The following is a 40,930-nucleotide window of genomic DNA, read 5'->3' on the forward strand; positions in this document are numbered from 1 at the left end:
CTTTCTAAGCTGCCTGGGCGGCAGTGAACTTAAGCAGCGGTTAAATGGCGTGGCATTTGGTTTTCTAAGCTGCCTGGGCGGCAGTGAACAACGGGACGCTTTAGAGCTTTGCGCTGACGAATTTCTAAGCTGCCTGGGCGGCAGTGAACCGCTGAGAACTGTCCGCGTCAAACATTCGTCATTTCTAAGCTGCCTGGGCGGCAGTGAACATGCTTTCAACGCCTAGTTGTTCATCAATAACGTTTCTAAGCTGCCTGGGCGGCAGTGAACGGGACAGGATCAAAGAGCTGATGCTATCAAATTTTCTAAGCTGCCTGGGCGGCAGTGAACCTTTTTGTCAATAAAGGCCTCGGGAATATATTTTTCTAAGCTGCCTGGGCGGCAGTGAACTTGATAGTTAATTCTGATGCTCCCTGGCAACATTTCTAAGCTGCCTGGGCGGCAGTGAACGTCAAAGACCAGACCGAAGCCATTTGCATCGATTTCTAAGCTGCCTGGGCGGCAGTGAACCAAAGAACTATAGACTCAAGCTCTCCGGTCCTTTTCTAAGCTGCCTGGGCGGCAGTGAACATCACTATGAATAAGCTCTTATGAGGAACATTTTTCTAAGCTGCCTGGGCGGCAGTGAACAGAGATTTCCATCTCCATCATCGACAATGATATTTCTAAGCTGCCTGGGCGGCAGTGAACAGCAAGTAAAATATTGGGCGCTCTCTGATAGCTTTCTAAGCTGCCTGGGCGGCAGTGAACTGAATGTTTGCTACTGCTGATTCGATTGCTTTTTTCTAAGCTGCCTGGGCGGCAGTGAACGAGGCGTGGGGGATGGTTTGTCTTTAACTTTTTTTCTAAGCTGCCTGGGCGGCAGTGAACTGTTTAGTGATTGTTGTACTGAGATCGTGAATTTTCTAAGCTGCCTGGGCGGCAGTGAACATCAAAGCGTTTCCTTGTCGATACGCTGAAAATTTCTAAGCTGCCTGGGCGGCAGTGAACAGACTCAAGGAACTTATCCAGCTGATTGAGCTTTTCTAAGCTGCCTGGGCGGCAGTGAACTTTGGCATCGTCGCGACCCTTCTCGTGCATCATTTCTAAGCTGCCTGGGCGGCAGTGAACTAGCAAACCTATTTTCTTTTGCAAGTACTTTTTTTCTAAGCTGCCTGGGCGGCAGTGAACAAGTTAACGGAAAAGGAGGAAGGTTTCGCCAATTTCTAAGCTGCCTGGGCGGCAGTGAACAACACGCTTTATCGGTCTCGGCGCGATTGATATTTCTAAGCTGCCTGGGCGGCAGTGAACGACTTAAGACTCTTAATAGATTCATTTATATTTTTCTAAGCTGCCTGGGCGGCAGTGAACGACCGTTGACGTTGGCCAGTCGTTTGCAGCAATTTCTAAGCTGCCTGGGCGGCAGTGAACCCAAATGCAAGCGGATTTGAGATGTACACCAATTTCTAAGCTGCCTGGGCGGCAGTGAACTAGCTCTGATTCTTGGATTGGCTTCTTTTCTATTTCTAAGCTGCCTGGGCGGCAGTGAACAATTGTGCCTATAGGTGTTTCCTTAACATAAGTTTCTAAGCTGCCTGGGCGGCAGTGAACGTCAAAGACCAGACCGAAGCCATCTGCATCGATTTCTAAGCTGCCTGGGCGGCAGTGAACTAGAACATTTTGATATCAATAAGGCTTTACCAGTTTCTAAGCTGCCTGGGCGGCAGTGAACGTTCGCTGGATTTCGGACTGCCGTGCTGCTCTTTTCTAAGCTGCCTGGGCGGCAGTGAACCGAACTGCTGAAACTGCTCGAGTGTTTCAATATTTCTAAGCTGCCTGGGCGGCAGTGAACCAAGAGCAAGGCGATTCTCCACATGGTTGAGATTTCTAAGCTGCCTGGGCGGCAGTGAACAAAACTGCTCACTTTTAACGATACGCCCACAATTTCTAAGCTGCCTGGGCGGCAGTGAACGGATGATTTATCGCATGAACAAGACGATGAAATTTCTAAGCTGCCTGGGCGGCAGTGAACTGAGCCGAGCAGAGGGGGGAATTCGGGAATGCTTTCTAAGCTGCCTGGGCGGCAGTGAACAATAGAATAAAGCAATAAAAGAAAGTCACAACAGGTGGTTAGGATAAAAAAGCTATTTTTACCCTGTTGAATACCACCTGTTGTAACTGATTGTATATAAAGCTTATTTTTAAAGAGCAAAAATAAAGGGTAAAACTCCCCCTTTGATGCTTAAAAGTGCGGTACTGTTCCAAGCGATGCAATACCATTAACTTTACGACTCAGCCCGTAGCAATCGAACGGCCCATCCACAGGTGTACTTTGCGGATATCTTTCGATAAACAGCGGGAACTTGCTGTTTTTGTCCGGCGAACGTTGTTTCGTTTGCTGGCTGTGCAAGAAGATAAATGGCAAATCACACTGCCCAGTCGGTTTGCTTTTTTCAAGATCGGTTAAGCACTCGGCCAGCGGCTTGCCCGACTTTGCCGCCCATAATGCCGCCTTTTGCTGCATAGCCCGCTCAATCCGCTCAGGCGATTTCACCTGTTTGCGTACAAAGCTCACGTAGGAAACATCACTCGGTACGGGTTTGATCCCTTTAATATGCGCATAGTCTTCGAACCGATTCAGCCATTGGTGAATGGCTAGCTTTTCCAATGACGCTTGTTCTTTGGCAAAGAGGCGCAATTTACCGCCCAGGGGAAACTTAGCCCGGAGATAATCAGGAAAGCCAACCGCAACACTAGACTGATTTGCATCCACTTTGTGTTCAACAAGTGCAATATGCACTTGTTGAAATACATTTTGCCAGAGGAAACCAAGCGAGATATCGACATCCGGTAGTAAGGTAATTTCTTGGTAGTAGTTCATTACCGCCACCTATTTATCACTTTCGCCGAATACCCCACCGCGCACCAACACGGCCACCACATAATGTTCATCTTCTTCACGCGGTAGTGGTTCTCCACGAGCCCACTTGTCAAAGAAGCTGTAAAAATCCTGCTTATCTTTCGGAGTGCGGAATGCTTTACCCAAATTGGTCACTGCGCCATAAGGTTCTATGGCAATCGCCCCTGCACTTTGTTCTGCCAAAGCATATTCTGGATACCAAGTATCAATAGAACGCAATGCATTACCTATTTTTTGTGAGTGCATCGCTGCATGTTCATTAACGGCATAAAGAATTTTACTTTTCTTGGTTTTGCTATTGCCTTTATCCAACACTAGCTCTTCACTTGGATAAACTTCTTGCGCTTTACCCACTTTTGCGTAGCAGTCAATTTGCAGCATCAGGTGTTCGGACTCACTGGCCAAGGCCTTGGCAATGCGTTCAGCCAAACTACTCACTTGTTCGTCGTTATGATCGAAATGGCGGGTGCTGAACTTTTTGGCGTCAAACGTCCAAGTTTGCTCCGCCCCTTTATTAAGCGCCTTAACTTGCACTTCAATTTCTTCAGCACCCACTCGGTTACGCCATAAGAAACGCGCGTTTGCCAGGTTAGTGGCGTAGCGTTTTGCCAATTCAAAACAACCATGCTTGGCAATGTACTGCTCAACTGCGGCACTATAGCTCTGTTTGAATTGCGCATTATTACAAGCCGAAGGTTGAGCTAAACCACCCAACACTTTTAGGGTGAAATGGAGTTTAAGAGTGTCTTGATCTTGCCCCAGAGCACAGGCATCGACACGTTGTAAGTTTGCTTTCTCCACTTCGGCATTTAACTTAAGCGGATCATTTTTTACTGCCGCTTTTAAACGGTTAGAAATGGTTCCACGTACCGATTTTTCTTGTAACGATAAAGGAGTGGCCTGTTCTTTAGCGTCCCAGCTAGTGCCAAAGAGATAGCCATCTGATGGGACTAGTTTTTTTTCAAATGCCAATACTGACGCGGTGTCGTTATTTTTAGCCATGAGATTGTTCCTTATTGATGTTCGTTGATAGCGTTAACTGGCTGACAAAGGTAAAGATCGTTTTCTAAATCGGAGTGGTATTGCCAAAGGGCGTCATCGAGGTTTTTAATTTTGTGCGCCATAACAAACTCACCCAGTGTGACCACACTTTCAGCAAAGCGGTGCGGCACTGATGGATCGCGCTGATTTTTTGCCTCACCTAATGGTGAAATGCCCTGAAACCCAGTGGCAATCGGCACAATCCAGCCACTCGTCTTGCGTTGGCTATGCCAAACAACACTGCCATCTTCAAGCTGTTCACAATTGTGGTTAACACTGAGGTAGCCAAGCAGTGCATCTAATGCATCATTGCCTTGCTGCATGGCCTCTATCATTAGATCGCGCCGTTCTAGCAGCACATAGCCCGGCATTAATTGGCGTAGGACTTGGGCTGTATCCTGTTCCGCAATCACAGATTTGACTGAGGGCAACCCAACGGAAAGAACGTCGCCTCCTGCGACTTTCATCGTTGCTAACACTGCTTGCAACTGCTGGGTAAAGTCTGGCTGCTGAACTTGCTCCTCATTGCCACTCCACTCAATCACTAAAGAGACGTCTAAATGACAGCGTGCTTCTTCTATAAATGCCGAACGCGAACCGTCCTTATCGAGTGGGTTACCTGTACCAATGATTGAATGGACAAAATCGCCCTCACCTTTGTGAGTTTGTACATCACAGCAATGACTGACAACGGCGACACTGTGCAGCATTAACTCAGACAGACCGGCTTGGTTCAGTTTACGCTCTAAGGCATGCACAAAGCCTAACCATGCTGTCATGGCCGGAAAACCGATGGTAAAAGGGCTTGAGAGTGCATTGGCGTTGTGAATTTTAATATGGGGCAAAATCAGCACTCTCATCGAAAGTTCTCCCTATTGCTGGCAACCACGGTCTCAATGGCCAAGAGTTCTTGATCGGCCAGTAATAAGGGGTTGCTGATGACTTTGCTGCGGCTGTAGTGGTTGATTAAGCCACGGGCAATATGGCGAGTGATTTTATCGAGCCACTCATTTTCTTGTTCTCGCTGCGACTCAAATTCAGGGTACAACCAAACTTTTTGCTCCAATGGCAATTCGCTTGGCAGAACGCCTTGATGGTCAGTGAGAAACAGGCGCACTTGCCACATTTTTTCAATAACCAAATCAACGTATTGCTGAATGCGGTAATCGCGTCCACTACGGATATTGATGTTGTTATAGTCGGCTTTAAACAGTCGATGCAACGCTTCCAACACCTCCTTGGCTTGCCAAGCGGTAAAACACTCTTTGAAAAAGTCCGTCTTAGGCAAGCGGATTTCTCTGGGTGTTAAGTTAGGCGGAATGGATGGAAGAAGATGGGCTTTTCCCGCATTTTGGTTATTGAGCACACTGATGTTTTGAGGTTTTGTACCGCCAAAGCCAATGGTCGTTAGACCAAATATTTCTTGATAGCCCTCTGGGTGAAATCGATTGGCTTTTTTGCACTCTCTTACCTCTTTAACAAGCTCCCCAAATCGCATTGCATCAAGTCGTTTGCGTAATTCAAAAAGATGGCCTGAATGGGTCAATAGCGACAATAAATGATATTCACCTTCGGCTACCGGGAAATAGACCTGCTTAATCTTCGAGCTGGATACCGAAGCTTGATCGCTATCGATCATTTTTAAAAAACCGTCTCGTAGCGTCTGATAATCACAGGTTGGCACCTCTAGCAACTGGCGAGCCAACTCACTTTCTTGTTCAATATGCACGAGCAGAGAGCGTTGATCGCTCATCGGCAAGCTCAGGAACTTATACACGTCCAATGCCGCTGCATTGCCGAGTGCATCTGGCTCTACCGCCACATTGCCTGATCGCAGAAAGCCATCGGCACTCGGTTTATTCTTGGCAATTATCGATGAGACATAGCCATTTTTGTTCTTTCGCGCACTCGGATGACTAAAGGTGCAGGGATGTGAGGCTATTGAGATTTGCCCAGCCCTTTTAGCAGCATCGGGTAACCAATTTGCCAACAGAAAGTTTTGCTCACACTCCCGCTGTTTTTCCAATACTTCTGATTCTTGCATCGAGGTACTGACATTTTTCTTAAGCCAGGCTTCTTTGCGCTCGGCAAAGAAGGTGACTATTGCTGGATCTAGCACGGTAAATCCCTCCACTATTTAACCTTAACCAAGCCTAATTGGTCGTTATAACTGTATTGCTGACTTCCTTCCCGGTAGATAAAACTGATTTCTCCGTATCGCACTGATGTAGCAAACTCCTGCTCAGCACTTGTGCTGTATTGATTAACTAACTCGCCGTAATCACGTAGCAGCCAAAGTTTCTGCTGTTGTTCTGGCGCAAGCGGTTGATGCTCAATATTCAAGGTGCGCTCAATCGGGTATAAACCGCCTTGCCCTTCACGCAGGCAAAACTCTATGCAGCGCGCTTTTTTAACTAAGTAGATTTGCACTGAGGGTTCACTTTTACGAAAGCGTTTGAAGTATTGCGGCAATGCCGTAAGCCACCAGTAGCCATGAATATGACCGTGTAAATGCTCACACCAACAAGATTGAGGTCGGCTTTCGCGACGGTTGCGGCTGAATCTATCCCGGCGGTTAACTTCGCTTACTTCTGACTTGCCGATTTGATCCGTGCCGCATGTTTTGGCGGTGGCAAAGTGCTCTAAATCTGCCAAGTTTTTTTGTGGCTCCAACGTCGCTCGCTTCTGAATTCGAGCAACCGCATTAAGCGATTGCAGCAATGGCTTTTCGTCCACCAACTGGGTTAAATCATGAGTGACGAGCTGAGTAGTTCGGTCGGTTTCATAGCCAGGACGGTTAAATACTCGCTCTTCTCCCCCCTTGAACCCTTTGAGGTTGTACTGCAACAAGCCAATATTGGGCACAGGAATTTCTCCATCACGGTGCCTGCGTACACGGCCTGCCATTTGAATAATCGAACGAAAAGAAGAGGGCTCTATCACCGCCCAATCAAAGTCATGGTCGCGCCCCACTTCTTCCACAGGCGTCGTCACCAAAATAAAGATCATATTTTTTGCAGAACAGGCATCCAAATGACCGCGAATTATGGGATGGGTAAAGGCAACCGGTAATTCGTTCGCTGCTTCTTTACGCTTAAGCACCTCATCTAGATGCTTTTCTTGCTCGTGGCGCAGCAACAGCACTTGCTGACTGTGGTAAGCCATGCAACGTACTTCGGTATCTGCTGGCCAATCACAACTGAGTAAGTACTTGGTTAGCTCGACACAGGGTTGAATATTGGCAAGGCGCACCACACCAAAGGAAACTTGAATTTGGCTTTGGGGCTCTAAGGTAGAGTGGTGCCGGTGTTTGGCCAGAACCGCTTGCTTTACTGTTGCAAAATACTGAGTATCAAGCGGTAAATCTGGTTGTTTGAGGCAGGGGATAATTTCGGCTTTACGTTTGGCGGTTTGCTGTTTGAGCTTCTCGACCCGTTTATTGATAAAGCCTTGTTGCAAGGCCTGGTAAGCCTCCAAGTCATAATCATTGCTCCCCACCAACTGAGTATGTGCCATAAATTCATCAATATAAATACAATTAATGCTGGCGTTTCGGTCACGACTGGCGGCAAATACTGCCCACCCCTGGCGATAGGCATTGTACAAACCGAGCGCTAAATCCGGCGGTATAGTGGCAGAGGAAATCATGACTTTGCGCCCCAACATACCGGCCAAGTGAACGAGTCTGCCAATCGCAATCAGATCGTCGCCAGTAAAATCATCGATTTCATCTATCACCAAGTCGGATGACATTAACCGTAAGCAAGGCAATATATAACGCCCACCCCGTTTGGTTTCAGTAGCTGCCATAATATGATCTATGGTGCAAACCAGTACCGGGGCATACAGCAACTTGCGATCTTTTTCCTTGATTAAAACAGTAGTGAGTTCTTCTTCAGGCAATACGCCCTGCCAATGCAGTTCATCAGTTTCTTCTTGCAAGCTTTCCATCGATTCAGAGCCAAGCTCAGCTTGATTAAGTTCCATTTCTTCCTTATCGACTTGCGCACCAGTCTGGTGATGTAACTCGTAAATCGCCTTAGAGCCAATGAGCACAGCGAGATCTTTATCTTGCAGTTTGAGCCGCTGTTTGTATTCATCACCAGTTTGCAAAGTAAGGGTGCGCAAACCAAGCGCGAGAATAAAACGCAGACTTTCACCATCCTCCGAGAGCGCCTGCATGATTTTGGCGTTAGCCATGGTTTTCCCACAGCCAGTACTCGCCATGTTGACCACAAAATAACCTTGGCTTTTATCTTCAGTATGCTCACGCCACTCGATAATTTTACGTACCGCTTTATCTTGCCAACGGAACGCTTTGGGGGTGTTTGCCTTGGGTGCCAGCTCGGTGAGTTCAGTCGCTTTTAGCGGCTCAGATTCAAAAAAGGGCAGTAACTTCACCGTATTCACCGCCACCCTGGCGACATTAACCAAATGTTCATCCAGCTTTTGTTTACGCTCTTTGGTCTCTGGATCTGTATTGGCGTACAGCTCGGTTGAAACCTTCCAACTAGGATCATTGGCTTGCGAAGAGTAATAATGGTCGCCCAGCATCAAGCACAACCGTGCATGGTGTAAAACCACGCGCCAGCTGCCGTCATTCATCGCTTGATCTAACAAAGGCAACTGATGCAATAAATCCTTCGCACGGCGTTGCAATGCCGTTAGCCAAGTTTGTGATTGAGAAAGTAGCCCTAAAGGAAATTCAAAGCATTTGGGTAACAGCCTGTTGTAATCCTCAAATTGGTTTTCATATCCCCATGCCGAAGTGATTCTGGCCAACAAATCACCAAGCGAACTATTACGATTCTCTCGCTGCTCCCGACACATATCTTCTTTTTTGGGCAGCGGTAATCTGTGATGAGAAACAATTAACCAACTAATCAATGCTGCTGCGTTGGGCAGTTCGCTTAGTGGCTTTGCCGTTTGTAACCTCTGGTAAGTCAATCGCGACTCATCAATGCCTTGGTTGATCAGAAAGTTCAACCATGCTTCATCGTGACTATCACTCATCTGGCTTGTAACGAACTGATGAAATAACAGGCAAGAGATCCACTCATGGCGCAGTGGGTCGCCTTTATGCTGGGTTTTAATCTCTGGATTTAATTTTTCCTGAAAAAGTAAAGAAGCCTTACCCCAATCGTGCAGCAAAGCAGCCATGCCAGTGATCGCCTTAACCAAGGGTAAATATTTCCAATCACTTTCATAGTCGCTGTTGAGTAAATCTTTCTCAGTACTGTTAACTGGCACCACACCTTCCAAATTAAATTTCCTTTTACTCCCCACCACCCATAAAAACTGGCTGCGGGAGCGAGAGCGGATCCAATGGCAACTGACGGCAGTGCTGCGGCTGGCGGTTTGACGTAGCATTTTCTTCACCGTTAACAATCCCTCTTCGGTGATCAGGGTTTGCCAGGTGTTATCGCCAATCCGGTTGGCGAAAGCATCCAGTACGCGACGGGTTTTCTTAAGCGCGTTTTTTTCACACTGAGAGACAAAGGTGACCATCATAATGGGATTGCCTCGCGCTCTTGTTCACCCTGATCTCGCAGGGCAACGCGTTTTACTGTGTCAAACATAAAGTCGAGTGCTTTGTGCTCAATAAAGGCTTGCAATATTTGCTGGCGAAACTCTTGTTCGGTTGCGTTTTCTTTGGCACAAACAAAGGCCCAGGGCAGCACAATGGCGTCTTTGATTAAATCGGCCACATCAAACACCAAAGCACCGCGGCGGGTTTTACCATGCATCACGGCAAAGCCATGCGGAATCCCCAATACCCACAAGCAGCTTGCTGCCAAACCATAAGCTAAGTAGTTGCCATGGTTTAAAAAGTCGTTGGCTTTGTCGGTACATTTTTTGTCGGGTTGTTGTTGGCGAGAAAAACCCTCTTTGCCGGTATTATTGGCCGCGTATTTGTATAGAACTTTTGTTAATTGCGCTTCGGTAAGCAGCAGCTCTGAGGATTGACTGGCTGCCACTGTGCGCTTGTGGAAGGTTTCAAGTGATTGTTGGATAACCTGATCCTGAACATTGAACTTTTCCAGAGCGAGTTCACGGTCAGTGCGCCACACCTTTTGTAAGTAGTCGATTCGGGCATTTTGAAATTGTTTTGCAGCGGCTAAGCGCTTTTCATCATCAAACCAAAATGAGAGCCAGCCTTGCAGGTATTCGGTAGGGCGATATTCACTTTGCGGTGTAAACCACTCCACTTCAGTCGCCATATGCAACGGTGTGCCACCACCGCCACAAAACCCTACCAGTACTCCGGCCTGCGAGAGCATACGCATAGCGGCCTGAGTAATTGATGTACCGTTGCCAAGCAGCAAGACTGTAGTGTTGGCGATAGGGATATTGAAGTAGAGGTTTTCTTTATCAGCTTCGGTTAAATAGAGTACTCGGCCATCTTTTTGCATTACGCGACAATATTCGAGGTAATACATGTTGGCGCGTTTTGAGTGCAGAATCACTTTAAGATCAGAGGGTGAGAAATCGTCCATTTAAATACCTCGGCGTTAGATATCAGTTACTTTTACCCAACTTTCCTATTGCCACCAATACTGTACAGACACTCAGGTTAACTGAGTTTACCTCGGCTCAAACCATGCCGGTCCTAGCTATTGAATAACCACTGCTTGATGTCATTTCGGTTTACCAGCACCAACTGCTGAGCCTCTGGAGTGCCATCCAGATACTTGGTATTGACCTGCATTTCCCTGAGCAGGTAATCCACCAAGGCAGCCCGGCACTGAATAATGAGTTGTCCCCCCTCCATCTGATAATCCTTGGCCAGCACCTGTTGTTGCTGGGCTGTCAGGCGGGGATCCGGAGCCAGAATTACCGCCAGCATGGTCTGCCAGGCCGAGTCATCTTTTACAGTTTGATGGGCGATGCCCTCCACAACAGGAATTCCCCGAAAACGGCTCAGAACAAGATCGCGAAAAGCCGCTGACTTTTCACAGTAACCCCGAACATGGTAGCGACTGCCGGCCTTGACTAAGGTGTGGGGGGTAAAAATTCGTCCTTCATCTTCGGGATTGGACAGAGAGACATATTCCACCTCAAGCCTGAGGTTTTGCTCGATGGCATTAATCAAACCGGCGAGGACATGGCGGCACGTGTTGCGTTCCGGCAATGCCATTCGGGTGGCACAGGAGCCATTCAAGGGGCGGGGCTGAGCAAAGTAACCTGTCTCGTACCAGAGGAAAAAGTCATCCAGGGAAGCAGATGAGTAGCTGAGACTGGCGTGCTCTGCAAACCCGAAACAGGCCTTATCAAGCTTTATCAGGGCGCCTGGGTGCAATTCCCGATATTTGGCCAAATCTTTGTGGGCTTGCTGACGGGTAATTGCAAATTGGTGTTCGATATCTTTATTGCGGACTCTCCCTTTCCAAAAGGCCAACATCTCGAGAAAAGCAAATCGCTCTATCGGCAACTTACAATTGCTCACCTTCCCCTCCATGGACATTTAGCTGTCGTCACCTGAACATAAATTCAGTCTGCCATAGCCCCATGTCAACGAGTAGACCTGATGGCGAAATATTCGACACGGCTCATACAATATATTATTTGGTAAAAATCACTTTGATAAATGCCCTCAACATATTGTTTAGTAAAAGAAGACGGCCGACTGGCCGTCTTGCTCGGCTCTTGGCTATTAAACCTCTGCCGGCTCCAACATAAAGACCTTCTTATGCTGTCCCAAGAGTTGTTGCAGCAACTGATTGGTCTGTTCCAGCGTCAGCTTATTCAGCGTGTTATCCGTCTCGGCCAGCTCCTGAAGTCGCCCTTCATCGGCCATGGTCTGCGCCAGCGCGGCGCTCCAAAAGGCGGCGCTTTGGCGCTGTTGACGCTGCAACACGGCCAGGGTTTGCTTGGCCTGTTTGAACTCGGCGACACTCATGCCTTCGCGCACCAGATGCTGCACTACAGTATCGGCGTCTGCGGCCAGCGCCTCGGCCCGCTCAGGCGCCGCGGTGAAATTGAGCCGTCCCAGATAATAAGCCGCCGGGTCACGCGCCAATAGCTGCGACATCTGGATCACATAAACACCGGAAGCCTCGGTGCGCAGTTTCTGCCGCAGCCTTTGGTTCAGCACCTGTTCTATCAGTTGCATCGCCATGCTGTTTGCCGCACTCCACTTCGCATCCTGGCTGTATTGGATCTGCACCATGGTTTTCGGGCTGCTGCTCCAGGGGTAACGGCGCTCCATAGACTCAGCCTTGGGGCGAATGTTGCGATCAGTCCAGCTCTGCGCTGTTTTGCCCTCCTGTTTGGCAAGATGACCGAGCCAGAGGTTGGCCTGCTCGCCCAATTGCTTGAGCGGCAGATTGCCGCTGATGCTCAGCACCATGGCGCCTGGGTCACCCAGCAGTCGCCTATCTAATTGCTCAAGTTTTGCCAGCTCTGATGCAGGGTCACTGCCCTGCATCAAGAGCAGCTCTCCGTTCTCAAAGGCGACTTGTGTGATGGCATCCATAAAGCGCCGCTCGGCGGGCATATGATTCCGCTGTTGCTGAATGGCCTGTAGCTGCCTGCTCAAAGCCTCCTGGCAATACTTGGGCTGAGTCAAACGCAGGGCAAATAGCTTGAGCAGCGGCGCCAGGGTATCGGCGGATGCCTGACCACGTAGGCCATGATGCAGCAGCTCAGCATAGGCGGTGATGCTGATGCCGTATTGCTTCTGCAAGGCCAGCAGATCCCGGCCCGAATATTCGCCGATACCACAGGAGGATGGCAGGTAAAGCGCCTGGCTGACATAGCCCTTGGTGTTGTGGTTCTCCAGAGAGCGGCCACCGGGAAGGCGTAGATCCAGCTGAATGTTATCGGTCAGCATAGGATCGCTGTGCAGCAGCAAGGTCAGGCCATTGGCCAGTTGCCAGCGCTCGCTGCGCACCTTGGGCAAGGCGCCAAGCGCCGGCAGTGATGCTCTATCCACAACCTTATTCATCGCCGGCGGCGTTAAGTCCAGTGTCAGTTGCCTGGGTTTGAGCGCAAAGGCGCCTGGCGTGCTCGCCAGCCCCTGTTGCCAGGCGGTCAGCAGACTATTTTTATTGAGCTTTTCGGCGTCTGTGTCCGGCCCTATGAGGGCAATTTTGACCTCAGCCTGTTGCAGCAAAGACTGTACCGCCGCCTGCAGATGCTCGGGCGTGACCTCGGCGAGAAAGGTCTGGGTCATCTGCCACTCTTGCTGTTTGTTCAGCATAGGCATTTGAAAGCTGACGGCATTGGTCAATTGCTCGAGCAGATAACCGCTGTCATAGCGCGACTCGCTCAGCGCCTGCTGTTGCAAGCGTGCCAGCAAGGGCACCTTAACGGCATCCAGCTCGGCTTGGCTCACCCCTTGGCTCGCCAAACGTTTAAGCTCGGTGGCAAAGCGCTGCAACGCTGTGCCGTAGTCGGCATCGAGCGGGTGCAGAATCGCCAGATGCTGAATTCGCGAAGGCGACAGTACCGCGCTCTGATCGCCGAGCTGCGCCTTGGCAAACAGCTGTTCATCCACCATCAGGCCGAGACGACGGTTCAGTACCGCCAGCCAGAGCCTGTCGAGCAGATCCCGCCATTGGCCGTTGATACTATTGAGCGGCGCGGGCAAGGGCTGTTGCAGCATGAGTTGGATGAAACGCTGCGATTGCTCGGGATCCAACACAGTTTGCAGTTGCACCTCGGCAGCAGAGGCATCGAAGCGGCCCCAGTCGGCGGTGACTTTACTGTCGCCCTTCGCCATAGGCCCGAAGAAATGCTCGATATGCTGCCGAGCGTCTTCGACATCGAACTCACCGGCCATCATCAGCACCATATTTTGCGGCTGATACCAGTCCTGATAATACTGCTTGGCCAGGGTCACAGGCGCAGTGCGGATCACTTCGGGCAGGCCTATAGGATTACGCTCGGCCAGTTCGCTGCCTTGATAACGCAGTTGCTCCAGGGCGCTATTGATCCTCTGCCCTAGCCCCTGACGCAGACGCCACTCTTCGATGATCACTTCCCGCTCGCGCTCAAACGCCTGGGGATCGAATGTCAGCTGATGGCCCCACTGGGATAAGATTTTCAGTCCCAACGCCACTTGCTGCTCGTCGGCGGCGGGTAAAGACAACTTATAGACGGTGGAAGCAAAGCTGGTTACCGCATTGACATGGCTGCCAAGGCTGATCCCCTGCTGCTCCAGTTGTTTAAAGCTTTGCTGATCCGCAAACGCCTCTGTGCCCTTGAACGCCATGTGTTCAACAAAATGGGCCAAGCCCTGCTGGGCGTCGGTTTCCTGCAGCGAGCCGGCCTTAACCAGCAGCCTGAGTTCCACATTTTGCCGCGGATCTTTCCTGGGCAGCAGCAGCACCTGCAAACCGTTGGCCAAGGTATAAGTTTGCAGATCCGGCCTCAGTGGCAAACTGCCCTCGGCGAGTGGTTGCTGTGACGTTGACTGTTGTTGTGACTGTGGTTTCGGCTCAGTAGTGCTTTGGCAAGCCAGCAGCAAACCGACCAGCAAACATACTATCAAGGGTTTCATTTCAGGCCTCCCTCAGGCGGGTGATGGTGGCAGGTTGAGATTGTTCATCCTGCTCCAGGGAAATAATCTCATCGGCCAGCTGATGCAGTGGCAATTGATGGCTGACCAACACTATGCAGGCCTTGGGCAACTCGGCGCGCAAGAGTTGCAGCAGCGAAGTGGCGGCGGCTATGTCCAGCGCCGAGGAGGTTTCATCCAACAGGATCAGCTCAGGGGCGTTGAGTAGCAACCGGGCAAACATCACTCTTTGCTGCTCGCCGCCCGATAGCCGCTGCAGCCAGTTGTCTGTGTGTTCGAGCGTGTCCTGCAGCTCCCCTAATCCCACCTGCTGCAACACCTGGAGGCAACGTTCGTCGCTAAACCTCTGGGTGTCAGCCGGATAACAGATGAGCGACTTGAGTGAACCCTCCGGCAGATAAAGGCGCTGGGATATCCAGCAGGGACAGACCCGAGTAGCCAGCTCCCCGCAATAGCCATCCCAGAAGCCAGCCAGGGTTCGCAGTAAACTGGTTTTCCCGATACCGGAGCGGCCGTGCAGTACCAGCAGCTTTCCAGGTGTGAGTGAAAGGCGCAGTCTTTGCAGCAGCGGCCGACCATCCGGCAACAAGAGATCCAGACTGGCCTGCAACAGCGGCACTACCTGTGGTTCAAGCACATTGACACTTTTATCTGGAACACTATCTGTTGCAGCTGAGGGCTTGGCGGCGACTGCCGCCTCGGGCCGCGGCGTATCGGCAAACAGACTGGCTTCAAAATGACTCAGACGCTCGACCGTAGCGCTCCAGCGCGCCAGGTCTTTATAGGCGTAGATAAACCAGCTGAGGGCACTGGCCACCTGGGTGAAGGCCATCTTTATCTGCATTAAACCGCCGAGCTGAATTGCCCCGGCAAGAAACTTGGGCAGAGCAAAGAATATCGGCGCCAGCATGGTGACCTGGCTGTACCCTGTTGTGAAGAAGGCCAGATTACGCTCCTTGGACATCAAGGCGTACCAGTTACCGGCTACCCGGGAGAAGCTTTGCGCCAGAGCCTGCTGCTCGCAGTCCTCACCTCGCTGCCCGGCAATGGCTTCACTGTGGTTACGGCGCTGCACCAGGGCGATACGGAAATCCGCCTCACGCTTTTGTTGCTGAAAGTTAAGCCGGTGCAATGGCTTACCCACCTTGTGGGTGATCAGGGTGCCTATCAGGGTGTAGAGCAGGCAGACCCACACCATGTAGCCGGGTATGGTCAACTCGGCATCGCCCAAGGGAATGCTGATCTCGCCGGACAGCGTCCAGAGGATCACCACAAAAGAACCTATGGTGAGTACAGAACGCAAGAAGGACAACAGCAGATCCAGCGAAGTGTCCACCAGCAGGAAAACGTCCTCGGCGATGCGTTGATCCGGGTTGTCAGGCTCCTGCTGCCCAAGCTGGATTCGGTAATGGCGACTGTCCGGCGACAGCCAGCGGCTACATAGATCCCGGGTCATCCATTCACGCCACTGTATGATGAGCTTTTTCTTCAGGTAGTCGGCGTACACCAACACCAGCACCAAGGCGACGATGATCAGCATAAACTGCTGCAACAGGGGGTAAATCAGGCTGCCATCCAACTGCTGCAGCGCGTTGAAGAAGTCGCCGTTCCACTGGTTGAGCTGCACGCTGAACCAGACCGAAGAGAGGCTTAAGGTCAACACCACCAGCAGCAATGCCAAAGCCGGCAGCCGTTGCCGATTACACCAAAAGGGTTTTATCAAATGCCAGAACATGGCCAGATGTTTCATATCGGAAAATCCATCAATAGCAACGGGCGGCCGCTGGGCCGCCCGCCGAAGAGTCAGCTTAGTATTCGTAGTTCAACTGCAACCAGAACTGACGTCCCGGCTCATAGTTGAAATAGAGCTGATCCTGATAAACAAAGGAGTCGTTGGCATTTTTGCGGTTGAGCAGGTTGTAGATCTCCACCGACACAGAGGCGCCCTTGGCAAACTCGGGCTGCCATTGCAACTTGGTATCCCAACGGAAGGTCGAGGCGTAATCCACTTTGGCGTACTTAACCAGATCCTTGCCGGTCTCGGGATCGCGGAAATAACCGTTCTGATCGCGACTGGCCTGCTCACGGCTGGAGGTCCAATGCAGCAGGTTATACCAGGTGAGGCCGTAGTCATCGAACTCGTGGGTCAGTTCCAGATCTATCTTCCAAGGCGCATTGAAGTCGGTGGCCGGTAAATCGGCCGCAGCAATGACCTTGCCGTCATACCAAACCTTGTCGGCATCCACATTGAGACCGGATTCGAAATAGCTGTAACCCTGATCTTTTGGGGTGTTGCTCTTGGTTTCCTGCCAGGCGACCGAGAACTTGGCCTGGTGGTTTGCGCCCAAGAATTGAAGGGTTTCCCGATTCATCAGGGTGAAGATCACGCTGTCATGGCTGGTACTGCCGCTGTTGTCGAAGGTTCGAATGGCGCGCTGTTCATAGTCATCAGTGCCGGGATACTTGTAACGGCTGCGCACTTCATCGCGGCCGTTGCGGTGCACATAGTTCAGCTTCCAGATGCTGTTGCCCCAAATCTGTTGAACACCGGCAGTAAACTCGTCGTTATAGGGCGTTTGCAGGTCTTCCATCCCCTCATAATCCCGGGTCGGCATCCAGTCGTTGTCGGCAGAGTTGGGTTTACAGTCAAAGTAGCAATGCACCAGGCCACCGTTTTGGCCGCTGTAGAGAGCATAAGTCAACATGGAGCGACCATAGTAACGGTTGGCCCCGGCGGTCAGCAGGGTGTTGCCGTCGCCAAACAGGTTCCAGCTGCTGCTGAGTCTCGGAGCCAGATTATTGCGATTGACAAAGCCGTCGTGATCCAGCCGCAGACCAGGCCTGAAGCTGAAATCGCCCCAGTTGATCACATCTTCAACATAGAGGGCATACTGGCTGTGAGTACTCTTGTATCTGCCTTCAAGGAAGGCATCGAGACGCAGTTGTGACCAGCCCATCATCTCCAGGCTGCCGTCATAGTTGTTGCGGTAGTAAGTCTTGTCCCGGTTGAATGCAGCGTCCGTGTAACTGGCTTCGCCCCCCAGGGTAAAGGTGTGACTCATACCGGCCCATTTGAGGGGATCCCATTTCCACTTCAACTTGGCGGTACTGGTTTCCTGGGTCGAGTCCAGATCGCCCGGGCCTCCGGAGGAGTAGGAACGATTGCTCTGCCAGTCCATCAATTGCACCCAGTAAGTCTGCTCGCCGGCACGCTTGTCTGTCATGCGGTTATAGTTGAGCGACAACTCCAGTGTCGAAGCGTCAAAGCCGTGCTCTATCTCCAGGGTAGAACTGTAGCCCTTGTGTTCATCGCGGTAGTCTGAATTGGCCACCCCGTTGAAGAACATGTCCGCCTCATAGGCCGAATAGGCCAGCGACAGATGCGCCGTGGTGCGTGGTGAAGCGTACCAGGTAAACTTGCTGAACAGATTGTCTGAGGTACGCCGTTGATGCTTGAGGCCGCCGCCTGTCTTAAAGGCCACCAACTCACCGTTGGCATCCAGTCCCACTGCGGTAGTAGGTACATTCATCATGGGGATTTTCGACTCACGCCGGGAAACCGAAGCCACAAAACCCAAGTCGTCGGTAATGCCGGTTTCAAAGCTCAGGCCATAGTTGCGCTTGCTGTAATCCGTCTGGAATCTGGCCGGTTGTGACAGGTCATTATTGGCCGAGTCAAACTGCAATTTGTCATCTATATGCACCTTGTTCCAACTGGCATCCGTTTGGCGGAAATAGACGCTGGCGGCAGTTTCCCCTTGCCAACTGCGGGTTGTTGCATCCACTACCCCGCCGGTAAAGCCACCGAATTCCACCGGGATATTGGCATCATAAAGGGTCACGCTGTCTATCAGGCGGCTGTCGACATACAAGCCCTGCTCGTCACTGGACAGACGGGCATTGGTGACCACGCTGCCATCGACCGGATCCAGGTCGTTGTTGATGCTCATGCCATCGAGCAGGAAGGCATTTTGATAGGCATTGCTGCCGTGAATGGAAATGTCGGCGGGTTTGATCTCCCCCTGATTCAGACTGCTGTTGGCGCTGTTGGAAAACTGCACCGCCGGATTGGACCTGAGCAAGTCGGTCAGGTTACCGTCACCGGTTGGGCGTTTTTTGATATCTTCCCGGGTCAGGGTTTCATGTTGGGTCAGGCCATTGTCGGCCTGCTCTCTGACGATTATCTCCTGTTGATCAGCCACATCAACCTGTTGCGCCTGAGCTACCGGCATCAATGCCAGACCACAGACTACAGCCGCGTGTTTCTTCATCCTCAATCCCTTTATTGTTAAAAAACAGCGATGCAGGAGTTGAACCCGCACCACTAAAGTGTGAGGTTGGCCAAAATAACTTGATCAAATACAAATGACAATTGTTATCATTACTATTTGCTGATAATGTCTCAAATCATGTCAACATTCTGGTGATGATGTGCGCAAAACCACAGCATTCCAGACAAAAAATATTTTCATTCAGATGTTTACTAAAACAGCAGTATCTGTCTTGGCCGCCTGGGTATTACAGGTGGCGGCCACGCCGAGTGACCTCAACGAGATCCACAGGGCCGACCGTCAGGGATTAAAGGCCAGCCAACAAGCCCAGCAAGCCATAGAAAAACTCGATGATGAGCAGCAATCCCTGATCCAGGAAAGCCGCCAACTCAAGCATGAAATCCAACTGGCCAGCCATTACCAAAAGCAGTTGCAACAGCAGATAGGGCAGCTGCAATCTGCTCTGGAGGAGCTTGGCGAGCAGCGTCGGCAGCTGCGCCAGACCCGGATGCAGCTGGCCCCGATGATGGACGAAATGCTGCTGTCGCTCACGCAACTGGTGCGGGCCGATCTGCCATTTCAGCAACAGGAACGGCAGCAGCGTCTCGATAATTTGCAACTCCTGCTGCAAAGCGCCGAGCTGAACCAGGGCGAGAAGCTGACCCGGCTGTTGGATGCCTACCAGGTGGAGCTCAGCTATGGCTACAGTGTGGAGAGCTGGCAGGGCAAACTCGGCGACGGTCGGCTGGTGAATTTTCTGCGCGCCGGGCGCCTGGGGTATTTTTTCCTCACCCTGGATGGCAAGGCCGGTGGCCGCTGGCAGGGAGATAATTGGCAGGCGCTGGCGCCTGAGCAGCTTGGCAATGTCGCCGCGGCCATCCGAGTCGCCTCCGGAGAAGGCATACCGGCACTGCTGCAACTGCCTCTGATAGCGGAGGCATTATGAGCTTTTTGTCTTCCCTCACTCGCCAGAGCATGATGCGTCCCGCATTACTGTGGGCGCTATCGCTGTTGTCACTCTCATTGTCCCTCCCCTGCCAGGCCGAGAGTCTGCAACAGGTGTTGGAACAGGTTCGCAGTGGCAGTCGCCAGGAACAAGCAGCCGCCGAGCGGCAAGAGAACCAGAGCCGTCAGAGCCTGGAGCAGGTGCGCAGCAACCATAAGAAACTGCAGCAGCAACTCACCCGGACTCAGGCAAATAACCTGGAACTTGAAGACCAACTGCTGGCACTGCAGCAAAGCCTCAAGGACAAACAGGCCCAACTCAACGCCGAAAAAGCCAGTCTCGACGGGGTGTTTCGCGCCATCAAGGAACATGAGCAGTTGCTGCTCACCACAGTGGCACCCCACAGCCTCTGGCGCCACGACAGCAGCGGCCTTGCAGAGATACCCACTGACCAACTTGGCCTGCAGCGACTGCAGGCGCTTTGGACCGCATTGACAGAACAAAGCGTATTGGCAGCCAAACCCATAGTGCAAAGCAGCGAAGGCCTCAATGCCGATGGCACCCCAGTGCTATTGAATGTCACCGAATATGGGCCTTTTAATGCCCTCAGCGATAAAGGCTGGGTACGCTACTTGCCGGCGCAGCAAAGCTGGCAACTGCTGGCTGAGCAGCCAAAGCTATCGCCCACCCAGGGGAGTGTCTGGCTCGACCCCTCGTTTGGCAAGTTGCTGCAACAGGCGGCAAACGCTAACGGCTGGTTCGACAAGCTCAAACCGGCAGGGATAGTCGGCGTCTTTATCGGCCTGATAGCCCTGATAGCCTCAGGCATAGCCCTGAACCGCCTGTGGATACTGCGCCGCGAAAAACGGCGGCTGACCCAACAGCAGGCCAGCCAGCAAGTCAAGAGTGACAATGCCCTCGGCCGGGTGATGTTGGCGGCAACCGATTGCCCCGAGGAGCAACTCGAAGCGCGGCTCAACGCCGCCGTACTCAGCGAAGTCCCCCGCCTGACCCGTGGCACAGGCACCCTGGCGGTATTGGCGGGTATTCCACCGCTGCTGGGGCTTCTGGGCACGGTTGGCGGCATGATTGAAACTTTCGATGTGATCACCCGTTTCGGCAGCAACAACACAGAGCTGCTCTCGGGTGGCATTGCCGAGGCACTGCTGACCACCCAGCTGGGACTGATGACAGCCATTCCGCTGCTGTTGCTGCACTGCGCAGTCAAGAGCCAGAGTCGGCAACTGACCCAGATGCTTGAGCAGGAAGCGGCCGCCCTGGTGGTATTGCAGCGCTTTGGTGACACAGGTAACCCAGGGCAATGAGCACTTTCTATGACTTTGTGCTGCAGGCCGGCGTCATTGTTTGGCTGATACTGCTGCTCTCTTGCCTGATGTGGTATCTGCTGCTTAAGGGCTTTAGCCGTATTCGCCGCCTGAGCCCCCGCTGGCGGGATGAAGCCCGCCACTTGAATCCCAAGCTAGCGCGCTATGACCTCTGGCAAAAGGCGCAGCTGCAACAAGCCTTTCTCAGCCGCGCCGCCCTGAATTTAAGCGGCGGACTCGACTGGATAGATTCACTGATAAAGATACTGCCGCTGCTGGGGCTCTTGGGCACTGTCGATGGGATGATCAGCAGTTTTGCCGAGCTTGGGCAACTCGATGTCCAAAAACAGCTGTCATCCGGGATCAGCTCGGCACTGCTGACCACATTGGCCGGTTTGGTGACCTCCTTGTCCGGGCTCTATCTGGCCTATCAGCTCAAGCAGAGCAATCAGCGGTTGCTGGCGGAGCTGCGCCGGACATTTTCGGAGTAAAAGATGCAATTCAAACATACAGATGATCAGGGCACAGAAGCCAATGTCGATCTCACTCCCTTGATTGACGTGGTATTTATTCTATTGATCTTCTTTATTTTATCGGCGTCATTTCAGAAGACCCAGTCGCTGGAGCTGGAACGCCCCACAGCTCAGGTGCAAGACAATCAGGATAAGCGCGCCATCTTAATTAGCATAGACAAACACAATGTGATCTGGCTGGAGCAGCAAGCCGTCAAGGCGGTTGAACTGCCCGCCAGGCTGAAACACACGCTGGCAAGTTCAGAACAGAGTTCGGCCATTATCGAAGTGGATAAGCATGTCACCAGCGGCAAGCTCATCGAAGTGGTCGACAAAGTACGCATCGCAGGAGTCAATAATGTGGCCGTCGCAACCCAAGACCCCAGCTAGCCAAACAGGACTGATTTTCACCAGTGCCATACTGATCAATTTGGCGTTGGCCAGCCTGATCTATGCCCTGACTCTGAGCCAAAGCACAGCACCAGTTAAACGGGTCACATTGGGCGGAGTCTACTTTCCCGAGCGGCAGGATAGCAAACCGCAAGAGCCCTTGCCTGAGGTGCGCCTCAGCTCGGCGCCGCTGACATCCTCGCCACCACCTCCGCCCATGACACTGGATCTCAGCGCGCTGGATGCCAACACAGGTATTCCTGTACCGGATCCCCTATGGCCGACGCCGGATGATATTCAGCAAATCCAGCCACCTACGCTGAATTTCAGCCAAAGCGGCAGCGCCCCCGGCAGTACCATGCAGGCCAGTATCGCCATGGCGCAGGTGGTATTTCAAATGCCGCCCGAATACCCGCTGCAGGCCAAACAGCGGGGCATTGAAGGACAGGTGACCCTGGATTTGGCGATCAACCCGGAGGGCAGAGTGGAAGATATCAAGTTGGTGGATGAAACCCCCAGCGGCGTGTTTTACCGCTCGGCTTCCAGAGCCGTGCTCAGGTGGCGCTTCGCGGCGCCCAAGCAGACCCAATGGCAACGGATAGTGATCAGATATGAACTTGAAAAATAGCCTGTTGTTTTGCTGCATTCTGTTCAGCGCGCCGCTGCTGGCGAGCAATGCACTGCAACGTTATCAGCAACTGCAGTTTCAATTGCAGCGGGATCCTGCTGCGGCGCTCAAGGCGATTGAAAGCTTTCAGCGTCAGTATGCCGAAGGCAGCGACAGTGAGCAGCAGATGGCGGCCTACCTGCATCTGCAGGCCTGCATCAGTCTCAAGAACTATCAGTGCGCCGCGCAGCAAACCCGGCTGTTGCTGGCTTTACCCGTCACGGCATTGCAGCAACGGGATCTCTATAAGCTGGGTGCCCAGTTGAACTATCAGCAAAGCGAATACCGCCAAAGCCTGGAATACAGTAAGCAGTGGCTGCAACTGGCGGCCAAGCTCCAAGAGCAACAACAGGAACAAGAACTTAAACCCGGCGCCACTGAATTTGCCACCATGCACTCGCTGGCCTCCTACGCCGAATTTCAGTTGCAGCAGCTGCCAAAGGCCACTGAGCAGATGCGTCTGGCACTGGATTGGGAAGTCACCGAAACCCGGCAACACTTTCTGCAGTCCCTGTATCAAAGGCAGCAGCGTTTGCCGGAAGAAGAGCAACTGTTGAGGCAGATGATCGCCGCCTATCCGGATCGCCCCCTCTATTGGGAACGCCTGGGCCATAACCTGCAGCAACAGGGGCAAGAGCAGGAATCGCTCAATGTCCTCAGCTCGGCCTACAAGGCCGGGCAGTTGCCCACTCGCAGTATTCCACTGCTGGCACAGTTATTGATGCTGCATCAGGCCCCCGGCCGAGCGGCAGATCTGCTGGAGCAACACAGCGAGGCACTGGCACAACACTCCAGCTATAAGCCGCTGCTATCTCAGGCCTATTTGTTGTCGCGTCAAAGAGACAAGGCGCTGAGCCTGCTGCAGAAATCAAGCCAAACCCAAGGACAGAAATCCTTGCCGCTGCGGGCACAATTGGCTTACAGCCTGGGGCAATGGCCGCTGGCACAACAACTGTTGTCACAGCTACGGCAGCAAGATGCAGATAACCGCTACTGGCAGCTGTTGCTGGCCCTGAGCCACTACGAAGCCGGGCAGTTACAACAAGCCAAAACCTTGCTTAAAGCGATCAACCAGGGAGAGTACCAGACGACGGCGGCTCAGTGGCTGAATCAGATAAACTACCTCACGGACGACCCCTGAGGCTCTATCAGGTTTGCTGCAAAATGTGATTAACCAAGCAAAACAGTCAAGTTTTATTGGCCTAAGCTTGGCCAAAATTAAAGATGCATTTATTATGAATGTAAATTGATAATACAGAGAGCATCCTATGTCAGCGCAAATCTCCCTCGAACGCAGAGTCGGCGAACTGGTCGCCGAAGACTTCCGTAACGCCCATGTTTTCAGCCGTTTTGGCATCGACTTTTGCTGTGGCGGTGGCCGTTCACTGGCATCGGCCTGCGAGCGAGCCGGCGCCGAGCCCACCGAGGTGTTGCACGCCTTGAGCCAACTGGCCGCAGAGGGCACGCCGGACGATGCCTTGGCCAAATTGCCACTTGGTGAGCTTATCGAGCATATCGAAGCGACTCACCACAAGTACATACGCGATACCGCACCGCTGCTGCTGGAATATGCCCAGAAGATGGTGCGAGCCCACGGTGAGCATTATGAAGAGATTAAACCCTTGGCCGGTTGGATCCGCGCCCTGATTGACGACCTCTTGCCCCACCTGCAAAAAGAGGAACAGATACTGTTTCCGGCCATTCGTGCCCTGAGTCAGGGGCAAGAATTCAACGCCTGTTTCGGCCATATAGGCAATCCTATCCGGGCAATGGAATATGAACATGATGAGGCGGGGCAAATTCTGGCCAAGCTGCAGCAGTTGACCAATCACTACCAGGCCCCAGAGCATGCCTGCACTACCTGGCGGGTATGTTATGCCACCCTGGCCGAGTTCGAAGCCGATCTGCACCGCCACATCCACCTGGAAAATAACCTCTTGTTTCCCAAGGCCCTGGCACTGGTGAACTGAGGGCTGTTCAAATCCCGGCTGACTTGCTACAACTGCAGTAACAGCAGTAAACAAGGAGTCAGTCATGCCGGCTACAGGTTTCATTCTGGACGATATTGAAAATCTGCGTGAGTCCGCCGCGGTGGAGTTCAAGCTCGCCGCCGGACGCCATGGCAAGGGTGCGCTACCGCTGGCGCTGTGGGAAAGCTACAGCGCCTTTGCCAATACCAATGGCGGCGAGATCATTCTTGGTGTCAGGGAGGAAAAGGGCGAGTTTTTTATCGAAGGAATAGCCGAACCCAGGCCCCTTATCGATGAAGCCTGGAAGATACTCAACAATTCACAAAAGATCAGCGCCAATATTCTTGGCCCGGCCGACATTCAGCTGATAGAACTGGCCGGTAAGCAGTTGATCCGCTTTCGGGTTCCCCAAGCCGACTACAGTCAGCAGCCCGTCTATCTGGGGACAGAAGCGATTGGTGGCACCTATATCAGGGTCGGAGATGCCGATATGCGCGCCAGTCCGGCGCAGGTGAAACGCATGCTAAGACGCAAACAGAGACACAGTGTTCAAGCCAGCCAGAGTTCCAGAGTCAAATAGCTTCCCACCAGGGCGATAGCCGAGCCCATGAGTTGCACCACACGTTTGCGCTTGCCATCCGGGTTTATCAAACTGCCGATGATCACCCCGGCAACATGAATGGCCGCCGTTCCCAACAAAAAGCCCATGGCATAAATGCTTGGCCTGGCCAACTCAGGCATTTCAACGCCGTGAGCATGACCGTGAAACAAGGCAAAGACGCCGACAAAGGCCATGGCAAAAGAGATGGGCATCTCACGGTTGAGCGCAATGGCAAGCCCCAGCAGCAATACCGACAGGGCAATACCCGATTCAACAAAAGGGATAGGCATGAGTGACATACCGGCAACCGCGCCCAGGGTCATGAAAAACAGAAATGCCAAAGGTACAGACCAGATGGCACTGCGCCCCAACTGGGTACTGAGAATACCGACACTGAGCATGGCCAACAGATGATCGAACCCCAATACAGGGTGATTGAAACCATCCCAGAAACCACCATCCGCATGCAGCTCGTGTGCTGAAACCGGCAGGCTCAACAGCAACAACAACAGCATGATTATTCGGGATGGCATAGGTTAAACCTCAGAGCACAACGGCAAGGAGCTATACACTAGCACCAAGTCGATGTTAAAAAAATGATAAGAAACTAAAAAAGCGCGCTTTGATGCACGCTTTAATGGTGAGAAATTGTTTCAGGGAGCCAGAGTCAGTGGCTGTGCCCAGGAAACACGCGCCTGTTTCTGTTGGATCAATTGATTGATCAGTTCACGGATCTTAGGTTCGGCATCAATGAACTTGTTCATATTGGCTCCACCCATCCGAGCATCATAGATAGCCTGACCATCGAGTCTACCCTGGTGATACACCTTAATCTCGGCGTATACCATATAAAGCGCCAAGTCCCATGCCCAATTCGCACTGTAGGTTGCAGTCCAATCACATTGATCGGCGGCGTTTAACTCTTGAACCAGTCGATAGCGTATCTGTTTTTCACGCAGCACCTTCTCCACTTCCTGCAAGAAACCTTCCCTGACCTGTGGGTTTTCCAGAATACAGAGGCCTGCATCTTGATGCAGTGCCACGGGATCGACCTGTTGTTTGATGGAGCAAGCACTGAGCCCCAAAAAAGATGTAAGCAGTAGTATGGCGAGTCGTTTTGTCATTTTCTTCTTATCCATAGAGATGGTTACAGCCCGGCCGGGCGCAGCCAATCTACTCAGAAAACACAAAAACGCAACAAAATCACAATAGAAGTGCCAATTCACTCAGAGAATGGAGCCGAATGTGAGGCAGCAGGGTGTTGGCTGCTCTGCAGTTATCACCGGCAAACGCCGGATTGAGCCAGGCAGCCTGACAGCCGGCCTTACGGGCACCTTCGACATCTGTCAGCGGGTGGTCGCCGACATGCAGCAGCGCCTCAGAGGGTAAGGCCAGGCGCTCGGCGGCCAACTGGAACATATCTCCCCAGGGTTTACGTCTGACACCATTGCCCGGATGCAGCACAAACTCAAACATCTCTCCCAGGCCAATTCTGCCGGCATCCACATTGCCATTGGTGATCCCGACCAGGCGAAAACGCTCAGCCAATTGCGAAAGTAAGGCGAGCACTTCCTTTGACACCTTAAAGTCACTGCGCCGCTCAAGGAACAAGGCCAGACCCGCTTTCGCGCCCAGCTTTGCCTTGTGCTTATCATATCCCAGCATCTCCAGCCCAGTTTGCAATAGCGCCAATCGCGCGGCACTGGTGTCATGGGTCAGCTCGGCTTGCTGCAACAAGAGCTGGCGCTTCAATGCCCGCCAGTCTGCAGCCTGCCAATTGCCGCTCCGGGGGTACTCTTTGCCCAGCCACTCGAGCAATGCGCCTTCGGCGGCGGCGATAATTGGCCGGTTATCATAGAGGGTATCGTCAAGATCAAAACTGATGGCTTCGATAGCGCCGGGGCGAAGAAACACCTGCATCACTTGTCCTTTTTGGCTCTGGGGTGAGCGCCGTCATACACCTTGGCCAGATGCTGAAAGTCCAGACTGGTATATATTTGGGTGGTCGCCAGATTGGCGTGTCCCAGCAGCTCCTGCACTGCCCGCAAGTCGCCGCTGGATTCCAGCATATGGGTCGCGAAGGAATGCCTGAGCTTGTGGGGATGCACCCTGGCGGATAACACCTGCTCCTGCCCCCATCGCGCCATGCGCGCCTGAATACTGCGATGCGCCAAGCGCTTGCCCTTGGCGGTCACGAACAGCGCCTGATCTTCACAGGAAATATCCCGGCGGTAATCCAGCCATTGTTGCAGTGCGGCAATGGCGACCGAGCCCACAGGCAGCAGCCGTTCCTTGCCACCTTTACCCATCACCTTGATTTGCTGCTGGGCGAAATCCAGTTGCGGCACATCCAGCGAGGCCAACTCGGCCAGACGCAGCCCTGAGGAGTAACACAGCTCCATCATCGCCTTGTCACGGGCACTGAGGGGATCTGTCACCTCAATATCCAGCAGATGACTGATGCTGTCGGCGTCGAGATTCTTGGGCAGCGGCTTATTCTGTTTCGGGGCGCTCAGTTGCCGGGCGGGATTAATCTTGACCAACTCTTCAAGCAGCAGAAATTCGTAGAACTGCTTGACCGCCGACAGGCACAGAGACAAAGAGCGGGGGCTGAGCCCCTGACGATGTAACTTGGCCAACACAGCACTCAACTGGGGATCGGTTACCTGGTCCCAATCAATATCCTGCGGCAGCAGCCCGGCAACCCGTTGCAGTTCGCGCAGATAGTTGCGGGCTGTGTAAGGAGACAGCTGCCGCTCGGCACTGAGATGGCGCTCGAAGCGGCTAAGCCAGGGAGAATCCTGTTTAACGGCCATCAGAGCTTGGGCAGCAGATGGTCCAACAGCTGCCGCAACTGATCCAGCAGCATATTGTCCATCTCCGGATGGAAGTGGGTCACATCGGCACTGGCGATAGCAAAGATCACCTGGCCATTTTGTTCCGACAGCCGTGCCAGTGACACTGAGCCGACTTCGGAGCCGAACAAACGCTTGGACTCCTCCTTGGTCAAGCGACCAAAGTAATAGCCGTGCTGCAGTCGCTTACGCCAGATGGCCGAGAGCTCTGAGTCGATATCATGCACGGTAATCAGGCGGACATGGCTGAAGTTAAAGGCCTCTTTAAGCTCGGCGCACAGCACCTGCCTCAGCTCGCCCATATCTTCGCAATCGAGTAACTTCAATGAAAGCTGGGTATTGAAGCGGAAAATTTTCTCATTGCGGCTGGCCATGCCAAGCAGCGCGGTGATCTCCTCTTCCAGCTGCTGTACCCGGCTGCGCAGCAGCTCCTGCCGCCGCTCTACCAGAGAAACAGTGCCACGCTCGCCGTGGGGCAGACGCATAGCCAACAGCAGCTCGGGGTGACGGCAGAAAAACTCCGGATTATCCAACAGATATTCACGGATGATCTGCTCATCAAAAGGTGGATTGAGCTTAGCTTTGGCGTCTGTCATATCTGTATCTGTCCGTCGTATACCTGTTCGGCCGGGCCTGTCATCCACAGCGGCTTGCCCTCACCGTCCCATTTGATTGTCAGGGTGCCGCCGGGCAGGTCGACCTGCACAGTGTTGCCCAGCTTGCCCTGCAATTGGCCCACCACTGCAGCCGCACAGGCACCACTGCCACAGGCCAGGGTTTCGGCGGCGCCGCGCTCATAAACCCTGAGCTTGATATGGCCCTTGTTGAGCACCTGCATAAAGCCGACATTGACCCCTTTGGGGAAGCGTTCGTGATTGGTCAGTTGCGCGCCGATAACATCGACATCTGTGGCAGCCACATCCTCGACTTCCAGCACGCAGTGGGGGTTACCCATGGAGACTGCACCGCAGAGGAAGGTTTGCCCTTCGGTTGGCAAAAGGTAGGTCTTTTCGGCCTTTTTGGCCTTGAAGGGGATCCGCGCCGGATCCAAGATAGGTACGCCCATATTGACGGTGACATTGCCATCGCGCTCCAGGCGCAGGGTCATCTTGCCGGATGAGGTGCTGACCTTGATCTTGTATTTCTGGGTCAGGCCCTTGTTGCGAACAAAGCGGGCAAAGCAGCGGGCGCCGTTGCCACACTGTTCGACCTCGCTGCCATCGGCATTGAAGATACGATAATGAAAGTCCAGATCCGGATCATAGGGCGGCTCGACCAGCAGCAGTTGATCGAAACCGATACCGAAGTTGCGGTCGGCCAGGCGCCGGATCTGCTCCGGCGAAAAGTACACATTCTGAGTCACGCCATCGACGACCATAAAGTCGTTGCCCAGACCATGCATCTTAGTGAAGTGGATCAAGATTACTCCTAGGTTCCAACGCCTACAGCGGGAAAGTACTCACACTAGTTTACGGCAGCAAGTGCTCACCTTGCCACAGTTGTTCCAGCTTTTCCCGTTCACGCACCAGATAATGTTCACTGCCATCGACCATGACTTCAGCCGCTCGCGGACGGGTGTTGTAGTTGGAGGACATCACAAAGCCATAAGCACCGCTGGAGCGCACCGCCAGCAGGTCGTTGGCTTGCAGCACCAAGGCGCGCGATTTACCCAGAAAATCCCCGGTTTCACACACTGGGCCGACTATGTCGTATTCCCGGCTTTCACCCTCTCTTGGCTGCACCGGGATAATCTGCTGCCAGGCGCTGTAGAGTGACGGGCGGATAAGGTCATTCATGGCACCGTCCACTATCGCAAAATGCTTGCCGGCATTCTCTTTCTGGAACAATACCTGGGTGACAAAGATCCCGGCATTGGCGGCAATCGCCCTGCCCGGTTCGAAAATTAGCTTCAGTGGTCGTTCACCCAGACGCTCGAGCAATGCGGCGGCATACTTGTCCGGTTGTGGCGGGGTTTCTTCATCATAGGTGACCCCCAGGCCACCGCCCACGTCCAGATGCTCAATCACTATGCCTTTTTCTGCCAGCCTATCGATCAATGCCAGCATTCTGTCCATGGCATCGAGAAACGGCCTGAGTTCAGTAAGCTGTGAGCCGATATGGCAGTCGGCGCCCTTGATGGTCAAGTGCGGCAAGGATTGCACCTGCAGGAAGGCTTCCTCGGCTTCATCCATGGCGATACCGAACTTGTTTTCTTTCAGGCCGGTAGAGATATAGGGGTGAGTACCGGCATCCACATCCGGGTTGATCCGCAAGGAAACCGGCGCCTGTTTACCCAAAGAGCCTGCCACTTCGTTGAGCAGTTCAAGCTCGGCGCGGGACTCGACATTGAAGCAATATATGCCCAGCTCCAAAGCCAGTTTCATTTCCGCCGCTGTCTTGCCAACACCGGAAAACACCACCTTGGCCGGATCGCCACCTGCGGTGATTACCCGGGTCAGTTCTCCGCCTGAGACAATATCAAAGCCACTACCAAGGCGTGCCAACACATTGAGCACCGCCAGATTGGAGTTGGCCTTGACCGCATAGCAGATAAGGTGCGGATGAGTGGCCACGGCTCTGTCAAAGGCATGCCAATGGCGCTCCAGTGTCGCCCGCGAATAGACATACAAAGGCGTACCATATTGAGCCGCCAAATCGGCCACGGCACAGTCCTCGGCATACAGAGCCTGAGCTTGATACTGAAAATGATCCAATTAGTTTTCCTCTGTCGATTGCTGGGGTTGCTCGGTTTGTTCCGCCTGGGATTGGTTGTCCGGCAGATCCGGGCTCTTGTATAGCGCACCTTTTTGACCACAACCAAGCAGCAACAGGCTAGCAAGCATCAGGGATAAAAACAGTCTCATTTTACTCAACATCTGGGCAGCAGGATTACATTAGCCTTATAATCGCATTCATCTTGATGAAAGCAAAGGACAGATATTCCATGGCAATGACAGATACCGAATATCATCAGCTCGCCGATGAAATGTTCGACCGGATAGAAACCGCAATTGAGAATGCAATCGATGAGCAGGATGCCGATGTTGATATCGACGCTTCAGGCAACGTGCTGCAACTCGAGTTCGCCGACAGCTCCAAAATCGTGATCAACAAGCAGGAGCCGCTGCACCAGATCTGGGTAGCAACCCGTTTCGGTGGTTATCACTTTGGCTATGTCGACGGTAAATGGATAGATGAGCGCAACGGCGGCGAATTTATGCCCTTCGTCAGAGAGTCCATCAGCCGTCAGGGCGGAATAGAACTGTCGTTCTGATGATTTAGGGGCGGTCAGAACTCTGTCTGCGCCGCCCTTGCCGTGACCCCGAAAGGCACCACATCCAGATTACCGCTCTGGCGCACCAGGCGGAAAAACTGCGGAAAGTTGAAGTGATTTTTAAGACTCAGGACTTCGCCAAAGGCGTAATGCTGGGTAACAGTATTCACCAATTCACTGACATCCGGATTGCTGTGCACATAGTGGCTCAAGCCATTTCCTTCATCCAATACAAACACGTCCAACTCGTCTTCCCGGCTGCGCAGAAAATACTGTATCACCCCTTTCACCGCATAATTTTGGATAACCTCAGGCACCTTGACCCAAGGGTCATTGGCAAGCTCAGGCCTTGGCAAACTCTGTAACTCGCCCCTGGCCAACTGACGATAGAGGGACTTCACATCGCTGAGATCCCGGTAACTCATGCCCTTGGCATCGAAAAACAGGCCATATTTCTTTTCACCCAGTTGCAGTGGCTGCACCAGGGTCTTTGACGGACAGGCATCTTTTATCAGTCGGTGCACCTGCTTGAGAATATCCACTACAGTTTGTTCCAGCTGGGACTGCAGCTTTTGCGAAGCACTGACGACATCGAAGGCCACCTGTTGTGGCGCCCTTCTCATGCCTGGAGTGGCAAAGGCGATGGCCTCCAGCAGAGCCTGCTCACCGACAAAGCTGTGACAATGCCATTCCCCCCAGGAGTTGAGGCTCATCAGTTGCACCGACCCCAGTAAACTGGTTGCCGGTTTTCCTGTCGCCAGTAGGTTGCTGCCCATGAGTTCCAGCATCAAGGTCTGGCCCTGCCAATGCTCGCTGGGATCCTGCTCCAGATTGAGGATCCACACCAATTTGCGATAATGCCAAGGCTGGCACAGATCCAATTTCGACACCCGCCACTTCTTGTCTTCGGTGTAAGGCAGTAGCCGTTCAGCCACCTGGTTAAGACGCCGGCACCGCAGACGACCCGCGCCGTATTCAAACCAGCGGCTATTGACAGTGGCCACCCCATTGAGACAAGCCCAAATCATCAAGGAGGCGGCATTATCGGCCTGATAGATGGCCACTTCGCCCATAAACTGCCGCGGCTCAGGTGACAGACGATAGAGATGACAACGACCATCCTGCTCGCTGCGGACTATAGTCAGATTCGGCTCTGCCAGCGACTGACTCCAAAGCCGGTTGAGCCGCAGTATCTGCTGCTTGTCCTCACTGAAATAGGTGTGCAGCTTACGGGTCAGTAGCCCCAAATCTTCCACTTTAAAGTACTCGCTCAGCCTGTGGGTCGAAGCGAAATGCAACAGGGTCTGGTAGCTGGCCAGCATCAACTCGTTGAGCTGGGCGTTGAACCACTGCAGTTGGCCACTGTGCCAGTGTTCACAATCATCCAGGGTGGTCAGCAGGCTCTGGGGCCATTCCCACTGTTCAACCAACTGCTTGAGCTTGTGGTAGCGCCAATCGTGACACTGCTCGACATCACTGAGCCTGATACCACATTTGAGGTAAAAGCAGCGGCGCACTATCTCCAGCCGACGCTCGTCTCCCACTTTAAGCAGATAAGATTCGATATATTGATACAGGAGCAGATAGGCATCGTTGGCGTTGGAAAAGTCACCGGCCAAAGTTCTCAACCACACCCATTCGCTGACCAGATTGGTTTGTGGATAATTACTGGCATAGGCTTCCAGCAGCAGCACCTTGAGCAGGGCCTTGTGCGGCTTGTCCAGACCTTTATAGAGCTGCCATAAAGAGGCACCAAAATACTCATTGGCCGGCAGTTGGTGCACATCCCCAAGGAACAGAAAGTCATTACAGGACTGGGCATTGGGCCACCAGGCGACAGTCTTGCCAGCCAGGCGGATATGGCTGCGATAGAACTCTTCCAGCAGCAACCAATGCTGGGCACTGCCGCTGTGTTCATGCCCCAATAGCTCCCATTCGGCGTCCTGATAGCAAGTTTCATCACGGCAAAACTGCCGCGGGTGTACCAGATAAAAGTTCACCTCGAATTGAAAGCCGGCAAACCAGCGGGTGAGTTTTAGGCTCTTCTCCCGCAGCAGTTCCACTTCTTCCTGGGTTAGCCCGGCGTCATAGACCAACCAGACATCTACATCACTCTTGGGGTTCTGGCCAAAACTGGCGGTGCTGCCCATTACGTAAACCCCTTCCAGTACAGGGCTGGCATGCAGTGAGTCTTCGAGCAGTGGCAACTTGAGAGTAGCGAGCGATTCTTTGAGCTCGACTGAGTGTTGGAACCCCTTGATACCGCAGGGCGTCATGGGGCCGTTGTATCCGGGCAAGCGGTTGTGATGCTGATGCAACAACAGAGGGATCAGGTTAAACAGATGCCTTTGCAGTGGGGAAAACAGCGCCTGAGCACGGGCCAAACGCACTCGATTGAGGCGCTCGGCGTATTCGGCGTATTGTCGCTGACGCTCGATCATCCGAATTTCACTATCCCTGAACCAGTTAGATGATCATGCTAACACTTTTAAGGTAGCAGGCAAGTAATGAGATCAAGATCACACTATTTGGCGAAAATTTAACGTGCCCACTTCAAAGATTGAGCAGCGTTCGGTGCCATTCTCCAATGGGCAATGTTAGCATTGGCGCATTTAACGTACTCTCACGGAAAAGATTGGCATGTCAGAAAATCGCATTCGCATAGCAACACGTAAAAGCCCTCTCGCCATGTGGCAGGCAGAATTTGTCAAAGCCGAGCTGGAACGCATTCACCCCGGGCTGACAGTAGAACTGCTGCCAATGAGCACCAAGGGTGATGTCATCCTGGATACTCCTCTGGCCAAAGTGGGCGGCAAGGGGCTGTTCGTTAAAGAGCTGGAAGTCGCCATGCTGGAAGACCAGGCGGATATCGCCGTGCATTCCATGAAAGATGTGCCGGTTGAGTTTCCCGAAGGGCTGGGGCTGGAAGTGATCTGCGAACGTGAAGATCCCCGTGATGCCTTCGTTTCCAACAGCTACAAGAGTATAGATGAACTGCCTCAAGGCGCGGTTGTGGGTACTTCAAGCCTGCGTCGTCAGTGTCAGCTCAGAGCCCGTCGCCCGGACCTTATCATCAAAGATCTGCGCGGCAACGTGGGAACCCGTCTGGGTAAACTGGATGCCGGTGAATATGATGCCATCATTCTGGCTGCTGCCGGGCTTATTCGCTTGAAATTATCAGAGCGTATCGCCAGCTTTATCAGCGCCGAAGAATCACTGCCGGCCAACGGCCAGGGTGCTGTGGGCATCGAATGTCGCACCGACGATGAGCGGGTAAAAGCCTTGTTGGCACCGCTTGAGCATAAAGAAACCCGCTATCGCGTACTGGCAGAACGGGCCATGAATACACGTTTGGAAGGGGGGTGCCAGGTCCCCATTGGTGCCTATGCCGAAATCCAGGGCGAACAACTGAGCCTCAGAGGCTTGGTAGGTAATCCGGATGGCTCCGAGGTGATCACAGGTCAAGTCAGCGGTCACCAAGACGAGGCCATAGCCCTGGGCAACGCCCTTGCAGAAGAACTGCTGAGCAAAGGCGCCAAAACCATATTGGATGCCGTTTACGGCAAATAACAAGGCGGCACCATGAGAGTGTTGTTGACGCGCCCCGAGGGGCGCAATCACGCCATGGAACAGGCGCTGACAGAAAGGGGCATACCTTTTATGGTGACCCCTCTCTTGGCTGTTGAGGCCACGGAGGATAAAGGTATCTCTCCTGCCGAGGTCCTTGATGCCGACATCATTGTGTTTGTCAGCACCAATGCGGTGCATTTCGGTACTCAGGCTCTCAATGCTCCCTGGCCGTCACATATTCAATATTTTGCCGTCGGCGAAGCCACTTTCGAGGCCTTCGCACAGTATGACATCCGGGGCCATAAAGCGCCGGACGACAATCAACAGACCGAAGGCCTGTTAACCCTGCCGGGTTTGCAACCCGAAGCGGTAAAACACAAGAAAGTGGTCATTATTCGCGGCAACGGTGGCCGGGAAGTACTGGGACAAACACTCCAGCAATATGGGGCGTCGGTTCAATTCTGGGAAGTCTACCGCCGCACTTGTCCTGCCTATGATGCAGTACAACTGGTCAAGGAATGGCAAGACTTTGGAATAGATACCATAGTACTCAGCAGCGCCGAGAGCCTGATGAACCTTATCCGACTGCTGCCAAAAGAGTATTTTGCTTGGCTGCAAGCATGTCATATTATAGTTCCCAGTATTCGGGTGGTAGATAAGGCCGTGGTCGCCGGATTAACTCAAGTGACCGATGCCACGGCAGCCAACAGTAAAGCCGTACTCAAGGCATTGAGGCTCTAGTTTCCCCCCTCCCGATTTCCAGCCCTATTGTCGCGTTAAAGGACTGCATTAATGGATAACAGTAAGCCAGAAGTCGGGAGCGATACCCCCGCACTGCCTACCCAACCCTTGGGTACCACAGAGCAAGAAAACCCAGCGGCGACCGCCAAGCGCAGCTCATGGCCCCTGAGACTGACGCTGCTATTGAGCCTGTTGCTGGCACTGCTGGCCTGCGCCATAGGTGCTTATCTCTTTTGGCAACTACAGCAACAGCAAGCCGCCAATGCGCAACTGGCAACCACTCTAGAACAAGTCAAACAAGCTCCAGAGGCCAGATTGCAGGCACTGGAGCAGCAACTGAGAAGTGACCGGCAGCAAAATCAACAGCAGCAAGGTGCCATAGAACAACTGAGCGATGCCCAGCAGCAGATGCAAACCCGCATCGCCACTCTGGCACAGCGTAACCCCAACCATTGGATGGCGGCAGAAGCCGAATATCTGGTGCGGATGGCGGGACGTAAACTGTGGCTGGAGAAAGATCCGCAAACGGCAACCGGCCTGTTACAGGCTGCCGATGAGCGAATTGCTGCCATGCAGGAGCCATCTCTCATGCCTCTGCGTCGCGCCCTCGCCAACGATATGGCGGCGGTCAGCGCCATCAAGAATGCCGATATCGCAGGTACAGTGTTTACCCTCGATGGCATTATTACCAAGTTGGACAAGTTGCCACTCAATCGTGTCGGCAGCCAGCAAATGGAGCAGGAAGCAGAAAACAAGATGTCTGACTCCATAGGTGATTGGCAGAGCAACCTGTCCAAGACCTGGAGCGCACTGAAGGAAGATTTCTTCACTATCCGCAAGATAAGCTCAGATATCACTCCGCTGCTGTCTCCCCAGCAGGAATGGTATTTATTCGAGAATATCCGCAATAAGCTGCTGCAGTCACAACTGGCCCTCTATCAATATGACGAGCTCAACTACCGCCAGTCATTGGCCATGGCCCGCAAGTGGATCCAGCAATATTTCGATCTCGACGATCCACGCACTGAAGAAGTGCTGACTGCAATCAATGCTTTGTCCAGTCTGCAACTGGATCCCATCAATCTGACAAAATTTGAATCCAGCGCCCAACTCAAACAGTTGGTCACCTATGGCGAACTCATGCCGGGGGCTGAACTATGATAAGAGTACTCATCTATCTGGTGATTATTCTGGCTGGTGCCTGTCTGAGTCCGCTTTTTGCCGGCAAAACGGGCTATGTCTATATCGCCTTTATGGACTGGCAGCTGGAAACCAATCTGCTGTTTGCCGTTATGGCACTCATCATCTTCTTTGCTCTACTGCAGTTGCTGGAATGGCTACTGGTCACTGTGCTGAATCTGGTATTAAGCAGTCGTTACCTGCCGCGGCGCTGGCGCCGCAATGCCGCCCGCAAGTACACGCTCACCGGCGCACTGGCGTTGGCAGAAGAGGATTGGCCAGCGGCCGAAAAAGCGATGCAAAAAGGCGCCGAAGCCGGTGAACTGCCGGCTCTCAATTATCTGGCTGCCGCCAGAGCGGCCCAAAGACAGTTCAAGAATGAAGAGCGGGACGACTACTTGAATAAGGCCGCCCAGTTGCCACTGGCGACCCAGGCGGTAACCACCACCAGAGTGCGCTACTACATGCAGCAAGGCGAGCTGGAAAAGGCCCGCGAGCAGTTGGACAAACTGCAACCCAGCAGCAAGAGCAAGGCTCCGGTACTGCAACTGGCACTGGAGCTTTACCAGAGCCAGCTTGACTGGCAGGCTCTGAAACTGTTACTGCCGGCGCTGCGCAAAAAGCAGATCCTGGATAATGAGGAATACGAGCTCCTGAACCAGAGGGTAAATAATGCTTTGCTGGCCCAGGCAGCCCTTCGCAGCGAGCAGGAACTGGAAAAGTGTTGGCACTGGCTTAGCCGCCAGGAACGCAGCCAACAAGCCAATATGGCACAATATGCCTTGGGGCTTGCCAGCTTCAACCGCCGTGACGAAGCCCTGAAACTACTGAACAAGGCGCTAAAGAAGGAACCTTGCGCCTCTGTACTTGAAGTTTTGCCGAAGGTTTTTGAAGCCCAGGACAGTGAAACCCTGAAACTGCTGAAGAACTTGGAACCCAAGCTAGAGAACCATGCCGATTACCAACACTGCATGGCCCAAATTCATGAACTCTGCCGTGAATTCAGTCTGGCCCGAGCCGCATGGGAACGCTTGTGTCACTTACTGCCACGTAAAGAATACTGGCTGGCCTTGGCCAGACTTCAAGAGCAGTTGGCCGATCATCAAGGGGCTTTCAATAGCTACAAGCAAGCCGCCAAGAGCGACTAATCGCTAGACCTTTTCGTAATAAAAAAGCCACTTATTTAGTGGCTTTTTTATTAGCCATCACAAAATTATCTGCACGCATACCGTAACCGCATGAATGCGAGATAGATTCTCCAAAGCGGACAAATTGTCTCTTAACAACCTTTCAACCGCGATCGATGTCACATATTTGACAGCCTTAGTTTCAACCTCAGACTTAATAATTAATACCTTTAGCTGACGCTCGTGGGCACAGAGTGACCTTGCCGTCAGTATTTGCGTGCAAAGGAGTATGAGTTATGGGCGTCGCAATCAGTAAGCAAGACGCGGTTGTCACCAATTTGGTTGGGCAACTCAAGGCCAAGGACGAAAATGGCAATATCCGCGATTTGAGTATCGGGGATCTCATCCGTAATGGTGAAGAGATCATCTTCACCGCAAACGATACCTTCACTATCGAATATGCCGATGGTACAAGGCTGACAGAGCAAAATGCGCAGCCCAGCGCTCAACCTCAGCCGGATACCGCGGCCGCAGATGTCGCCCAATTCGCCAACAGTGGAGTCGATGCCGAGATAGCCGCACTGCAGGCTCAGATACTTGCTGGTGACGACCCTACGGCAAATCTGCCTGCTACCGCAGCCGGGGCCGGAACAGCCGGTAACCAAGGTGATTTCGGCTATGTTGCCGTAGATAGGGACGGGTCAGAGTTATTGGCCAGCGCAGGCTACGACACCAGTGGCTTTGACCAAACCGCCATTACCACTCAAGAAGAAATACTGCTTGAGGACCTTCCCCTGACTGGCCCCTCGCTCACTAGCAGCGCAGCCACACTCTCAGATGCCAACCTGCCAACAGGGACCACTCCATCACCCGCCGCCTTGACCCAAACCGGTAACTTGAGCTTTAGTGCCGCGGCCGGCGTGGCAAGCTTGACCCTGGATGGGGTTGCCATTGTCTCAGGCGGAGTTTTTAATGGCCCTGTCAGTATCAATACCGAATACGGCGTGCTCACCATCAACGCCGTTGACCTGATAAACGGCAATATCAGCTACAGCTTTACCCTCAATTCCGCGGTTGACCACAGTTCAAGTGATGACTTCTCCCAGGCTTTCAACCTGATATTGACCGATCTAGAAGGAAACAGTGTCGGTAATACCCTTACCATCTCGGTACTGGATGACGCTCCAAGCGGCCAGGATGACGTAAACAGTGTAGATGAAGACTCACTACTGGCCATTAGTGGCAATCTGCTCGACAACGATGTTCAGGGTGGTGATACCGCACAGGTAACAGCCGCTGGCAGTGACGGCAACCTTGATAATGCCGTATCCAATCAAAGCCAGGTTTCAGGCAGCTACGGCCTGCTGACCCTCAATGCCGATGGCAGTTACAGCTATCAAATTAACTCTGCAGCACAAGCGGTTCAGGCGCTCGCTCAGGGAGAATCCCTGACGGAAGTCTTCTCCTATCTGCTGACCGATGCCGATGGTGATACCAGCGTCCAGACCTTGACTATCACTATCACTGGCACCAACGATGTGCCTGTGATCAGCACACCCCAGCCGGGTGAGGCCGATGGTGCTGTGCGAGAAGCCGGCCAGTTCGATGACGGCAGCATAGACCCAGGTACCCCGGGTGTCAGTGGCCAACTCAGCGCCAGCGATGTGGATAATGGTGCCGTGCTTATTTGGTCCGGCAGTGCCGACAGCCCACTTGGCAGCTTCAGCATAGATGCCGCCACCGGCGCCTGGAATTATCAGCTCGATAACGCTGCAGCCGACGGCCTGCTAGAAGGCGAAATTCGCACCGAAACATTCTCTGTTACTGTAACGGATGAGTTTGGCGCCAGTGCCGAGCAACTGGTCACTATTACCATCATAGGTACCAATGACGCCCCCATTCTCAGCGCCGATAGCAGCGGCAGTATTACAGAAGATCTTGATGTCATCAATGGTATGCTCAGTGACAGCGGCAGCTTAAGCTTCACCGATGTGGATATTGGTGACAGCCATGTTGTCAGCAGCAGCTACAATGGCGATGTCAGCTGGAGCGGCGGCGCCCTGGATCAAGCCACCCAGGATGTCCTGGCTGCTGGCTTCAGTGCCGACAACTCCGGCTGGAGCTATGATATCGCCAACAGCTTGGTGCAGTTTCTCGCTGTCGGTGAAACCATCACCTTGAGCTTCACGCTGACGGTCACCGACGCCTTTGGCGCCAGTGATTCACAACCCGTCACTCTGACCATCACCGGCACCAACGATGGCCCCGTAATTAACCCTCCTGGCGAGGGCGATGCCGACGGCACTGTGCGTGAAGCCGGTCAATTTGACGATAGCAGCGTCGATCCCGGAACTCCGGGTGTCAGTGGCCAACTCAGCGCCAGCGATGTGGACAACGGTGCAGATCTGACTTGGTCCGGTAGTGCCGACAGCCCACTTGGCAGCTTCAGTGTTGATGCCGCCACCGGCGCCTGGAATTATCAGCTCGATAACGCCGCCGTTGATGGTTTACTGGAAGGCGAGATTCGCACTGAAACCTTCACTGTCACAGTGACAGATGAGTATGGCGCCAGCGCCGAGCAACTGGTCACTATTACCATCATAGGCACCAATGACGCACCTATTCTCAGCGCTGACGCAAGTGGCGCCGTCATTGAAGATCTTGATGTCATCAATGGTATGCTCAGCGACAGCGGCGATTTGAGCTTCACCGATGTGGATATTGGTGACAGCCATGTTGTCAGCAGCAGCTACAATGGCGATGCGAGCTGGAGCGGCGGCGCTCTGGCTCAAGCCACCCAGGATGCGCTGGCGGCCGGCTTTAGCGCCGACAACTCCGGTTGGAGCTATGACATCGCCAACAGCCTGGTGCAGTTCCTCGCCGTCGGCGAAACCATCACCTTGAGCTTCACACTAACAGTCACCGATGCCTTTGGCGCCAGTGATTCACAACCCGTCACTCTAACCATCACCGGCACCAATGATGCGCCGGTGCTGACAATCGATATGAGCGGCGCGGTCACCGAGGATGTCGATGTCGT

General features: G+C 53.0%; 33 protein-coding genes and 1 CRISPR repeat array. Of the genes, 14 read left to right on the top strand and 19 right to left on the bottom strand.

Translation table 11 applies throughout. The features are described 5' to 3' along the window. Position 1: 1 nt before the first annotated feature. Positions 2-2,071: a CRISPR direct-repeat array (repeat unit 28 nt; unit sequence TTTCTAAGCTGCCTGGGCGGCAGTGAAC). A gap of 150 nt (positions 2,072-2,221) precedes the next feature. The 10 genes from cas6f to N512_RS23480 all read right to left on the bottom strand — a co-directional run bounded on the left by cas6f (position 2,222) and on the right by N512_RS23480 (position 18,733). Further along, on the bottom strand, positions 2,222-2,860 hold the full coding sequence (gene cas6f, locus N512_RS0119580; protein ID WP_028781389.1) for a type I-F CRISPR-associated endoribonuclease Cas6/Csy4: 639 nt from the start codon (positions 2,858-2,860) through the stop codon (positions 2,222-2,224). Positions 2,861-2,869: 9 nt separating this feature from the next. Next, positions 2,870-3,901 (bottom strand): type I-F CRISPR-associated protein Csy3, encoded by a 1,032-nt coding sequence (csy3, locus tag N512_RS0119585; RefSeq protein WP_028781390.1) that lies wholly within the window; start codon positions 3,899-3,901, stop codon positions 2,870-2,872. Positions 3,902-3,912: 11 nt separating this feature from the next. Continuing rightward, on the bottom strand, positions 3,913-4,800 hold the full coding sequence (csy2, locus tag N512_RS0119590; RefSeq protein WP_028781391.1) for a type I-F CRISPR-associated protein Csy2: 888 nt from the start codon (positions 4,798-4,800) through the stop codon (positions 3,913-3,915). Continuing rightward, positions 4,797-6,059, bottom strand: coding sequence for a type I-F CRISPR-associated protein Csy1 (gene csy1 / locus N512_RS0119595; RefSeq protein WP_028781392.1), 1,263 nt, complete (start codon positions 6,057-6,059; stop codon positions 4,797-4,799). Before csy1 ends, csy2 begins: the two co-directional genes overlap by 4 nt. Positions 6,060-6,073: 14 nt before the next feature. Further along, entirely contained in the window at positions 6,074-9,451 is a 3,378-nt protein-coding gene (gene cas3f, locus N512_RS0119600; protein WP_028781393.1) for a type I-F CRISPR-associated helicase Cas3f, read from the bottom strand. Next, positions 9,448-10,437 carry a type I-F CRISPR-associated endonuclease Cas1f gene (gene cas1f / locus N512_RS0119605; protein WP_028781394.1) on the bottom strand — a complete coding sequence of 330 codons (990 nt, stop codon included), beginning with the start codon at positions 10,435-10,437 and terminating at the stop codon, positions 9,448-9,450. Before cas1f ends, cas3f begins: the two co-directional genes overlap by 4 nt. 113 nt (positions 10,438-10,550) lie before the next feature. After that, positions 10,551-11,387: a WYL domain-containing protein gene (locus N512_RS0119610; protein ID WP_197021478.1), complete on the bottom strand. Its 837-nt coding sequence runs from the start codon at positions 11,385-11,387 to the stop codon at positions 10,551-10,553. A gap of 207 nt (positions 11,388-11,594) precedes the next feature. Next, positions 11,595-14,444 (bottom strand): M16 family metallopeptidase, encoded by a 2,850-nt coding sequence (locus N512_RS0119615; RefSeq protein ID WP_028781396.1) that lies wholly within the window; start codon positions 14,442-14,444, stop codon positions 11,595-11,597. A 1-nt stretch (position 14,445) separates the two neighbouring features. Further along, positions 14,446-16,212 carry an ABC transporter ATP-binding protein/permease gene (locus tag N512_RS0119620; RefSeq protein WP_028781397.1) on the bottom strand — a complete coding sequence of 589 codons (1,767 nt, stop codon included), beginning with the start codon at positions 16,210-16,212 and terminating at the stop codon, positions 14,446-14,448. 58 nt (positions 16,213-16,270) lie between these two features. Further along, positions 16,271-18,733 (bottom strand): TonB-dependent receptor plug domain-containing protein, encoded by a 2,463-nt coding sequence (locus N512_RS23480; protein ID WP_051472887.1) that lies wholly within the window; start codon positions 18,731-18,733, stop codon positions 16,271-16,273. A gap of 205 nt (positions 18,734-18,938) precedes the next feature. On the opposite strand from N512_RS23480, the gene N512_RS0119630 reads away from it, so the two are divergent. The 8 genes from N512_RS0119630 (at position 18,939) to N512_RS0119665 (ending at position 25,123) form a co-directional block, all read left to right on the top strand. After that, entirely contained in the window at positions 18,939-19,679 is a 741-nt protein-coding gene (locus N512_RS0119630) for a DUF3450 domain-containing protein (RefSeq protein ID WP_081737216.1), read from the top strand. Beyond that, positions 19,676-21,004, top strand: a complete 1,329-nt coding sequence (locus N512_RS0119635) for a MotA/TolQ/ExbB proton channel family protein (RefSeq protein ID WP_028781399.1) — start codon at positions 19,676-19,678, stop codon at positions 21,002-21,004. The genes N512_RS0119630 and N512_RS0119635 overlap by 4 nt, the downstream gene beginning before the upstream one ends. After that, positions 21,001-21,495, top strand: coding sequence for a MotA/TolQ/ExbB proton channel family protein (locus N512_RS0119640; RefSeq protein ID WP_051472888.1), 495 nt, complete (start codon positions 21,001-21,003; stop codon positions 21,493-21,495). Before N512_RS0119635 ends, N512_RS0119640 begins: the two co-directional genes overlap by 4 nt. Positions 21,496-21,498: 3 nt before the next feature. Next, positions 21,499-21,906, top strand: a complete 408-nt coding sequence (locus N512_RS0119645; protein ID WP_025011347.1) for an ExbD/TolR family protein — start codon at positions 21,499-21,501, stop codon at positions 21,904-21,906. Continuing rightward, a complete protein-coding gene (locus tag N512_RS23875) occupies positions 21,875-22,534 on the top strand; it encodes an energy transducer TonB (RefSeq protein WP_025889824.1) in 660 nt (219 codons plus the stop codon). Before N512_RS0119645 ends, N512_RS23875 begins: the two co-directional genes overlap by 32 nt. Further along, positions 22,518-23,714 carry a hypothetical protein gene (locus N512_RS0119655; RefSeq protein ID WP_028781401.1) on the top strand — a complete coding sequence of 399 codons (1,197 nt, stop codon included), beginning with the start codon at positions 22,518-22,520 and terminating at the stop codon, positions 23,712-23,714. The genes N512_RS23875 and N512_RS0119655 overlap by 17 nt, the downstream gene beginning before the upstream one ends. A 127-nt stretch (positions 23,715-23,841) precedes the next feature. Continuing rightward, complete coding sequence (gene ric, locus N512_RS0119660; RefSeq protein WP_028781402.1) at positions 23,842-24,543, top strand: iron-sulfur cluster repair di-iron protein; 702 nt, start codon at positions 23,842-23,844, stop codon at positions 24,541-24,543. Positions 24,544-24,607: 64 nt separating this feature from the next. Next, positions 24,608-25,123, top strand: coding sequence for an AlbA family DNA-binding domain-containing protein (locus tag N512_RS0119665; RefSeq protein ID WP_028781403.1), 516 nt, complete (start codon positions 24,608-24,610; stop codon positions 25,121-25,123). Here N512_RS0119665 and N512_RS0119670 read toward each other — a convergent pair. The 8 genes from N512_RS0119670 to lptM form a co-directional block, all read right to left on the bottom strand. Next, complete coding sequence (locus N512_RS0119670; RefSeq protein ID WP_028781404.1) at positions 25,093-25,677, bottom strand: HupE/UreJ family protein; 585 nt, start codon at positions 25,675-25,677, stop codon at positions 25,093-25,095. The two genes, N512_RS0119665 and N512_RS0119670, sit on opposite strands and share 31 nt — an antisense overlap. A gap of 120 nt (positions 25,678-25,797) precedes the next feature. Then, positions 25,798-26,268, bottom strand: coding sequence for an Sbal_3080 family lipoprotein (locus N512_RS0119675; RefSeq protein ID WP_025889827.1), 471 nt, complete (start codon positions 26,266-26,268; stop codon positions 25,798-25,800). A 79-nt stretch (positions 26,269-26,347) separates the two neighbouring features. After that, positions 26,348-27,064, bottom strand: a complete 717-nt coding sequence (locus N512_RS0119680; protein ID WP_028781405.1) for an HAD-IA family hydrolase — start codon at positions 27,062-27,064, stop codon at positions 26,348-26,350. Next, complete coding sequence (gene xerC, locus N512_RS0119685; protein ID WP_028781406.1) at positions 27,064-27,960, bottom strand: tyrosine recombinase XerC; 897 nt, start codon at positions 27,958-27,960, stop codon at positions 27,064-27,066. The genes N512_RS0119680 and xerC overlap by 1 nt, the downstream gene beginning before the upstream one ends. Beyond that, on the bottom strand, positions 27,960-28,595 hold the full coding sequence (locus N512_RS0119690) for a DUF484 family protein (protein WP_025011355.1): 636 nt from the start codon (positions 28,593-28,595) through the stop codon (positions 27,960-27,962). The genes xerC and N512_RS0119690 overlap by 1 nt, the downstream gene beginning before the upstream one ends. Next, complete coding sequence (gene dapF / locus N512_RS0119695) at positions 28,592-29,419, bottom strand: diaminopimelate epimerase (protein ID WP_025889830.1); 828 nt, start codon at positions 29,417-29,419, stop codon at positions 28,592-28,594. Before dapF ends, N512_RS0119690 begins: the two co-directional genes overlap by 4 nt. Positions 29,420-29,468: 49 nt before the next feature. Continuing rightward, complete coding sequence (gene lysA / locus N512_RS0119700) at positions 29,469-30,713, bottom strand: diaminopimelate decarboxylase (RefSeq protein WP_028781407.1); 1,245 nt, start codon at positions 30,711-30,713, stop codon at positions 29,469-29,471. Then, positions 30,714-30,863 (bottom strand): LPS translocon maturation chaperone LptM, encoded by a 150-nt coding sequence (lptM, locus tag N512_RS24570; RefSeq protein WP_162887842.1) that lies wholly within the window; start codon positions 30,861-30,863, stop codon positions 30,714-30,716. A gap of 80 nt (positions 30,864-30,943) precedes the next feature. Here lptM and cyaY point away from each other — a divergent pair, with 80 nt between their 5' ends. Then, complete coding sequence (cyaY, locus tag N512_RS0119710) at positions 30,944-31,273, top strand: iron donor protein CyaY (RefSeq protein WP_025011356.1); 330 nt, start codon at positions 30,944-30,946, stop codon at positions 31,271-31,273. A 14-nt stretch (positions 31,274-31,287) separates the two neighbouring features. Here the strand turns inward: cyaY and N512_RS0119715 are convergent, their stop codons facing one another. Further along, positions 31,288-33,711: a class I adenylate cyclase gene (locus tag N512_RS0119715; RefSeq protein WP_028781408.1), complete on the bottom strand. Its 2,424-nt coding sequence runs from the start codon at positions 33,709-33,711 to the stop codon at positions 31,288-31,290. A 202-nt stretch (positions 33,712-33,913) separates the two neighbouring features. On the opposite strand from N512_RS0119715, the gene hemC reads away from it, so the two are divergent. The 5 genes from hemC to N512_RS0119740 all read left to right on the top strand — a co-directional run. Then, positions 33,914-34,843, top strand: a complete 930-nt coding sequence (gene hemC, locus N512_RS0119720; RefSeq protein WP_028781409.1) for a hydroxymethylbilane synthase — start codon at positions 33,914-33,916, stop codon at positions 34,841-34,843. 12 nt (positions 34,844-34,855) lie between these two features. Beyond that, positions 34,856-35,584, top strand: a complete 729-nt coding sequence (locus N512_RS0119725; protein WP_028781410.1) for a uroporphyrinogen-III synthase — start codon at positions 34,856-34,858, stop codon at positions 35,582-35,584. A 51-nt stretch (positions 35,585-35,635) separates the two neighbouring features. Continuing rightward, positions 35,636-36,745 (top strand): uroporphyrinogen-III C-methyltransferase, encoded by a 1,110-nt coding sequence (locus N512_RS23490; protein ID WP_051472889.1) that lies wholly within the window; start codon positions 35,636-35,638, stop codon positions 36,743-36,745. Next, a complete protein-coding gene (locus tag N512_RS0119735) occupies positions 36,742-37,911 on the top strand; it encodes a heme biosynthesis HemY N-terminal domain-containing protein (protein ID WP_028781411.1) in 1,170 nt (389 codons plus the stop codon). The genes N512_RS23490 and N512_RS0119735 overlap by 4 nt, the downstream gene beginning before the upstream one ends. Before the next feature lie 275 nt (positions 37,912-38,186). Next, a partial coding sequence (locus tag N512_RS0119740; protein WP_028781412.1) for a retention module-containing protein occupies positions 38,187-40,930 on the top strand: 2,744 nt, incomplete at its 3' end.

It is taken from the genome of Shewanella sp. 38A_GOM-205m (assembly GCF_000518445.1).
GTDB classification, from domain to species: domain Bacteria; phylum Pseudomonadota; class Gammaproteobacteria; order Enterobacterales; family Shewanellaceae; genus Shewanella; species Shewanella algae.

Bases quoted from the DNA above. Each gene is read 5' to 3' on its own strand.
- cas3f (WP_028781393.1), bottom strand. From the start codon at position 9,451: ATGATGGTCACCTTTGTCTCTCAGTGTGAAAAAAACGCGCTTAAGAAA.
- N512_RS0119675 (WP_025889827.1), bottom strand. From the start codon at position 26,268: ATGACAAAACGACTCGCCATACTACTGCTTACATCTTTTTTGGGGCTC.
- N512_RS0119680 (WP_028781405.1), bottom strand. From the start codon at position 27,064: ATGCAGGTGTTTCTTCGCCCCGGCGCTATCGAAGCCATCAGTTTTGAT.
- N512_RS0119655 (WP_028781401.1), top strand. From the start codon at position 22,518: ATGAACTTGAAAAATAGCCTGTTGTTTTGCTGCATTCTGTTCAGCGCG.
- N512_RS0119640 (WP_051472888.1), top strand. From the start codon at position 21,001: ATGAGCACTTTCTATGACTTTGTGCTGCAGGCCGGCGTCATTGTTTGG.
- N512_RS23875 (WP_025889824.1), top strand. From the start codon at position 21,875: ATGTGGCCGTCGCAACCCAAGACCCCAGCTAGCCAAACAGGACTGATT.
- cas6f (WP_028781389.1), bottom strand. From the start codon at position 2,860: ATGAACTACTACCAAGAAATTACCTTACTACCGGATGTCGATATCTCG.
- N512_RS0119615 (WP_028781396.1), bottom strand. From the start codon at position 14,444: ATGAAACCCTTGATAGTATGTTTGCTGGTCGGTTTGCTGCTGGCTTGC.
- N512_RS0119620 (WP_028781397.1), bottom strand. From the start codon at position 16,212: ATGAAACATCTGGCCATGTTCTGGCATTTGATAAAACCCTTTTGGTGT.
- N512_RS0119690 (WP_025011355.1), bottom strand. From the start codon at position 28,595: ATGACAGACGCCAAAGCTAAGCTCAATCCACCTTTTGATGAGCAGATC.
- N512_RS0119630 (WP_081737216.1), top strand. From the start codon at position 18,939: ATGTTTACTAAAACAGCAGTATCTGTCTTGGCCGCCTGGGTATTACAG.
- cas1f (WP_028781394.1), bottom strand. From the start codon at position 10,437: ATGGACGATTTCTCACCCTCTGATCTTAAAGTGATTCTGCACTCAAAA.
- N512_RS0119725 (WP_028781410.1), top strand. From the start codon at position 34,856: ATGAGAGTGTTGTTGACGCGCCCCGAGGGGCGCAATCACGCCATGGAA.
- N512_RS0119635 (WP_028781399.1), top strand. From the start codon at position 19,676: ATGAGCTTTTTGTCTTCCCTCACTCGCCAGAGCATGATGCGTCCCGCA.
- N512_RS0119670 (WP_028781404.1), bottom strand. From the start codon at position 25,677: ATGCCATCCCGAATAATCATGCTGTTGTTGTTGCTGTTGAGCCTGCCG.
- ric (WP_028781402.1), top strand. From the start codon at position 23,842: ATGTCAGCGCAAATCTCCCTCGAACGCAGAGTCGGCGAACTGGTCGCC.
- hemC (WP_028781409.1), top strand. From the start codon at position 33,914: ATGTCAGAAAATCGCATTCGCATAGCAACACGTAAAAGCCCTCTCGCC.
- csy2 (WP_028781391.1), bottom strand. From the start codon at position 4,800: ATGAGAGTGCTGATTTTGCCCCATATTAAAATTCACAACGCCAATGCA.
- cyaY (WP_025011356.1), top strand. From the start codon at position 30,944: ATGGCAATGACAGATACCGAATATCATCAGCTCGCCGATGAAATGTTC.
- xerC (WP_028781406.1), bottom strand. From the start codon at position 27,960: ATGGCCGTTAAACAGGATTCTCCCTGGCTTAGCCGCTTCGAGCGCCAT.
- N512_RS0119665 (WP_028781403.1), top strand. From the start codon at position 24,608: ATGCCGGCTACAGGTTTCATTCTGGACGATATTGAAAATCTGCGTGAG.
- N512_RS0119735 (WP_028781411.1), top strand. From the start codon at position 36,742: ATGATAAGAGTACTCATCTATCTGGTGATTATTCTGGCTGGTGCCTGT.
- N512_RS23490 (WP_051472889.1), top strand. From the start codon at position 35,636: ATGGATAACAGTAAGCCAGAAGTCGGGAGCGATACCCCCGCACTGCCT.
- N512_RS23480 (WP_051472887.1), bottom strand. From the start codon at position 18,733: ATGAAGAAACACGCGGCTGTAGTCTGTGGTCTGGCATTGATGCCGGTA.
- csy3 (WP_028781390.1), bottom strand. From the start codon at position 3,901: ATGGCTAAAAATAACGACACCGCGTCAGTATTGGCATTTGAAAAAAAA.
- N512_RS0119645 (WP_025011347.1), top strand. From the start codon at position 21,499: ATGCAATTCAAACATACAGATGATCAGGGCACAGAAGCCAATGTCGAT.
- lptM (WP_162887842.1), bottom strand. From the start codon at position 30,863: ATGAGACTGTTTTTATCCCTGATGCTTGCTAGCCTGTTGCTGCTTGGT.